This is a genomic window from Dyadobacter sp. CY351 (genome assembly GCF_021502625.1).
In the GTDB taxonomy this organism is placed as follows: domain Bacteria; phylum Bacteroidota; class Bacteroidia; order Cytophagales; family Spirosomataceae; genus Dyadobacter; species Dyadobacter chenhuakuii.
On the sequence record NZ_JAKFFU010000007.1, the window covers coordinates 346,028 to 403,698 of the forward strand.

At 46.5% G+C, this 57,671-nt stretch carries 47 protein-coding genes (1 of these 47 cut by a window edge); 14 read left to right on the top strand and 33 right to left on the bottom strand.

Annotation, left to right across the window (positions count from 1 at the left end):
- The 6 genes from L0660_RS15845 to L0660_RS15870 form a co-directional block, all read right to left on the bottom strand.
- A protein-coding gene (locus L0660_RS15845) for a T9SS type A sorting domain-containing protein (RefSeq protein WP_235160291.1) crosses the window boundary here: on the bottom strand, positions 1–1,079 show its 5' end (the start). Its footprint begins 3,187 nt before the window's first position; only the first 1,079 of its 4,266 coding nucleotides appear in the window; it begins with the start codon at positions 1,077–1,079; the stop codon falls past the left edge of the window.
- Positions 1,080–1,229: 150 nt separating this feature from the next.
- Complete coding sequence (locus L0660_RS15850; RefSeq protein ID WP_235160292.1) at positions 1,230–3,086, bottom strand: YjbH domain-containing protein; 1,857 nt, start codon at positions 3,084–3,086, stop codon at positions 1,230–1,232.
- A 73-nt stretch (positions 3,087–3,159) separates the two neighbouring features.
- On the bottom strand, positions 3,160–4,173 hold the full coding sequence (locus tag L0660_RS15855; protein WP_235160293.1) for a hypothetical protein: 1,014 nt from the start codon (positions 4,171–4,173) through the stop codon (positions 3,160–3,162).
- A gap of 65 nt (positions 4,174–4,238) precedes the next feature.
- Entirely contained in the window at positions 4,239–5,600 is a 1,362-nt protein-coding gene (locus L0660_RS15860; protein ID WP_235160294.1) for an exopolysaccharide biosynthesis polyprenyl glycosylphosphotransferase, read from the bottom strand.
- Between the two features lie 309 nt (positions 5,601–5,909).
- A complete protein-coding gene (locus tag L0660_RS15865) occupies positions 5,910–7,166 on the bottom strand; it encodes a WcaI family glycosyltransferase (RefSeq protein ID WP_235160295.1) in 1,257 nt (418 codons plus the stop codon).
- A gap of 91 nt (positions 7,167–7,257) precedes the next feature.
- Entirely contained in the window at positions 7,258–8,409 is a 1,152-nt protein-coding gene (locus L0660_RS15870) for a glycosyltransferase (RefSeq protein WP_235160296.1), read from the bottom strand.
- A gap of 493 nt (positions 8,410–8,902) precedes the next feature.
- Here L0660_RS15870 and L0660_RS15875 point away from each other — a divergent pair, with 493 nt between their 5' ends.
- Both L0660_RS15875 and L0660_RS15880 read left to right on the top strand, forming a co-directional pair.
- Positions 8,903–9,868: a phytanoyl-CoA dioxygenase family protein gene (locus L0660_RS15875; RefSeq protein ID WP_235160297.1), complete on the top strand. Its 966-nt coding sequence runs from the start codon at positions 8,903–8,905 to the stop codon at positions 9,866–9,868.
- Positions 9,869–9,875: 7 nt separating this feature from the next.
- Positions 9,876–10,931, top strand: coding sequence for an acyltransferase (locus L0660_RS15880; RefSeq protein ID WP_235160298.1), 1,056 nt, complete (start codon positions 9,876–9,878; stop codon positions 10,929–10,931).
- On the opposite strand, the gene L0660_RS15885 is transcribed toward L0660_RS15880, so the two are convergent.
- From L0660_RS15885 to L0660_RS15965, 17 genes are all read right to left on the bottom strand, one after another.
- The gene (locus L0660_RS15885) at positions 10,903–11,757 is read right to left on the bottom strand and encodes a glycosyltransferase family 2 protein (RefSeq protein WP_235160299.1); all 855 of its coding nucleotides are present in this window, start codon (positions 11,755–11,757) and stop codon (positions 10,903–10,905) included. The two genes, L0660_RS15880 and L0660_RS15885, sit on opposite strands and share 29 nt — an antisense overlap.
- 16 nt (positions 11,758–11,773) lie before the next feature.
- Positions 11,774–12,643 carry an aldo/keto reductase gene (locus tag L0660_RS15890; protein ID WP_235160300.1) on the bottom strand — a complete coding sequence of 290 codons (870 nt, stop codon included), beginning with the start codon at positions 12,641–12,643 and terminating at the stop codon, positions 11,774–11,776.
- On the bottom strand, positions 12,643–14,292 hold the full coding sequence (locus tag L0660_RS15895; RefSeq protein ID WP_235160301.1) for a GMC oxidoreductase: 1,650 nt from the start codon (positions 14,290–14,292) through the stop codon (positions 12,643–12,645). Before L0660_RS15895 ends, L0660_RS15890 begins: the two co-directional genes overlap by 1 nt.
- Positions 14,270–14,857 carry a putative colanic acid biosynthesis acetyltransferase gene (locus L0660_RS15900; protein ID WP_235160302.1) on the bottom strand — a complete coding sequence of 196 codons (588 nt, stop codon included), beginning with the start codon at positions 14,855–14,857 and terminating at the stop codon, positions 14,270–14,272. The genes L0660_RS15895 and L0660_RS15900 overlap by 23 nt, the downstream gene beginning before the upstream one ends.
- On the bottom strand, positions 14,844–16,055 hold the full coding sequence (locus L0660_RS15905) for a glycosyltransferase family 1 protein (RefSeq protein WP_235160303.1): 1,212 nt from the start codon (positions 16,053–16,055) through the stop codon (positions 14,844–14,846). Before L0660_RS15905 ends, L0660_RS15900 begins: the two co-directional genes overlap by 14 nt.
- Before the next feature lie 29 nt (positions 16,056–16,084).
- Positions 16,085–17,479, bottom strand: a complete 1,395-nt coding sequence (locus tag L0660_RS15910) for a hypothetical protein (protein WP_235160304.1) — start codon at positions 17,477–17,479, stop codon at positions 16,085–16,087.
- Entirely contained in the window at positions 17,476–18,735 is a 1,260-nt protein-coding gene (locus tag L0660_RS15915) for a glycosyltransferase family 4 protein (RefSeq protein WP_235160305.1), read from the bottom strand. The genes L0660_RS15910 and L0660_RS15915 overlap by 4 nt, the downstream gene beginning before the upstream one ends.
- Positions 18,732–19,727: a glycosyltransferase family 2 protein gene (locus tag L0660_RS15920; RefSeq protein ID WP_235160306.1), complete on the bottom strand. Its 996-nt coding sequence runs from the start codon at positions 19,725–19,727 to the stop codon at positions 18,732–18,734. The genes L0660_RS15915 and L0660_RS15920 overlap by 4 nt, the downstream gene beginning before the upstream one ends.
- 11 nt (positions 19,728–19,738) lie before the next feature.
- On the bottom strand, positions 19,739–20,770 hold the full coding sequence (locus L0660_RS15925) for a hypothetical protein (RefSeq protein ID WP_235160307.1): 1,032 nt from the start codon (positions 20,768–20,770) through the stop codon (positions 19,739–19,741).
- A gap of 5 nt (positions 20,771–20,775) precedes the next feature.
- On the bottom strand, positions 20,776–21,912 hold the full coding sequence (locus L0660_RS15930; RefSeq protein ID WP_235160308.1) for a glycosyltransferase: 1,137 nt from the start codon (positions 21,910–21,912) through the stop codon (positions 20,776–20,778).
- Between the two features lie 9 nt (positions 21,913–21,921).
- Positions 21,922–22,845, bottom strand: a complete 924-nt coding sequence (locus L0660_RS15935; protein WP_235160309.1) for a glycosyltransferase family 2 protein — start codon at positions 22,843–22,845, stop codon at positions 21,922–21,924.
- 21 nt (positions 22,846–22,866) lie between these two features.
- Positions 22,867–23,406: a DapH/DapD/GlmU-related protein gene (locus L0660_RS15940; protein ID WP_235160310.1), complete on the bottom strand. Its 540-nt coding sequence runs from the start codon at positions 23,404–23,406 to the stop codon at positions 22,867–22,869.
- Between the two features lie 10 nt (positions 23,407–23,416).
- Complete coding sequence (locus tag L0660_RS15945) at positions 23,417–24,364, bottom strand: hypothetical protein (RefSeq protein ID WP_235160311.1); 948 nt, start codon at positions 24,362–24,364, stop codon at positions 23,417–23,419.
- Positions 24,365–24,373: 9 nt separating this feature from the next.
- Positions 24,374–25,195, bottom strand: a complete 822-nt coding sequence (locus L0660_RS15950; protein ID WP_235160312.1) for a hypothetical protein — start codon at positions 25,193–25,195, stop codon at positions 24,374–24,376.
- A 33-nt stretch (positions 25,196–25,228) separates the two neighbouring features.
- Positions 25,229–26,512: a lipopolysaccharide biosynthesis protein gene (locus L0660_RS15955; protein ID WP_235160313.1), complete on the bottom strand. Its 1,284-nt coding sequence runs from the start codon at positions 26,510–26,512 to the stop codon at positions 25,229–25,231.
- Positions 26,513–26,824: 312 nt separating this feature from the next.
- Complete coding sequence (locus tag L0660_RS15960) at positions 26,825–29,200, bottom strand: tyrosine-protein kinase (protein WP_235160314.1); 2,376 nt, start codon at positions 29,198–29,200, stop codon at positions 26,825–26,827.
- Positions 29,201–29,241: 41 nt separating this feature from the next.
- Complete coding sequence (locus L0660_RS15965) at positions 29,242–29,928, bottom strand: polysaccharide biosynthesis/export family protein (RefSeq protein ID WP_235160315.1); 687 nt, start codon at positions 29,926–29,928, stop codon at positions 29,242–29,244.
- Positions 29,929–30,754: 826 nt separating this feature from the next.
- Here L0660_RS15965 and L0660_RS15970 point away from each other — a divergent pair.
- Positions 30,755–31,303 (top strand): 2'-5' RNA ligase family protein, encoded by a 549-nt coding sequence (locus L0660_RS15970; RefSeq protein ID WP_235160316.1) that lies wholly within the window; start codon positions 30,755–30,757, stop codon positions 31,301–31,303.
- 78 nt (positions 31,304–31,381) lie between these two features.
- Positions 31,382–32,251: a manganese catalase family protein gene (locus L0660_RS15975; protein ID WP_235160317.1), complete on the top strand. Its 870-nt coding sequence runs from the start codon at positions 31,382–31,384 to the stop codon at positions 32,249–32,251.
- A 58-nt stretch (positions 32,252–32,309) separates the two neighbouring features.
- On the opposite strand, the gene L0660_RS15980 is transcribed toward L0660_RS15975, so the two are convergent.
- Positions 32,310–32,765, bottom strand: coding sequence for an SRPBCC domain-containing protein (locus tag L0660_RS15980; protein WP_235160318.1), 456 nt, complete (start codon positions 32,763–32,765; stop codon positions 32,310–32,312).
- Positions 32,766–32,822: 57 nt separating this feature from the next.
- Complete coding sequence (locus L0660_RS15985) at positions 32,823–33,725, bottom strand: helix-turn-helix transcriptional regulator (RefSeq protein WP_235160319.1); 903 nt, start codon at positions 33,723–33,725, stop codon at positions 32,823–32,825.
- A gap of 143 nt (positions 33,726–33,868) precedes the next feature.
- On the opposite strand from L0660_RS15985, the gene L0660_RS15990 reads away from it, so the two are divergent.
- From L0660_RS15990 to L0660_RS16015, 6 genes are all read left to right on the top strand, one after another.
- Positions 33,869–34,810 carry a hypothetical protein gene (locus L0660_RS15990; protein WP_235160320.1) on the top strand — a complete coding sequence of 314 codons (942 nt, stop codon included), beginning with the start codon at positions 33,869–33,871 and terminating at the stop codon, positions 34,808–34,810.
- A gap of 49 nt (positions 34,811–34,859) precedes the next feature.
- Positions 34,860–35,444 carry an RNA polymerase sigma factor gene (locus L0660_RS15995; protein ID WP_235160321.1) on the top strand — a complete coding sequence of 195 codons (585 nt, stop codon included), beginning with the start codon at positions 34,860–34,862 and terminating at the stop codon, positions 35,442–35,444.
- Complete coding sequence (locus L0660_RS16000; RefSeq protein WP_235160322.1) at positions 35,431–36,711, top strand: hypothetical protein; 1,281 nt, start codon at positions 35,431–35,433, stop codon at positions 36,709–36,711. The genes L0660_RS15995 and L0660_RS16000 overlap by 14 nt, the downstream gene beginning before the upstream one ends.
- 113 nt (positions 36,712–36,824) lie before the next feature.
- A complete protein-coding gene (locus tag L0660_RS16005) occupies positions 36,825–37,892 on the top strand; it encodes a hypothetical protein (protein WP_233797891.1) in 1,068 nt (355 codons plus the stop codon).
- A gap of 30 nt (positions 37,893–37,922) precedes the next feature.
- Positions 37,923–40,055, top strand: a complete 2,133-nt coding sequence (locus L0660_RS16010) for a sialate O-acetylesterase (protein ID WP_235160323.1) — start codon at positions 37,923–37,925, stop codon at positions 40,053–40,055.
- Positions 40,056–40,071: 16 nt separating this feature from the next.
- The gene (locus tag L0660_RS16015) at positions 40,072–41,091 is read left to right on the top strand and encodes a hypothetical protein (protein WP_235160324.1); all 1,020 of its coding nucleotides are present in this window, start codon (positions 40,072–40,074) and stop codon (positions 41,089–41,091) included.
- Between the two features lie 59 nt (positions 41,092–41,150).
- Here L0660_RS16015 and L0660_RS16020 read toward each other — a convergent pair whose 3' ends face one another.
- The 7 genes from L0660_RS16020 to L0660_RS16050 all read right to left on the bottom strand — a co-directional run bounded on the left by L0660_RS16020 (position 41,151) and on the right by L0660_RS16050 (position 52,816).
- The gene (locus L0660_RS16020) at positions 41,151–41,636 is read right to left on the bottom strand and encodes a hypothetical protein (RefSeq protein WP_235160325.1); all 486 of its coding nucleotides are present in this window, start codon (positions 41,634–41,636) and stop codon (positions 41,151–41,153) included.
- A gap of 112 nt (positions 41,637–41,748) precedes the next feature.
- Positions 41,749–42,861: an Rv1355c family protein gene (locus tag L0660_RS16025; RefSeq protein ID WP_235160326.1), complete on the bottom strand. Its 1,113-nt coding sequence runs from the start codon at positions 42,859–42,861 to the stop codon at positions 41,749–41,751.
- Between the two features lie 54 nt (positions 42,862–42,915).
- Positions 42,916–43,701, bottom strand: coding sequence for a hypothetical protein (locus L0660_RS16030; RefSeq protein ID WP_235160327.1), 786 nt, complete (start codon positions 43,699–43,701; stop codon positions 42,916–42,918).
- 165 nt (positions 43,702–43,866) lie between these two features.
- Positions 43,867–46,293, bottom strand: coding sequence for an ABC transporter permease (locus L0660_RS16035; RefSeq protein ID WP_235160328.1), 2,427 nt, complete (start codon positions 46,291–46,293; stop codon positions 43,867–43,869).
- Between the two features lie 21 nt (positions 46,294–46,314).
- Positions 46,315–48,735, bottom strand: coding sequence for an ABC transporter permease (locus L0660_RS16040; RefSeq protein WP_235160329.1), 2,421 nt, complete (start codon positions 48,733–48,735; stop codon positions 46,315–46,317).
- A gap of 179 nt (positions 48,736–48,914) precedes the next feature.
- Entirely contained in the window at positions 48,915–50,213 is a 1,299-nt protein-coding gene (locus L0660_RS16045; RefSeq protein WP_235160330.1) for a DUF4932 domain-containing protein, read from the bottom strand.
- Between the two features lie 179 nt (positions 50,214–50,392).
- Complete coding sequence (locus L0660_RS16050) at positions 50,393–52,816, bottom strand: ABC transporter permease (RefSeq protein ID WP_235160331.1); 2,424 nt, start codon at positions 52,814–52,816, stop codon at positions 50,393–50,395.
- 305 nt (positions 52,817–53,121) lie between these two features.
- On the opposite strand from L0660_RS16050, the gene L0660_RS16055 reads away from it, so the two are divergent.
- From L0660_RS16055 to L0660_RS16070, 4 genes are all read left to right on the top strand, one after another.
- Entirely contained in the window at positions 53,122–54,261 is a 1,140-nt protein-coding gene (locus L0660_RS16055) for a DUF4249 domain-containing protein (protein ID WP_235160332.1), read from the top strand.
- Between the two features lie 91 nt (positions 54,262–54,352).
- Positions 54,353–55,246 (top strand): haloalkane dehalogenase, encoded by an 894-nt coding sequence (locus tag L0660_RS16060; protein ID WP_235160333.1) that lies wholly within the window; start codon positions 54,353–54,355, stop codon positions 55,244–55,246.
- Between the two features lie 23 nt (positions 55,247–55,269).
- Positions 55,270–56,040 (top strand): helix-turn-helix transcriptional regulator, encoded by a 771-nt coding sequence (locus tag L0660_RS16065; protein ID WP_235160334.1) that lies wholly within the window; start codon positions 55,270–55,272, stop codon positions 56,038–56,040.
- Positions 56,041–56,121: 81 nt separating this feature from the next.
- The gene (locus L0660_RS16070; RefSeq protein WP_235160335.1) at positions 56,122–56,715 is read left to right on the top strand and encodes a hypothetical protein; all 594 of its coding nucleotides are present in this window, start codon (positions 56,122–56,124) and stop codon (positions 56,713–56,715) included.
- 224 nt (positions 56,716–56,939) lie between these two features.
- Here L0660_RS16070 and L0660_RS16075 read toward each other — a convergent pair whose 3' ends face one another.
- Complete coding sequence (locus L0660_RS16075; RefSeq protein ID WP_235160336.1) at positions 56,940–57,575, bottom strand: TetR family transcriptional regulator; 636 nt, start codon at positions 57,573–57,575, stop codon at positions 56,940–56,942.
- Between the last annotated feature and the right edge of the window lie 96 nt (positions 57,576–57,671).

A 57,671-nucleotide genomic window follows, 5' to 3' on the forward strand; every position in this document is an offset into this window, starting at 1 on the left:
TTGGGTGAGCTCACCGTGGCACCATTGGTTAGTTCAGCCGTAAATGGAGGTATACCTTTTACCCGAACATCCAGCTGCACCGGTTCTCCAAAATTAATAGTGCTGCTTTGCGTATTGAAATAAGCCGAGGGTGATGCCCAAATGAATAACCTTTCACTCGTACGCGAGCTTACAGTGGCCGGATTGTCGGTAACAACCTGAATGTAAACTTCATTCAAAGTTTCAACTCGGAATTGGGCCGGAACTTTCGCGGTAAGTACATTATTGCTGAGCGTCGCTGCGACTTCTGCTAATTTGGGTTTTTCGTTGAAAATAGCCTCCGTAAATCGTAGCTTATATTTTGTCTGAGCGGTTAGGGAAGTTCCCGAAGTTGAAATCGTAACATTCACTTCCCCATTTTCACAGACCGATTGCGGTGCAAAGGAAATCGTCCTGACCGAAGTGCTGTTGATCTTTGCCAGATAACTTCCACTTACCCTCATGGCACCGCACACGTTTTCAGCATGCGCAATTTTGTAAGGCTCAGTTTTCGAAACTCGAAGCGGTTGTTCTGATACAAAGTTTAGCCCATTCGGATAAATGGAAAAGTGGCTGCTATCATCCAGCGTTACATTAATCTGACCAGCACCGTAGCCGGTAAATTTGATGTTGACCTGGTCAAACTTATTCAATGTGTCGGAAATGGTCGCGTTGTTTAATGTAATGGTGCCTTTACTATTAATGGCAAGCCTGTTGGACCACGCGCTTTCCACTTTGGGAGCTGAGGATACAGCTTTCAGTTGTAAATCAGTATTTGCGAAAAGCAGTGAATCCGAAAACACAAATTCCAAAAAGCCATCATTCAGCACCGCTGCAATTTCTTTGACTACTGCCGGAGCAGAAGATTTGCGAACCTGAACAGAAAATTTATTTCCGGCGCCAAAAGTGCCGGTAGTTATTATCGGCAACCGATAAGTGCTGCCCAGGCAACCCGACCATGAAAAGTTGTCGTTATTAATGAGGATATTGGGGGATTGGGCAGAAACGTTTGAGAAGGATAATAAAATAATTAAGCTTAACAATGCGTAAAGTTTCAACATGTAAGAGGTTGGTTACAATTTCCCATGAAAGTAATAATTTATCGGAATATTATCCAGCCTGAGCAACCATCCAAATTTTTCGTGTTGTCGTAATTGGCTATGCCGGGGCATAGGGTCGAAATAGGCTATTATCACTTCGTACGGGTCGCTTTACTTCAAACCATACTGCCTGTTTAGATACTGACTGTGATATTGCCTCAGCTTCTGATCCAGTTGATAGCCGGTCCGGTAGCGTTCTCCGATATGGTAACCTCTGGTGTAATTATACTCCCAGGGAAATTCGGTCGCCGTCCTCAGTCTTACGTGTTTACTATTTAGCAGTTTTCCGGAGAATAGGGGGATAGTGAAATTGAAGCCGATGGTGGATCCATTGCTGGTGGTCATCGCATAAAAACCGATCTCAATGTTGGAGAACTGCCGGAGCATATCCAGCCGGACGCCCGTGTCGCCAGCCAGGTAACGGCCACCCGATACTTTGAATGTAATGTCGGGATTGGACAGCAGGTAAGCTGCATCCAGGATCACGAGCAAATTGTTCATGTTTCCATAATATACGCCCTTGTTTGGGTAATAATAATCCCCCGTCACACCGGCTTCCACGCCAAATGACCATGGCCGTTGCAAATTGGCGCGGCGATATTGAATGTTGATCCCATATTGATCATTCTGGAAAAAGCCAGCGGATGCGCTGATGTGGTTATGGTCTCTGGAATAAAACTGGTTTAAGAAAACAGGAGCCGGGCGAATCTTTTTAGGTCTGTTATCCAAATCATTAACGATGGGAAAGAGAATGCCAAAGTCGAGCGACATGCCTGGCAGCAGGAAAATCTGACTCTGGACCGCAATGCTTGTGTTACTCTGCACGGGTTTATCAAAATTTCCGAAAATGGCATTGAAATAAGGCTGGATCCAGAAATCCAGGCTGTAACCGTTCCTGTGAAAAGGAAACTTGCCGCGAAGTTTTTGTCTTTGTCTGAATGCATCGCTCATCTCGCCCACTTCCAGCTTTTCTTTTAGTCTGTATTTCGCAATAGGTATGCCCTGGAATAGGGGTACAAAATCCATGTTTACCGAATCAGCAAAAAGTTGCTTTAACTGATATAGTGCGGGAAAAGGGTTTCGGTTTAATCTTTGTTCATATGAAATGATCCCTGCGCTGTCCCATGTAACATTTTCAAAATTTCCCCTCAACTTGCGGTAGCCGGGGTTAATAATGTCTGCATCGGCCCTAGCCGGCATTTCGGGTTTGGCCTGGTATTTTCCCAGGGACAGCATGCGCCTCGACTGTTTCAAAAGAGAAAAATTATACGCACTGCCAAAAGTGATCTGGTCACCATTGAGCACTGCGGCCTGGATCACCCAATTTTTAAGAGCTTTAACATAAATCCCGGCATTAATATGCTGCGAATCATATTCAAGCATCAGCCCGATTTTCGATCTGTAAGTCAGCGACAAGCCTCCGAACGGCCCTTCCAGATATCGCTTGTGATAGGCGTAGGCTTCCTTTTTTTCGAAGGCCATGTTGGCAAAAAGACCGTAATTATCGAGCGTGCTTCCCTTTCTGTAAACGTGGTAAGGACTTCCGTAGCCCGCCGAAACCTCCGCATCCCATTGTTTAGCCACATTGAAATGCTTGGTCGCAACCAATGCATGGGTGAGAAGGGTAGGGCTGATACTGGTAGGCGTGGAGGTGATAAAAGCCAGGGAAGGCCGGGTTTTGGATTCTTTCAATAATAAATAACGAAAGTCAAGCTGCCGGTCACCGAGTCCGAGTTTCACTGGATTGGATGCGGTTGAAAAGAGCTGTAAAACATTGATATTGATATCAAACCGGGGCAGCACGGTGAGGTTCATGGATAACACCCTGCCCGGATTTTGGTTGTCTGAATTAAAGCCGTAATTGCTGGGGAAAAAGTGCAGCCCGATCTCCATATTACCGTCGGGAACGTAGCGGGCTGTGGGGATATAAATAAGTCCCGGCTTGCCCGAAATGTTTGATTGGGCCATAATTTTGCCGCAGCAAACGAGAATCAGGGTTGATAGAATACCAACCCTGATCAATAAACCGAAACGATTTTTTTTAATTTCCTCCACCCTGATTATGACAGCTTTCGATGAGTTTTGCTTTTGATTTTTCTGCTGCCTCCAATGCGGTGGCATAAGCATTTTCAATTAAAACTTTATTTGCATCGTGGGCGTTTGAGGCACCTGTGGAACCTGCGGTGCCTTTTGCTACACACGCCGCCAGGCCTGCCTTGGCAAGATCATTCAGAGAGGTGAGGTAAGCGATAAGCTGTAACGAAACAATGCCTTTCAATGGCAGATAATCATCACCCAGCAAATCCTTATTGGCGTCCAGTGCAGCATTCAACTGGTCTGCAAGCGTCTCGGCTGTTTTGATAATGGCTGCATATTTTGCCGGTTCGCCAGCTGTGCAAGCCGCCTGCGCGTCTGCGATCAGTTTTACTTCGCTGTCGTACTTTTCTTTGGCGGACGCAAGTAATTTCAGGCGGGAAGCGTCGAGCTTGGTTTTTGATTTTTCGAATTCCGTTTCCGCAATGAGCAGGCAGGCGTCATCAGCGAGTGTGCCTTCAAATCTGGAAGCCGAACCTCCGCTAACAGCGCCGGTCCGCAGGCCTTTGATCTCTTTTCCCTCCACCGTCGGTAATGTCACTTTTGGGAAGTAAATGGACATTTCGGAACTCGCGCTGGCGCGCGCAAGTATGGCTGCAAGGTCTGCGGGCAGCTTTCCGGTTGCAGCAGCGGCATCAATAACCGCAGGCTTCATTCCTGCCAGTGCAGCTATTTCCGTTTTAGTGAAAAATGTGGAGAACCTGGAAGCGGAGGCCTTCACATTCGCTGGCTCAGCACCTGCCGTGCCCATTGTGGCAATCTCCGTCCCCAACGTTGTCACGGCTGGCGATAGGTTAATAGCACCTTCTGTGGAAACGACCGGTGCGGATTCCGTCAGCTTTACCGGCGCGACGTCAATTTTGCTGAGCTCGTCCACAAGTCCCTGATCCGGCGTGAGCGGTTCGGCATCCTTGTTCTTACATCTGTACATTACCAGCGTCAGCACCAGTATACATACCATCAGGGTAAACGGTTTTTTGATCATTATTTCTGATTAAATAGTTGAAATGTTTAAAATTCTGGCTGCTATCTGCCGCGTCCCATTACCATCACCCGAATCGTTTGGACTATCAGGCTGACATCGGTAACCATGCTGTATTTGGTCAGATAGTTCAGATCGTAGCGGAGCCTTTGGACATTTTCATCGATATTAGATGCATATCCCACCTTGATCTGTCCAATAGAAGTAATGCCGGGCTTTATGGTCAGTAACGTCATAAATTCCTGCGGCACCTCCTGCATAAGCATGTCCACATCGTACCTGAAAAGCGGCCTGGGCCCAACAATGGACATATCGCCTTTGAATACATTGAGGAACTGGGGCAGCTCGTCGAGCCGGCTCCGCCTCAGTAATCTGCCGAGCGGGGTAATGCGCGGGTCGCAATCGCCCTGGGAATGTTTCAGGCCAAATTTATCGGCATCCTGGTACATAGTCCGGAACTTGATGACCTTGAAAATCTTCCCCCAGCGTCCCGAACGTTCCTGTAGAAAGAAAACGGGCCCGGGCGAGGAGAGGGCAACCAGGCCCATCAGCAGCAGGAATAGCGGCGCTCCGAACAGCATGACGACAACGGAAAATATCAGATCGAATGCCCGCTTGATCGTTTCATCCTGAATACCCGAAAAGGGCTTTGTATTGAGCTGGATAACAGGGTATTGATCGTGATATTCGATGGTGGCCAGGTTGTTGATGAACCCGCCGAAATCTGGCACCAGGCGCACTTGTGCCTTTTGATGCTGCGCAAAGCGGATAACCCCTTTCACGAGCATTTCATTCATATCCGAGAGGCAGCAATAGATGTAATCAGGCTGTGTTTTTTGAAGAAAATGCTCTAAAACAGCCACTTCGTCTTTACTTTCCCCGACCTCATAACTGCCGCATTTCTTGTAACCGAGCTCCTTTCTGTCATTGTAAAATCCGTCGATCAAACCGGCAACCTCTCCTTTGCCGATCACGGCGTAGGTTCTCAGGTTGTATCCCGCCTGGCGACAAAAAAGGATAAATGTCCAGATAAGTGCACGGGCAACTATCGCGCTGGAAACAAATAAGGCGTAGGTCAATAAAAACTGCGTCCTGGAAACAGCCCCGCTGTTCTGACTAAAATAGAGAAGGCCGAGAATGAAGGAGACATGGATCACACACGCCTTAGCAAGAATTATTGCCTGACGGTATGGTATATACGATATCCGACTGAATTCGTATGTTCGGAAAACATAAGTGGTAAGGATCCATAACAAATTCCCTATCAACAGTAAATTGATATACAAATGGTCGGGCACCTGCATCTGAAATCGGATGTAATAAGCGACTGCAAAGGATACATTGAACATCATAAGGTCTGTCCAGAGGTGTACCTTGGGCAATAGTCCGGTATAGCGATTTATCATAAAATCGTTGTCAAAATAGTTGCCAAAATGACTTAGGCCTTATAGAATTAACTTTGTATAATGCAAAATAAGAGATCGGATTCTATGATGCTGGAATAGCATGCCGGGACAAGAGGGTTTGTCGTAATTTTCATACTGCGGATGTTTGGAAGGTTGAGATATATCTTACAAATTGATAAGGCTGGGGGTGCCCTGGATTCAACTGCTGCGTCAAATGTACTTTTTAATTGATTAATTATCAAGTATATAAAATTAATTTTCTATTTTTTTAAAGTAAGTGCATGCACCGGCAGAAAATAGCTTTCACTTTCAGGCAGTAGCGAGCAGATTTGATTCAAAATCACCGATGATGGTGTTTTTGGTCAGGTATTTCTGGGCATATTCTCTTGCATTGCTTCTTAGAATATTTAAATCCTGATGTAATGCGGTTTCGATCCCTTGCACCAGCGATGCCACATTTTCGGGTTCCACCAAAATGCCCATTCTGTTGTTCGTGATCACATCGTGTAATGTGGTGCCCGGCACGGCTGACACGATCACGCAACCGGCAGCTGCAAGAATTCCCGTCAGCTTGGAGGGCATAACCAGATCGGAAGCCGATTTCTTTTGCAAAACCAGGTGAATGTCTGCGACCGCGAGCAATGCTGAGAGATTTTCGTAAGGCTGCAGTGGATAAAACTTAACATTACTCAGCCCCAGTTCTTTGGCGAGCCGGATCAGCTTGTCCCTGCCACCTCCCGATCCGCAAATTACAAAATGCACGTTTGACTGTTCCATATACAGTTTGGCAACTTCAATAATGATTTCCAAGCCCTGCTTTTCGCCCAGGTTACCGGAATACAAAATCACCTTGTCGTCGTTACTGATCCCGAATTGTTTCCGCAACGACAGCTCCCGGCTCAGCGGGCATATAAATCCGGAATCAACCCAATTTGGAAAAAGGATCACCTTGGAAAGGTCAATGCCTTTTGCCTGAATTTTCCGCTGCATTCCCTCGCTGATCGTCGAAACTTCGCCTCCCCAGTCAAAAATGACCTTTTCCAGTGCAAACATTAATTTTAGGAAATGCCTGTTTTTGATCATTCCGAGGTCTTTTGCAACGTCCACCTGTAAATCCTGAATGTGATTAATGAACCGTACACCCCGGATCTTGGCATATATAAGCGGCAGGATGCCAATGTGGAAGGGCGGGCTGATACAAAGCACCACATCAAATTTCTTTTGAAAAAGCGTCATGAACCACCAGGGCAGGATACCAAGGAGGAATGAAAATTCGTGCAATATGCGATTGAGAGATGTTACGTTTTTAGGAACATACAACGGACTGCGGAATACCTTAACGCCATCGAGTATCTCTCTGGTCCACCATTTTCCTTTGTGAGAAGGAAGGACTTCCCAATCCGGATAATAGGGATGGGCGGTGATTACATTCACGTCATGTCCGTGTGAGGCAAGCCACACACCGAGCTCGCCGGTGTATTTTCCTATGCCTGTCAGTTCGGGAGCGTAATTGATACCATATATCAAAATACGCTTTTTTCCAGTAGCGTTTATTGGCTTTTTCAATGTCTGGTCGAGTTAGAAGAGTTTGAGTAATGGCAGTAGCATTCCTGCCGGACCATTGGGGATAGTCCGGAAATTGATTGTTTAAACTCATTCAGGAGAGTACTTTGCCGAGCTTGCCTGCCGCTTTTTCCACCGAAAAATCTCCCAAAAACGCCTTACGCGCCTGGGTTGACATTCGAGCCCTGTCTATCTGCGAAAGCGACAACCAATTGACAAGTAAATTCCGGATTCCGTCGGAGGTGTCTTTTTCCACCAGACCTCCGCCGTTATGCTCAATTTCACGCCAAATATTTACCTGATCGGAAATCAGGACGGGTCGGCTGCAGGCCATGGCTTCCACAACGGCAATGCCGAAATTCTCCTGATGACTGGGCAGTAAAAACGCTTCACAACCATAAAATGCGCCCCATTTGGCGGGGCCGGAAAGCATACCGGGGAAGTATATTTCCTGGTCATAGCGCGCTTGTTTTTTAATGCCCATCCCGAAAGGGGTATCCATTCCGGGGCCGGCGATGACCAGTGGGGGGAGGTCGTGACCTTCGGATTTTAAGGATAAGTAAGCGTCAACGAGTAAATTGACCCCTTTTTTTGCGTCTATCCTGCCCAAAAAGAGCAGATAGCCGCCTCCTTTAACATCGCAGGCCCGGCTAAAAGCCTCCTGCATTTCAATGCTATATAGTGGCGGACGATGTACGCCAAGCCCAACAACCATTTCTGATTTCGGGTAATAGGAACTGAATGTGTGTCGCGCGAGTTTTCTCTCCGTTTCACACGTAAAAAAAATCCCGTCGGCCATGTTAATAATACGATGTTCAAAAAATTTCCAGATCAACCAGTTTCTCAAACTCTTGATCTCTCTGCCTTTCGCCTGCTGAAACCACGGATCGAGCATCCCATGCGGCATCACATAAATTTTGGGTGGGTTAAGCATGTTGCTAACCGCTTCATAAACAGCGTATGTGTGATACTGCCATAAGCCATGCACAAGCACGGCGTCATAATGCCTCAAATTGTTTTTCAGCCAGCTTTGCAGTCCAGCGCTGAATTGCCATGCGCTTTTTCCGGGGCCTGTAAAGTGAATGGGAAACGGATCGTCGGTTTCGGGGTTTGCCGTTTCCGGGCCCACGCTCACTACTTCACTGTAAATGCCCTGGTCGGTAAGGCCCCCGATCATTGTCCGTATAGCCTGGCTTATGCCTCCGGCTTTCGGATCCATTCCGGATACAACGTGGATAATTTTCATTTGACAAAGCGGTTCTGTAGCAGCTGACCGGGTGAATCAGTGCATGCGATTACAAACGTATACCTGGGAGCGTTTCTGCATTTCTCCGGTAAGTTTTTAGTAAATTTTCACAACAGGTTTAACCCCCTGTCAGGAAGCTGCCAAGGCTTTGTAAATGGGATAAAAGACCTTCTTTTTTTATTAAGCCTGAGATGTGTGAACCGCTGCTGAGGGGGGAAAGACAAGCGATATAATAAGCATGATCAGGCCTGGATTACAGTATCTAATGTAAGAAATATCTGCCAACTTTAATGGAAAATGGGGTGAAGTGCTGGATTTTAGGGGTGAAAAAAGGAAATTTAAACCGGCATTTTTTGTATGGTCTTTTTTGCGGAAATAATAATAAATTATCAGTTCAAAATATCAAATTAATTTATTATATTTAGCTGTATATCAACATGATGTAAGACAACACCGCAATTTTCCATATCTGCATAATCCTAAAATTCAATTTATGGATTTTCCCTTATTTAGTGACGCTTTCGATCGTCTGGAAGCTGACTCCATTGCGCACGAACTGAAATATGGAAAGGGCTACCATGTTTTTGACAAAGCACTTTCGCCGGATGCCGTCAACGCACTGATCAACATCGTTTCACCGGATGAACTGCTTGTCAATAACAACAACCTGGGCTATGTGCGGGCATACTGGATGAAGTATCTTTCGCATACGCTGGCACTTTCAAAAGAGTGTTACGATGTCATCACTTCCGAGCGGATCCGTGGAATTTGTCGTTCTTTTTTTGATAGACCATTCAAAATCAGCAATCAGAGAATCTACGAAACGCATACCCGCTCGCACCTTCCCTGGCATACGGACAATAATCTCCAATCCGGCAATGCTTACAATGGAAAACACGACCTGCCGGGCATCATGTTCCTCTTTTACCTGTCCGATGTGTGGGATACCAACCCTTTTCAGCTCATTCCCGATTCTTACAAATGGTCTGAGCAGCATACAGAGCGCTTTTTTTCGGATAAATTCATTGAAAAAAACTATAAGGACGAGATTGTGACCGTGCGGGCGCCAAAAGGAACTTTGATCGTTTGTAACACCCACCTCATCCACAGGGCGGAACCTTTCAGCCGGCCAGGTTTCCGCCGGCTCACTTACCTGTTCCAGATCGATGAAATGTCAAGTCTGCATGAGGGGCATGGTGAAAAAATTCTGCTTAATCCGGCATTTGTGAGTGAAACAAGCCCGGAAATCCTGACTTATCTGGGATTTGGCACCAAGACCAACTATCCCGCTTTTCCCGAAACTTCCGTTTCCACCATGTTGCCACACGATATATTTTCCTTACAAAAAGGCATTCTTCCCAAAGCCATGAAAGGCCTTGCATTCGCATTTGCGAGAAGCGTGATTCCGGGATCTGTCATGAATGCTATCAGAAAAAAAATTCATAAAGGCTCTATTTAATCTCAAAATGAACACTTCTAAAAGGATTGCTAATCTGGATCTTTTCAGATTTCTGGCCATTGCCCTCGTTATTTACTACCACATCGGGGAGCGCTTTACGCTGGATAAAAGCGTCGCAATCGGCAAATATGGCGTGGAAATGTTTTTCGTGCTGAGCGGATTTCTGATCACCAACATTTACTATAAGAAAAGCGTGGGTGAAAATTTAGTCCGTTTCTGGCTGCAAAGGTTTTTGCGAACATATCCGCCCTACCTGGCTGCTTTGGTCATTTCCTATGCTGCCGTTTTTTTGGGCAGAGGTCAGGCCTTTGATCCTGGCTTTCTATTCTTTTTCCAAAACTTCTATCAGGTCATACCCTTTTTTAAAATTTCCTGGTCGTTATGCATTGAAGAGCATTTTTACCTGGTTTTTCCATTGGTTGTCCTTTTCACTTCGCGTGCAACTTCATCAAAACACGTTCGTCTCGCCATGTGGGTCGCCATCACGTTGACTCCATCTGTAATACGGTCTTTCGCAGGGGATTTTCAGATGAAGGAATTTGGCTATTACACTACGGCTACAATTTTCCGGTTCGACGGGATCGCGCTGGGGTGTACGATTTCTTATTTTATCAACCATTATGCATTTTCTTTTAAGTCAAATGGTTATTTAACGCTGTTTTGGGCGGCTGTTTTTGCCGGGACTTCGTATTGGCTGGCCGATGTCGATTCTCAATTCAAATATTCAGCAGGTTACCTGTTTCTGGTCATTTCCGCCGGAATGTTGCTCGTTTCTTTTTATTATTCGCCTGATTTTGTGCTAGGTAAGACACTTTTTGTAAGGCAAATTGCCCTTATGGCTTATTCCCTTTATCTCACACATGCCCTGATCCTCAATGTTTTTGATAAAATATTTCACAAATATCCGGCCTTTACAATCCTGGCTGTCCCTGTTTGTGTAACGGTGATGTTGCTGGTTGGGCTGGCTTTCTATAAAACCATAGAAGCGCCCAGTATAACATTAAGGGACAATTTGTTACATTATCAAACCTGGTTCAGAAGATCAACGCGTCGGCCATCTTGAATTCTTGCGGAGCCGAGGGTTTCTGATTTTTCAATTCCCGCATTTTGATCTGGATCAGGAATTCGTAATAAGCAATGTTGACGCAATAAATCAATCCGGGCCTGCCTTCCATAAAGCCGAAATTAAGGAAATATGCCTGTGTAAACCGGATCGCCGGCCATAAATGCAGGCGGCTCAGCCATGATTTCAGTGCTGGATTTCTTTCGCTTGAATGGCCGGAAAACATTTTTTTGAAGGGCGGACAATTGTTGATCCGGCTATGGGCCTCCTCATCTGAATACCGGTTATGCCGGTTGATCCAATGTGACCAGCCTTTTGAAAAGCCGTAATGCAGATAGGGTTCTCTCAAATACTCGATCCTGCCAATGACCTGGTCTTCTTTTTGCCCGTGCCCGAAATCCTTAAAACGCCCATGCTCCCTTCTCATCAAACGGAACTGCCATTTCGGAAAATTATCACAATTTTTGAGCCAGCGGTTTTCGTACATCATCTTCCAGCAGCAGTAAAAACCGGCCACATCATCGGCAGCATGTAATACAGCTTGCCGCATAGCCGAAAAAAAAGCATCGGTCATCACCTCGTCGGCATCCAGAAACAGAATCCAGTTGTATCGAAACGGAATGTTATCAAGTGCATAATTGCGTTGTTTGCCGAAGCTTTCGAAATCGTTATGCCAGATTTTTACACCATGTCCGGCCCCGATTTCCAGTGTATGGTCAGTGCTTCCCGAGTCCAATATGTGAATATCGTTTGACCATCTCAGGGATGCCAGGCAAAGCGGAAGGTCCTTTTCCTCGTTTTTGGTGAGAATTACGACGGATATCATAGGGTTAAATTTTAGATTAATATTTGCAAGAAGGGTGAATGGGTAATTCCGGTACTAGCCTGACGTTCTCTTTTAAGTGGGATTCGCTGAACATGGAACATAAAACAACACTTTTCGGAAAATCCCGGATCAGTTTTTCGATCTTCCCGCCAGGACTCATCTCCCAGGTGCCGCCCCGCAGCGGTGAAAAGATAATGTCGGATTTCCCTGAGCGCTCTTCCGCCAGCTTGCGATAGGCCAGGACGCCCGGCGGGCTATTGAATTGCAGAATATCAAAACGGTCAAAATAGGATTCGTGCAGGTGTTTCTGATTCTGCATGTAAGCCAGCCCGAATGCACGTATCTTTCCACTAGCTTTCAGCCGCATGGCCATTTCAGACAACTCGTCAATGTTGGTAATGCTTTTCAACGGTTCATGGACCAGGAAATAATCGAGATAGTCTGTTTTTAATGCTTTCAGGCTCTCTTCCAGGCTTTTCTGCATTTCCATGCTGTTGATCTCGACTCTTTTGAACAGCATATCAGACGCATTTTTTCCGTTGCCTTGCTTCGGGGGCAAAACGGCATCCTGCTTTTTCTCCGAACCCCGCAATGCCCGAACTATCGGTTTAATCGGACGGAGCAGGCTGGCTTTCCAGTCGGCCTTGATCCCGAACTTGCTGGCCAGCACAATCTTGTCCCGGTTATTTCTAAACACTTCGCCCACCAGTCCTTCTGCATCGCCGAAGCCATACGACCGGGCTAGATCATAGTGTGTTATGCCGTGTTCAAAGGCCAGGCTGAGCGCCCTTCGGCATTTTTTCGAGTCTACGGATCCCAGTATCGGCGCACATCCCAGTCCAAGTACAGAAGAGTGGATACCCTTGACTAATTCAATTGTTCTCATCAGTTCATCATTAAGTGTTTAGCAAGGCGGCAAGCAAATGCCCCAAGCAAAAATGTAGGATTGGCCTGCCCGGATGTAGGGCATACCGAGCTGCTGCAGACGTAAACATTGCTCGTTCCCCACAATTGAAGGTTGCTGTCAACCACCCCTTTGCCGGGGCTGTCGGCCATTCTTGTTGTGCCGGACTGGTGCATGCCATCGCGTGACATGTTTTTGATCGCATCATATAATTCATCTTCTTCATACCAATAAGTGAGCTTGCCGCAGCCGCATTTTTGCAGCCAGCTATCCAGCGCCTGATGCGTTTTGATCACAGAGTTAATGTCCTCATCCGTAAGCGAATAATCAATGTGCAGCGTTTCCTGGTCCTCATCCAGGTAAAGCCGGTTTTCGTAATGTGGCACCTGCTCGGAGTGGAAATGGAGTGCGTATTTGTTTTCGGGAGAAAACAGGAACACGCCGGGAAGCTTCCTTTTTAATAAATATCTTTTGTAAAAAATTGCTGCGGGCGTTAGCAGCGAGCGCGGTAATTCACGGATAATGTTCCGGATATGTCCATTGATCCCAGTCGTTTTTCCTTTTGTGATCGATTGTGCAATCGCGGGCGGTGCGAGTTTTTTTCCTAAAAATGGTGTGATCATCGCCAGATACATGAACGACATGGCACCACTTCGGTGTAAGGGGTTGTAATATAGTGGGTTATCGAGCCAGATAGCGGTGTTTAGTAAGTTGTTTTCTTTCAAAAAATCCCTGGTAAACTGAAAACGCCTGCGGATGTAAGTATTATCACGGCCTTTCATAAAGCCGTAGTCCGTTTTGGCAGGATTTCCGTTGAAAACAACGGAGGCAATTTTTCCTGAAATATGGCCCTGGTAATAATGTCCCAAAGCAGCAGGGACTGCTTCCAGGTTACTAAAAAGCTGTTTGTTGCGTAATAATATCCGGGTGGTTTCCTGTGCGCCCGATGCCAGCACAAACCTTTTCGCTGTAATTTCCAGCCTTTGCCGGGTGAGCACATTGCGGATGGTAGCGGATGAAACTGTGCCTAATGCGTCGGGTGCTTTAAAATCCCTGAATTCGTAACCTACCAGAATGTGTATGTCCCGGGATGCCTTCAACTGTTCGGCGTAACGTTTCCCGAAGCGGGTAGGCATGCTCCACCGCTCAATGACCGAGTCGGTCACGATGCCTTCTTCAAACCCTTCTGCAATATGCGTGTTCCTGAATTCCTTGATCTCATTCAAATTAAACACGGGTTCGCCGCATTCAAAATATTCGGCTGTTTTGGGCAGGTAAGGGGCGAGGTCTTTCAAAATGTCCATGCCCCAGGTACAGTCGTCGCCGGTAACGCCGCGCTCCATAAAATCGATCTCGTCATACATCACACATCTGCCGCCCCAGGTCGCGGAAGTGCCGCCCAGGCCTTTGTTGGTGCACTCATAGGGGCCGTAATGGTTCACATGGTTATGGATTCTGATAGAATCATCCAGTGAGTTCCGGTCATTTTTGCCCGCATGGCCGTACTCCACGATCAGGATTTTCTTGCCTGGATTGAGTCGGCTGTATTCGAGTCCCGTAATGATGCCAGCCGGGCCGCTGCCGGCAATGCAGAGATCGTAAAGCATGTTATAGGGATGTGTCAAGTTCATTTTTGAGGAGGAAATTATTGCGTTGTCTGATGGGTAAAGCAGGATTTCCGGTGTACACCATCCATGGTTCCAGGTTCTTCGAAGCAAGGGCACCTGCACCCAGGACACTTCCCTCTCCGCAGCGCACACCCGGCAGCACAATGGCTTTGGAACAAATCCAGGCGTAGGAGGAGATGTAGATCGTCTTTTTAATATAGGTAAAATCGAGGTGGTTGTAATCGTGCGTGGCGCCGCACAGAAAAGCATGCTGGGACAGGATCGAATGATGGCCCAGGTATACGCCTCCCGGATTGTAAATCTCTACATTCGGCCCGATAGTGACCACATCTTCTGTTTCCAGAAGCCAGGGAGCCCATATTTTACAATCGGGATAAATAAAATTGGCCTTACCGATCTTTGCCCCGAACATACGCAGGAAAAACACCCGCCACGCATGGAAAGGAGCAGGGGTCCACGAGCACAGCAGCAGCCAGGTTGCCTTCCAGAGTAACCTTATGATTTTGTTGCCTACCGAAAATACCGGACGCTTGTATGGATCAGAATCGTTGATATCATGCTGAAACATCAGAGTTGTAGTTAAGTGAAACATTTTTGGCAGCATTCCCTGCCACGGACAGATAAATCTTCTCGATCTTTTCAATCGTTATCTCACTATTGAAGCGCTTAACGTTCTGTAATCCCTCATTTACCAGCTTTTCCCGTTCTTCGCGACTGAACGACAATAGTTTTTCAAGCACTTTTGCAGCGTCGGTTGCCCATGCTTCGGCCTTTCGCTCGTCAGCAGGTCTGCGGTCAATAAACAAGGCGGCGTCGCCCGCCACTTCTGTCATCGGCGTTTCCGAGGTTGTGATCACGGGTGTGCCGCTTGACATTGCTTCGGCAATGGGCCAGCCAAATCCTTCTGCCAGGGATGGGAAAAGAAATGCGGCTGCCCCCTGGTAAGCCAGCGCCACAAAAGCGTCGGGCTTGTCCACCAGAAAGTGGATATCATTTTTGTAAACAGATTGGGCGTGTGCTTTCCTGATCACATCGTCAGGTTCCGGCCCGATCATGAGCAGCGGCCGTTTATTTTTTTGATTTACACGCCATTTGGAATAAATTTCAATAACACCCCTGCGGTTCTTGTTCCATTGATTGCCGCCCACGTGCAGCAGATAGCCGTTTTTGAGGTTTATCCCTGTTTCGGTTTGAAGCGACGACAATGTGGCTGACGGGTCAATACAAGGTGCATAGGACTGCACAAGTCCGTTATAAACCACTTCCGAAACTTCGGGACGGCTGCCCAGCAGACTATGCAGGTCATGCTGTGTTTTTTCCGAAATGGAAATGAAATTCTTTGCTTTCAGAAAACCTTCGCGTATGAATCCCTGGTATTTTCTCCCGCTCCAGCTGTTTTTATTTTCGGGGATGAGGTTCATCGCCGAGAACTGCGCAAGGAAATCATGGCAATGCACGATGTGATTGTGGTCGCGGATCAGCGGCGCCCAAAGGCCCAGCGAATGGTCGGTAAGGACATAAAGCGTGTCTTTCGGCTGCTTCCTGATCTGCTTTTTTACCAGATAGGGAAACAGTACATATTGATCGATATATCCCATCCACTTTTTTAAATTGGCGGGTCCCGGAACATTGAAGCATTTGGGTTCCGGAACCCATAACTGCACCTGATGGCCGCGCTGCCTCATGCCTTCCACCAGCCATTTGGCGTAGCGCTGGGTGCTGATGGAGCCCAGGAAGACCGGGTGTGAGAAGAATACAATGTTCATAAGTGGTTGAGCAGGCGTTAAGGAGTGGGTTATTGAGTTACTTCGGCATCGAAATCTTCTAAATCAGATTCATTGTCAACGTATTCGGGTCCTTTCAGGGCGGCGAGGATCAGGCCGCCTGAGAGCACTGCAAAGCCCAGCGAAGCAGGCTGCGCCCACTGGCCTTGTAAAATGTTGATCAGCGAAAAGCCAATGAGCATCCACGGCAGAAAGTTCTCAACCCGCAATGCCCGGATGGAATTAAGTGTCATGCTTGCAATGAGGTGGAAGCGCAATAGGATCGTCACCAATCCCAGCACAAGGCCCATTTCGCCGATAATGCGTCCCCATTCCCCTTCGGAGATCAAAAACCGGTTGGTGCCCGTCATCAGCTTTGCGCCTGCATTGGTGCCCATACCCAGCCCTTTCCCGATAAAAAGGGACTGCTCGCTGGTTTCTGTGACTGCCGAGACCATGCCGCCTAAAAAGCGGTCGCCCAATGTCCCTTTCAGCCCGCCTTCGATCCTGTCGGCCGACTCGAAACGGGAGATGAATGCTTCTGTGGCGGTTTGGAAAAAGCCGAAATTGGACAAAAACACAAACAGGATGATTCCGGCAATCAGGGTTCCAGCCATGCGCGGCAGATAGGTTGGCTGCCGCGATGCCGCGAGCACACCAAACAGAAAAGCGAGAATAACCTCAAAAAGCAGCGTGCGACTGATGGACATGGGAATGGCGGCAAGCATACAGCCGGTGGCAATGATGAGCAGCCACTTGTTCACATGCTGTGCCTTGTCCAGCCAAAAAAATACGACATAAATCGCCACAAACCCATAATACGAAGCCAGTCCGGTGATGAAAGAAAAAGTGCCCGGCGGCCGGTAAAAGCCCATTGCCCCACTAAAACCTCCGCCGGCAATATCCCCGCCTACGCCCCGGTTAACCCAGGCAGACTGCGGGCTGTAAAACTGCATAGCCATGAGTATGGTCATGAAAGGCGCGATGATGAGCAGCATACGACCCATTTTTATCACGTCCGTGTATGTGAAAACGGTCCCGATCACAAAAAGCAGCGGAAATTGCACCAGCATGATCCTGGCGCCATAAACAGCCACGGTAACATCGGCATGGCCGACGAATAGGGTGAGCAAAAACGATACGAATGTGACTATTATGGCAATAATGGTGTACGCATTGCTCGTGAAAATGCCTTCTCTGAATGCCATGATCAGCACGGCGATCGCCACCGGATCGCGGACGATGAGCAGGGGCGTGGCCAGGCTAGGGAAGACCCATTTACGCAATGCGCCTTCCAGGATCAACAGCCAGAAATAGAGCCATATCCCTTTTTTAATGTAGGACACAACCTTTTGCTGCCGGAGTATTTCCGGGTTGATCTCCTCTTCCATCTCGGTGTCATTATCCCAGGGGCCGGTTTGCATCATTTTGTAGCGCCGTTTTTTTTCTGATATTTTTCAATTTCCACAATGATCTTGTCGGTATATCCGGCCCATGAATAACTGGCTGCGTGCCGTTGTGCATTGGCGCTCATTCGTTCCAGCTGACCGGGGTTATCAATGAACCATCTAAGTTTTTCAGCAATGGCTTCCGGGTTGCGGATCGGGACTTCAAAACCCGTTTCACCTTCAATTACCAGGTCTTTTCCGCCTGTATTGGATGTAATGATCACGGGTAATCCCTGGCTCATCGCCTCCTGGATCACCAGCGCACGTCCCTCGACGATCGATGGCAGGCAAAAAACATCGCAGCTGCGCATCAGGCTCAGCACATCCGCATGCGGGCGTGTGGGCTCGTATGTGAAATGCGAAAGCTGCTTTCTGTAAAAGGGCAGTTCCTGCATTAAGCTGCCTAAAACAACCAGCTCAATTTGTGTCGTGTCCAATATTTTAATAGCCTCGAAAAGATCTGCAAGTCCTTTGCGCTGTCCCATGCTTCCTGCAAACAAAACGCGAAGGGGCCGGTTACCAGGTGTGTCTTTTCTGGTGGGTAACTGGTTTTCGGGAGAGCCGAAAGGGGATACGATGAGTTTTTTGTCGGTTACCAATTTTCCCAGCGAATCGGCCACGAAGCTTCCTGGCGTGACGACAATGTCGGCCAGTTCCAGCTCCATGCTTTTTCGTTCAAGTTTTTGTTTCGAATCATTGATACCCCCGGCGAGCGTTTCCGACCATTCGGGTAGTCTGGCAGCTTCTTCCATTAACAGGCGGCGGCTAGTCTCCCAGAAAGCGATCGGGAGTTCGTAAACGCACGTCATACCCAGTTTTTTGGCCTGTCTGAATGTTTCCAGCGCTCCATCCTCATAGGCATAAACCACATTTAGTCCACTTTTTTTAAGGCTGGCGAGTTGTGTGGCGACGTACCTATCGAGGCTATGATATACTTTGTCAATACAAAAAATGCCCGATTCGTGTGCGGTAAGGGATTTCATGCCTGTTTTATTACTGATCATCCTTCCGATTTCAAACCATGGGTAAGTATGCGTGCTAGTGTGCAGCGCTTCGTCAAACTTTCTTCTTCTGAGCTCTGATAATCCGGGGAGCTGGGAAAGCTTATCCATTACCGTGTCGGGAAATGTGGCAATGGTCGTGTAAAAGCTGTGGAGGTTACCGGCTTCTTCAAAACCCCTCGCAATGGCACGTACATTTGCATTCCCGGTTGGATGTGAGACAAGCACTTTCATCTGGTCTGTGGCCTGGTTAAAATCAGTTTCTTTATGTTTTGTCTAATGACTGCGGCGGTATGCTGATACGATTCAAGCACCTTTCCTAAACCGTTTTTATGGGTCCAGATAAAAAATTTTGTCGCCGGTGCCGAGGATAATTCCAAAATCGCTGTTTCGAGTTCTGCCTTTTCCTGCTTGGAATACACTTTCCATGACAGGCATCCCGAATGAGCAATTGCGAAACGCTGTTTGGCGCTTACGACAGGTTTTGTATCCCAATGATGCTGCGCAAATGCCGGCATTAATGCATCGCTCAGAACGGCATTCAAACCATTGATTTCCGCAAGCTTACGCCGTTTCCGAACATTCCCCTGATCCGTCCAAACGCGGTAGGCGGACAGAATTTGCGGACTGTACACATTTCCAAATCCCGCTTTGGCAATGCACACCGAGAGATAGTAGTCTTCCGCGAAATCCTGGGAACATTGGATGTATTCCACCTTTTCAAGAGCTTCCCGCCTGAACATGAGGATGTTTGCAGCGACGCGGTAACCTTTCAATGCCGCTCTTAATGCGTCCGGGCTGCGCTGAAAGCCAGCGTTGCGCATAAGTCTTCGCGGCTCGCCCGCATAACCCTGCTGATCTATTTCCCGCACGGCAGCGTGCGCATAACCTGCGTTCGGATGGTGGGTTAGCAATTTGGAAAGTGTTTCAATGTATTCGGGCAGCAGGGCATCGTCGGAATCAAGCCTTACAATAAATTCCCCTTTTGCTTCCCGCAGGCAGGAGTCTGTGTTTTTGGAAATCCCTTTATTAAATTTCTGGCGGATAATTCTGAGGATACTGATCTCGGCCGCCAGGGTTTCCAGTATCTTCCAGGTGTTGTCCGTACTGTGATCATCGGAAACAATGATCTCATCCGGTAACAGCGTTTGCACCATCACACTACGGATGGTCAGCCCGATGTGCTCGGACTGGTTGTAAGTTGGAATGCAAACGGAAATTTTCATTTCAATATGGGTTAGGAATGATCAGCAAGCGCATGCACGGATCTGAGAATGTTTGCCGTATAGGTGGATTTTTGCCAGTTAATGCATTCGCTGTGACCGGCTGCGCATAGCGGATGTAAGTCTCTGGCCAGGTGCAGGCAAGGGTGACAAATGGCGTCCGCATCCACCACTTTTCCTTTGAAAGCAGGCGACACGATCCGGGCCCGCAGGGCTTCTGTGAGCAGAATAGTGCATTTTTTACTGGCTGTTTGTAACAGATGCGATGGAAAGCTGTCCGTACTGATCGCCCACCTTGCTCCCTGGGCCAGCCTGATGATGTCCATGGGTTTATGGAACCGAATGACTTTCAACCCTGCTTTTTCGAATGTATCGGCATAGGCATCATTGGCAAAAAAAGCATAGTAAGCTTCCGGCATATGTTTCTGCGCCCACCAGAGCGGAACAAACTGCCTGCTGGTGCCATTTGGGAAAAAAACAATGTGCTCATGAAGGTCATGGGGAATGTTCAGCGAACTGGAAGCGTGTACCGGTGTGCTGAATTTTTCAAGCAACCGCGGATGAAATTTTTCTACCTGAATTTTAAAATCCCCGTAAGAAATGTGCCTCAGTTTTTTAATCCCAATAATGTCCAGATAACCCTGGTAACACGAAATCCATTGAGCAGCGGGAATCTGGACCAGTCCCAGCACGTCCGCCACATTAAAGATCCAAGTGTTGATATAGTCTTTAAGCGCTTTCTTCTTTTTGTCGTGAATAACCGAACGCTGATACGGGGATATGAAGCGCTTTCCTTTTATCAGATCTTGAAACAAATGTCTGATTCCCAGGTTGGTGTATGTCAAATCCGGTTTACAGGAATTGTCTGTGACGATGATCAGTTTGTCGCCGAATGCAAAGTCCGCCAGCGTTCCGAAATAAGAGGGAATGCAGATCCTCAGCTTATAGTCGGGCAGCAGATCAGAGACGGCATAAAAGCCTACCAGCCGCATCCAGATATCCCCGTTGCCGCCCTTGGTTGAGTCAATTGTGAGAAAACGATCCATATGCGTTAGCTTAGTTTTGGCGCTGTTAAGTTGCTGTTTGCTAGCATTTTAAGAAATTCGTTAGAGACGAACTGAGTGCTCCATTTTTCAGGTTCTTTTTCTTCCAGAAAATCATTATAGCCGCTGATCTGGCTGTCGTATTCCGGGATGGAGTTCCAGGAAGAAGTCAGCACTTCGAGCTTGTGCAGCTTCATGGCTGCATACACGCCGCTTTTGCCATAATGCTGCCGTGGCGTACCGGATATTGCTTTGTCCAGGATTTGCAATACGGTTGAAACCTTTGCTTCCGGTAATTCGCCGAGATTGGCAAATGTTACCTGGTCCTCAAATTGCGCTTTCAGTTTTTCATATTCGCCGGAAGCTCCAATGCGCCCGAAGGCAATGAAAACCAGCTTTCTGCCTTCGGATAATGCTGCCGAATGCTGTTCCCGTATGGTTTTGTCAAGATTACAGCCCGGATAAAGGCTTCCGAATAATCCAATAAGCAGATACTGGTGGCGTTCAGGCTGTGATATGCCAAGTTGTTCATAAACTGAATCCACAAATCGGGCGTCCTTTGGCATAAATGAAATGTTACTGAAAAGAGGCAGGATTTCTGCTGCGATCTGCTTGTTTTCCAGCACCAGCTGGTAAAGCCTGTTGCTGGTCGTGATGATCTGCGGACCAAGCTTTTGCACCAGTTCCCTCGCAATGCGGATCTGGAAAAATCCGTAAAGCTTGTGTTTCAATGGTGACAGCCTGGTAATGCCCACCCACATTTCGTGAAACATGATATGGCAGGGAATGCCCGCAGTGATTTTTTGCAGTGATCCGCCCAGACCAAATGGTAATCCCCTTTTTTGAAATCCATAAGGCACATATTGCAAGCTGATCCAGTCGGGCCTGGACATACGGATGAATTCACCGGCCAGGATCATCCGTTCGGCCCGCGGCAGGCGGCTGGACAGCCTGGTGACGCGTATTGCCAACCCTCTGTCATATTGGATGCGCTCCTGGTCTTCCGGGTGTGCGTGTACATCATTCAAGGCAACAATACATGCCTGGTGACCGGCCCTGATCACCTCTGACGACATGCGACGCACATAGTCCCCGACGCCGTCGGATCCTTCTTGCAGGGATGGACAAATGAACAGTATCTTCATTTCGGGCAGTTATAAGATTCTTTGTATGGCCCAGGCCGGCAGCGTCGAAATCATCGCCTGTGCGAGCCTGATATGCAATTTGTTTTTTGGGTAATAAGGGCTTTTCATAAACGCGATAGCCAATTTTTTGTCTCCCCTGCGGAGGCTCATATTGATGCCGGGAATCAGCTTGGATGATACGAAATCATATTTCTGCTGCTGGTATCCTGGCGGCACGTCAATGCTGATCACATTGCGCAACAGTTTGTCAATGGTAAGGCCGCCCGAAGTGGCTGCCAGCGGGTGCACGCGGTAGCAGGCGAGTTTGCCGGAATGGTAGACAAAGTTTCCTCCCTTTACGGCTATTTTCAGGAAAACCTCGAACTCGGGTGTGTTAAGGGTTGTATCAAAGCGGTATTTCAAAAGCAGGTCGCGCCGGATCAGCGCTGCCGACATGGGCACGCTATTGTTCAAAACCGTGGCTACTGCGTCCGCAATGGGTCCGTGCGGCAGGGCGTCGCGGTGGTAAGCAGCATTGGCTTCATCGGTGAATGCGTGCAGTATTTCTCCTTGTTCATCTATAAAATACTGATTGCTGAATGCCACGTCCGCGCGCTGCTTTTCAAGCATTTCCACCAGCGAATGTATAAACCCGGGCATCAGGATATCGTCGTCTCCGATGATGATGATGTATTTTCCCGAAGCGATCTGCACACATTCGTTCCAGTTGCCGGCCAGTCCCAGATTTTGAATGTTCAGGTTGTATTTGAAAAACGGAATGTTTGCGGCCTGCTCCTGGCACCATTCCATGATCTGCTGGTCGGGCCCGTCCTTTTTGGGGTCCTGCGATACGCATATTTCAATGTCGGCATAGCTTTGTTCCAGGCAGCTCTGCACCGATTGTTTCAGGTATTCCAGGCGCGAATAGGTGGGTATACAAATGGAAATCAGCATGGTTTTTGATCGAGTAAACGCTTACTGGAATAATCTTTTGTAATCATTGGAATAGGTAAAAGCCTTGTTAAATGCCCGTTCTCGTGTTTTTTTGGCAGGAACGCCTGCTACTACATCGAATGGCTGCACATGTCTCGTTACCACAGCTCCTGCCGCTACAACAGCGGCCTCGCCCACATTAACGCCTGGCAGGATCATGGCCCTTGTCCCGATCCAGGCATAACTGCCGATGCTCACAGGATGGTCACGTCCGAGGAAATCTTCGGAATCCATATCATGATCTCCCGTAAGGATGCACACTTCATTGGAGATCGATACATTCTCACCGATCGTGATGCTGCCCCGGTTATCGATCCTGCAATTGGCGTTGACCACTGAATTGCGGCGTATGATCAGGTTTTTGGCCGAATCGAATGTGCAGCCCATGAAAATATGGCTTCCTCTTTCAATGCTGAACTGCATGACATGCCGGTAATACCAGAGCCTGATCCGGTTACTGGGAATATGTTTGATCCAGTGGTTGCACAGATATAATCGGATTTCTGATAATAATCCCTTCATCCTTTTTTCGTTAATACCGTTTGTAAAATCTCCCCAGGAAAGTCGCTATTTTCATTTCCAGCTGTTTCAGTCCCACGTAATAGCCTGGGTAAAGGCGCACGGCATCATTGGTATTATTCCAATAAGCCCTGTCCGAAAGCGACGGTGGGTTCCCTTTCAGAAAACTCAGCATATAGTTCTTTTTCCAGGGCTTCGGGCTGCCCGTCGCGTGCGACATCACCTTCCCGCCGTGTACAAAATCCATTGCTTCGGGCCCATACTCGCTGAGCGGCACGCGGCTGCACATGGCGGCAATGTTTAATGCGTCCTGGTCTTTGGCAAAAAACGGATTGGTCCGGTCCAGATCGAAGGTGAAATCGTTGAGGTCCATGTTATAATCCGTTACAGATATATCCACGAATTTTTTATACAAATGCGCGAATTCAACGTTTTCCCGGCTTATTCCCCAGAAACCTGCATTGATATAGGAATGTATGTGGTTGGTTACTTCGAGGTCATTTTTCAGGATCAGGTCGCGCCATAAGATCCTTACCGGATGCGTTGCGGGCATGTCGTTGTTGGTGATCTCATGCACGAGCGGGACGCCCAATGTCAGCCATAGTTCGTAAAATGACCACCTGCATTTGATCACAATGTCGGGATCAAAATAGAAGACACCGGATACGTCTGAGGAAACCTGCTCCATGAGCTCAATGACAAAGCCAGGTTTGTAGTTGGTAAGATGAAAATCGGTTTTTACGGGGATAAAATGCACATCGATGCCATCTGCGGGGGTAATCGTGCTGGCATTGTCCCAGTGAAGTACCCTTCCTTTTTTTCCGTTTGCCCACTCGGGAATGCTTCCTTTATAGCCCGCATAGATATGCCCGGTAAACCCGTTTTTAGATAGCGAATTGACCAGGGCTGCCACGCCATAATGGTAGTGGCCTTCAAAAAGGGTGCAGACGACTATGTTCATTTTAATGGGTTACGTGAGTATGGTCCTTGTATTCTGCATCAGAAAATCTGCATACCGACTCATGCTTTCCTTTGTAAGGTGTATGCCGTCGACGGTCTGGTAATCATGCAGCTGGCTGGATTCGATCCAGGGATAATTTTTGTTGTTTAAAAATTCCTTCAATTTTTTTCGCTGAAAGTCCATCAGCCTGGAATTATAAAGATCTTTGTGCACAGGCATCTCAAAAAATACGATCTGACATGCTTGTCCCGTGATGTAATCCAGATGCTTTTCCAGTTCTGCCAGTATGTTGTCAATCTCTTGTGTGTCAGGATGTTCATTGTAGATCCAATAAAAACGGTCGAGTTCATCCTCGTTCAGCCGCCAGCTTGTCTGTTTGGCAGTTTCTGGCGTTTTGTTATTGGATAAATGCTTTACCACTGATCTAACCAGCGACCCGGGCCTGTTTTTTTTTAGCAAAGCCGGGGCGATTTGCCTCAACTTTCTCCATTGTTTGTCAAAAATCTGGGTAACGAGTTCTTTGTCTGAGCCTTTGAAAATATAATTTGTCTCAATGAAAACCACTTCCGGGACCTTACCCGACCTGGCAATGATCTCCAATCCTGTGCAGCTACCGAAATAGGGAAAACACAGGTTAAAAGCGCCTTCGGACAGGTAATTATCAAATTCTCCTATCAACCCGGAGCCTACAAAAACTTTGTCATAATGTCCGTGGTAAACGTATTCTTCGCACCGTTCGACACTGTCATACGATTTGTAACGGACGGCCGGAAACATGCGCAAACCCATGTTGTAGCCAATGAAAAGGCCGGAAATGCTTAATAGTAACACTGTTATCACATTTTTTCAAGCTTATGGTGATCATTACGCCATTGAAATATGCTTTGTTTGTAAAATTTTAAGGCTGCAAAATGCTGTGTTAACCAGTAGCTGGGCCAAAGCAACCACAACATTGAAAATCAAAACCCCTTTTAGATCCGACACATCAATAAAGGCAATTCCTGCCACCACACTCAGCAGATTGATCCCAATAGAGAAAAAAGGCTGAATGGTCCACCCCCTGCTGGAATAGATCCCGTAAACCGCCCCGCTGATCATTGCTACCGAACTGCCAGCCATGTTCAGCACAAGCGCCGTTTCCAGGTCGGTATATTCCCTGCCCAGCACCGAAAGGATCACCGGCGAAAACAGCCAGGAAACCGTTATGATCAGCACTGCAAACATGGATAACCCTGCCATTATCATTAAAAAGCTGCTCAAAAGCTTATTCCGGTCCGCATTTAACCGCGCAAACCTGGGAATGATCATGATCGCGAACATGACGTTGAAAAAATTCAAGACCATCGAAATCCTGCCCAATGCCCCGATTTGTGCCACCGCAAATGCGGTACCGGAAAGCGAAACCAACCAGATAACAATCTGGCCGGAATAAGCATAGTAGACAGTCAACGGAAATATCCGTTTTACCATTTTAAGCATCTCCGCATTCACAGCTGCATTCACCGGCTTGCTGAAATCAGCGAACCGGCCTGCATTTTGTTTCAGCTTCACATTGCCCCAGATCCTGGGTATCCCATTGGCCAGCAATGAAATGAACGTCCAGGGGAAAATGGACAATGACAGAATGCTCAGTACAAAGCGCCCGATCCCTACCAATAACTGGTTCACCTGCAACGACTTAATGTCTTGGTGCAGTCTGGATGGGATTTCCAGGATCGAATCCGATAGCCCCGCAGTAAATGCCGGGATCAATGCCGCCGCGATCAGTAAACTCGTTGGCCATCCTGCTCCCTGATGGATCAGAAAAAACAACAATATGGGAAGGGAAACACACAAGCTCAGCACAGCAAATCTGCGCCTGAGATACAGCCCCGTCGACAAAACCGTACCCAGTTGCTGCCTGTCCTTCCATACCGGTCCGCCTTGCGAGATGATCGCATTGTTGATCCCACTGTCGGAGAGCACCATCATCGTTCCTAAAACCGTATTTGCAATGGTGTAGTAAGCGTATTCTTTCATGGGCAACAACCGGATTATCAGTATGCCTGTGATCAGCCCCATTGCCTGCACGGCTGCCTGCGTTCCTCCGGTGATCGCAATAAGCTTACCCCATTTCACTGCTTTGTCGTAAACAGCGTACGTCTGCATTTGTTCGGAAAGTTTTTTCAAGCCATTGGATGGTTAATACGACAAGACAAATCCCCATTTTACTTGTTGATTTCCCTTTAAAGCTGCAATCAGAACGATACAGACGGCTGCTTTTTCAAAACAGACGATCCTTAATCAGCATGTAATCTTGGTGCAACCCCCCAGTTGCATTGCACGACGAATAAGACAGTATCCTAATAATTCAGCTTTATTTAACGTATTGGGGTATACGTAGGGCAAAACTTTACATTCCCGGTCATTGCTGTCCGGACGGTCTGGCTTGCCTAACTTTAATCTATCAGCTGTTTTTTATCAAAACATTCCTGTCAGTTTTTTCAGTGTCTGGTTAAACCCAAAGCCATTATTGGGTATGTCTTCTGTGTGATATCCGTAAGCATTTCCACCTGATCCATATACATAGCCGTAACCGAAGGCGTAATCCACACCATTGTAAATCAGGCTGAGATTGGCAAAACGCTTGGTGCGCTGTAATTCCTTAATGTGTTTCAGGTGATCCAAAAGTGTGTAGTTGAACCTTACAACATATAATGTCGCCTCCACGTGTTCTGCTATCAGCGCAGCGTCGGTTACCAATCCGAAAGGTGGGGAGTCGATCAGAATGTAGTCGTACTGTGTTCGCAGCTCCGCAATCAGTTCGGGCAGGCGGCCGTTGCTCAACAATTCGGATGGGTTAGGAGGCAGCGGGCCGCAAGACAGCACATCGAACTGCGGATGCAGACCGGATGGCTGAATGAGCTCTTGCAAATTCTTTTGCCCGACCAGATAATTGGACGCGCCTTTTTTATTGGTAATGTCCAGCCGATCATGCAGGGAAGGTTTGCGTAAGTCTAATCCCAGGAGAATCACGCGCTTATCCGAAGACGCGAGGCTAACTGCCAGGTTTATACTGATAAAACTTTTGCCTTCGCTGCTGATGGAAGAGGTGAGCATGATTGTGCGGCAACTGCCGTCGCCCATATATTGCAGGTTTGTTCGAAGAGCCCTGAATTGCTCGGCAACAGCGCTTCTGCTCGTTACTTTAATGATCGATTCGGAAGGCTTTTTCCCTTTTGAACCTTTCATCATGCCAATTTCACCAAGGATCGAGGCGTGCGTGATCCGCTCCACTTCTTCCCGGTTTTGGACTGTGCTGTTGAGCATGAAAATCAGGTTGATGAGAATGATCGGGATTACGATGCCAGCCAACCCTGCACCAAGCCAGATCACGGAACGTTTTGGTTTTACGGGCAAATAGGAGGAAATGGGCGCGTCAATTAACCTGCTGTCTGTTACCGTAGAAGCATATGCCAAGGCGGTTTCTTCTCTTTTTTGGAGCAAATACAGATAGAGGTTTTCCTTGATCGTTTGCTGCCTTTTTATCCCAACATATTCTCTTTCTTTTTTGGGAATGCTGCTTAATCCGGACGAAAACTTGGTATTGATCCCGTTCAGGTTCTCCTTGGTTGCGGCCATCCCTCTTTTCAGGTTCTGCACATTCTCCTGGATCGCCTGCCTGGTTTGCTGCATTTGCGTATTTACCGTCTCAAAAAGCGGATTTTCCACCTGCGTGATCCGTGCGTAACGTTCGCGCTGCAAGCTCAGGTCATTGAATTTGGTCAGCAGCGACACGAGAATAGGGTCGTCGATCATGTAGGTGGCGGGAGCAGGCGCACCGTCTCCGGCATTCTGGATGTAATGGTCCACACTTTCCAGCACTTTTATCTGGGTGTTGATCTCATTAAGCTTGCTGTCATTCTCTTTAATATTTTCCAGAAACAGCTGAGATTCAGCGCTGATATCGGTCAGTCCTTTTGATTTTTTGTACACTTCCACATTTTTTTCTACCTCGCTGAGTTCTCCGGTGATCAGGCCCAGGCGACTTTCGATGAATTTGAGCGTGTTGGAGGCTTCACTGTTTTTATCGTTCAATGATGACTGCACATACACATCCAGGAGCTTATTCAGGATGTCTTTTGACTTTTGCACTGAAGTATCCTCGAAACTCAATTCGAGTAATGTGCTCTGCGGATAAAGTACACCAACCGTGAGCCGGCCGAGCATGCCGCGGGTAAGCGCCTGCGGATTGTGAAAACGGACCTCAATATCGTGGTAACCAGAATTTGCGCCCTTTAACACTGAAAAAAGGCCCCAGGCGGTTCTTATCTGCGTCCCGAAGCGGTATGACTCAGTGTTGTTATTGATACGGAAATGCCCCAGGCTGTCCGTATGGATCACTAACGGATGTGCGTAAGCGTAATCAGTTACAATCTGCGCGTCGATTTTCACCGGACTTTGCCCGTACAGATCAATCGTGCTCAGGCCGTCTTTGGTTTGAAATGATATGTCCAGGTCGAGCTGCTTGACCACCATTCCCATGAGTAACTGGGATTTGAGTATACCAATCTCATTTTCAAGGACTTTGTTGCCATTGAACTGAGCCATTTCCTTCATAATGGTTTCTTCGGGTCCTACCTGCGTCTTGCTGTCCTTGATCAGGAGGGTCGTTTGAGAGATATAGGTCGGCTGCGTGGTAGCCAGGTATAAATATGCTCCGCCAAGGCATAGCGGAATGATCAGGAAAAATAAATACCAATAGTGCAGATACCGGCGCAAATAAGCCTTAAGATCGAATTTTTCGCGAAGGCCCTCGTGATATTGGGTAGGATGCGTAGCGTTTTTGTAATTCATATCATTATGGTTATAACGTGTGGTTGCCTGGTCGGCAGTCTTTAAATGAAACGGAACAATACAACACTAAGCGCGGTAACAATACCCAGGACAATAGGCACCACTTGAAAACCCCTGTTATTGGCACTCATTTTAGCTTTGGTAGGCTCAATGTAAACGAGGTCATTTTTATGCATGTAGTAAAAGGGTGAATTAAAAATGTCCCTTGAAGTAAGGTCTACACGGACATATTCCCTCTTGCCGTTTTCTTCACGCACGATCATAATGTTGTCGCGCTTCCCGTAAATGGTGAGGTCACCCGCGAGGCTTAACACCTCCGGCAGTGTGATTTTTTCGTTTGGAATGTTGTAGACCGCAGGGCGGTTCACTTCGCCCAGGACGGAGACCTTGAAGTTGAGATTATGAATGATGACAGAGGGTTCCTTTAAATAGCGGTTCAGCTTGGTGCGGACCATGTCGGCGGCGGCTTCGGTTTCAAGTCCTTCCACGGCCACTTTCCCGATCATGGGCAGTTCCACAAAACCATCATTGCGGACCAGGTATCCGAAAGGCTGTACGGATGGAGCGCCGCTGCTTCCATAACTCATACTGGAGGAGCTGCGCTGGTTGGCAGCATTGAATACCTCATTAGCCTCCTGGCTGAGGCTTCCGACAATGATAGAAAGCATATCACCTTTCTGGATAGTTGGGGTATATGCCTGCCCAACCTCGCCGGCGGAGTACTTCAAGGAGTCTCCTTGGAAATATACAATTTTCTTAGGCGAGACACATGCATTAAACGGGCCGGATACCAATAATCCGGCAAAGCAAGTATAGATCAGTTTCAATAACTGAGGGCGTTTGAACATAAAAGTCAGAGCAAATGATAGAAGGTTGAGTTTTAAATCAAACCTAAGGTATAGGATATTATTCGAAATAAAAATCTGCCATACTCAGTATTTGACAAATTTATTTTTAGATATGAGGTGTTTTTTAAATGTTTGTTTTGTATGTACATTATTTATTTTGAATGTCACATCAAAGTACTTTTTAAAATCACTTTGTAAATCCAATCACGAGTTATCGTTTTGGTACCAACTATTCCTATGCGCACATTTTATCACTACAAACGAATACTACTAAAAGGTATACTAGATATAATCCAATAGTTCAGGCTTTGTACTAGACAGATTTCGATAAGTTGTCATTCTTGGCTTATTTCGGTGATTTTGACAGGTGAGTCTTTTGTAACTAACTGATTATAATGTTCATAACAAGTTTTTTTTGTTTTGAGAAAGAAGTGTACAAGTGTTTACTCAGAACTAATAAGCCAAGCACTTCCGATGGTTGAAAAATACTTATTAAACGGCCGGAAAAAGTTGGGATTTTTATGAAGAAAATGTAGGCTCACCTGGAAATTTAGTGAAGAACGCGTGAGGAAAATCTGCGTAGGACAAGCTATTCCAACCTTTTTCTTGTGGTGCTTTATTTTGCTCCTCTTTGAAACTGCCTGGTTATCTTGTAGTGTCATAATTTATCCAAGCATAACAGGTTCAAATAAGCATTATTACTAACATGGAAAATAAAGAAGTTTTGCAGGCGGCTAATGGTGCGGTGATCTCGATGAACCCACCGTTAGTAGCTACACTATCCATCGACCCGGCTGCACAGGCTTATTTTGACGATTTGCGGATGCGGCATTTTCCGAAGGAGAGGAATCATCTGAATGCCCATCTGACTTTGTTCAATGCCTTGCCCGACGAAGCGTGGATCTTTGAAAAGATGCAAATGCTTACAGCAAATCAGGTTGCGTTCGAGGTTAAGGCCGATCAGGTAATGTCGCTCGGCGGCGGGACGGCATTTAAGATTGTGTCACCCCAGTTGGCCTTGCTTCACCGGAATTTGCAAGCACATTATCAGGAGGTGCTTACTAATCAGGATAAACAGAAAAGGAATTTCCATATCACTGTCCAGAACAAGGTGGAGCCTGCTGTTGCCAAAAGCTTGCAAGCCGAGCTCAGGGCGACCTTCGAACCATTCAGCTTTGCTGCCGGGGGCGTGCACTTGTGGAGATATCTTGGCGGGCCGTGGGAGTTTCTCAGGACTTATCGTTTCAATGGCTAGCGGTATCTGATTTTCTTGCGCTTCTGGTATAGTTTTTATGTGCCCGCTCGCCATTCTATAACCTTAAATTTTTTCGGTATGTTTTATCATGATGGAAAACTGCAGTACAATGTGAGGGTTGACAAACCCAATCCCCAATTTGCGAAGCTTCTTCAGCAGGCGATCGGTGGGATAGAAGGGGAGATACGGGTATGCTTGCAATATCTGTTTCAGGCATGGAACTCCCGCGGGCCTCAAAAGTACAGGGATATGCTGATGGAAACCGGAACGGAAGAAATCGCGCATATCGAAATGCTGGCGACGGCGGTCTGTTTAAACCTGGAAGGCTCTTCGAGTGCATTGAAAGACGAAATGGCGAAAGCCAATCCGATGGTGGAAGCGGTAATGGGAGGTCGCGATCCGCGTCACATTCTTTCAGGCGGGCTTGGCGCGATGGCGACGGACGCTAATGGCGTTCCTTTCAACGGTTCATGGGTTGTGAGCAGCGGCAACATTGCAGCTGATATGCACGCCAATGTAATGGCAGAAGCAACAGGCCGGGTGCTGGCTACGCGGCTTTACGAAATGACGGATGACTCGGGAATGAAAGACATGCTCGCGTTCCTGATCGCCCGGGACACGATGCACCAAAACCAGTGGATGGCGGTGCTTGAAGAACTTGGCCCGGATACCCATCCGATCCCGAACAGTTTTCCTTCGAACCTTCAAAACGAAAACGTGGCTTACAGCTTTATTAGCACGAGCGTGGACGGCAATACAAATGCAAGAGGGCGCTGGACCGAAGGGACTTCAATCGATGGCAAAGGCATCTTTACTTTTGAAAAAGCGGTTCCCACAGGCGGAATGCCTTCCCTGGCACCCGGTGACAAAGAAGTCCACGGTCAAATTGAACAGGGAATAAAACCGGACGCCGACTTTTTTGATAAGGTGAAGGATATCATTGGATAGTTTGTTTTGTTGTTTCAAAGGGGTGGCTAACATTGTTGGCCATCCCTTTTTTATCAATCTAAGATTCAAGCATTGCCTTGATCTTTTCCAGCATGGGTGTCCATCCCAGACCTCCGTTGAAAACTTCCTCGTACCGTTCTTTTCCTTTTGCTACTGTTGCGAAATCTCCCTGACTCGCGGTTAATACGGTCTGACCATTTTCTTCCCGCAGCTCGTAAATTACATGCAGGTGGTTTTCAGCAACATCCTCCATACTGGCATCATTAGGATCGAAAGCGGTGTATTCCAAGCGCTTGCCCGGGTCTATGCTGAAAACATTCCCTTTTACATAAACAATTTCCTGTCCGTCTGCTACGCCTTTCCAGAGTAGTTCGTCTCCGGGTTGCCAGGTGGATATAGCCGCACAGCCAAACATATATAGTTTCGTTTTTTCTGGGTTTACCAGCGCATCCCAAACTGCCGGTCCGGGGGCATTGATCGTTATTGAGTTGGTTACAAAAAGTGGTTGGTCCATATGGCTAAATTTTTCGTTTTGCAATGATAGGCAGATTGTAGCTTCCCGGATTGCCAATTACGGATTGTTTCTAACCAAATTGGGAGTTATGCCAAATCGTTTCTTGAATGCATTATTAAAATGCTGGGGAGTTGCATAACCTAGCTCAAAAGCGACTTCGGCCGCGGTCTTTTGTGTGTCCCGCAGATATTGAAAAGCCGTATTAAGTCGCTGGTCAGTAAGATATCCAAAAATCGTCGTCCTGAACATTTCCTTAAAGCCATTTTTCAACTTGAATTCATTCATGCCAACAAGCTTTCCGATTTCAGACAATGTCGGCGGCGATTCTAATCGCCCATTGATCAGATCACGAACGGCGATGATTTTTTCTTTATCCTGCCTGGTCAGCACATACGCCCGCTTTCCTGCGTTTTTCAATGACGACTCCGCTGAGAGAACCAATAGTTCCAGGCATTTCGAAAGAATGAAGATTTGCTTCATGCCGCCGTTATATGGACAATGAATGACCTGCCGGATCACATTCTCAATAGCCGGATTAATGCTGCCCCAATTCTTGCTAAGCATTATACTTTTGCCGGATATGACAGCCTCACAAAAATCTTCGAGCTGATTATCCGCATTTTGGGCAAATGAAATAAAAGAAGCTTTCGAAAACTGTATCCCGAACGTTTCGACCTGCGGGGTTTTATTTTCTAAAATAATGTCGAAACCCTCCGAATACATCATATTCTGGTGACTGCCAACCAGATCAAAGCGTTTGTTTAGCTGCTGGTGGGTAAATTGATAATCCCCCTTCAATCCAAAATGTAATCGCACCACATCATCACGCCTGCTGATCGGGATACGTTCAGATCCTTGATATTGTGATATATTGTGGCTTACCCTCAAATCATCCGTGCACCACGAAACGCTTCTGAATTTCCCCGTTTCATTAACCAATTCCTGCGTTAGCTCCTCCATGATTGCCTTGTTATCTGCCAATTATTTTGCACGGCCCACTGACTTTTTGCAGCTAAAATAAAAAATGTAAGTTTACAAGCAGCGTTTTGAGGCGATAATCAGTCATACCTTGGAAGGCTAAAAATCTTGTATAACAATTTTCAATGAACAAGAAAATTTTACTGCTCTGCTTCATTACAGCATTTACTTTCGGTTGCAACAATGTTGTGGACGTACAAGAGCCGGATACGGAAGTGGTGCCCGAAACTGCTATTTCCGCGATCAAGACGCGTTACCCGGATGCCGGGCAGTTCGTTTTCAAAACGCTTATTCAGGATAAACTTTGGAAAGCGAAATTTTTTAGCCGGGCTAATTCATATGAAACGCAGGTAAGCCCCTCAGCTATTTCGGCTGATGTGTTCATCAATACGAATGATGTAAGTCTTTACAAAGGCTTGACAGACAAGCTTGTAATTTCCGGAGGGACACTTTCCAATGTACAATTGCGGGAAAATGCAGGCGATAATGCAGCGCGGATGCAGTACATGCTGAATGGAAAGGCTCAGCTTTTAAACTATTATGTGCTCGCCGACTGGCACATTGTAAAACTCAGCGCGCCTTATCCGGTTGAGTCATATACGGTGGAGCTTTCCGAGGTGCCGGAAAAAATTGCGTCTTTTTGTAGTCAGGCCAAAATTGACATTGATAGTACCCAAATAGTCGTCAATGAAGATCAGGCAAATAAAAAGACTTACATAATCCATCCCGAAGCAGCACTGTTTCCCATTTTTTTTGACCAGGAGGGCAATGTGAAGTGGATCGCAAAAAATTCGGATGGCTCGGCGCTGGAAGACAAGCGGAATGATGAGGTCGGCAGCGCCGAGCTATTTGATAAAATAAAGGGAGGTTTTACAGATTTCAATGTGCCTAACACGCTGGCTTTCGAAGCGAAATATAATGATCTGAGTAGTATCAGATATGTTTTTCAAAGAAAAAGCGGCCCCGAAGGCACGCGTGATTTCATTAGTGAAACCCACGAAGTCTTTGTGAATGGAAATTCCGGGGAGGTGATATTTGAACAATATTCATCCTATGTTTATAAATAGTTGGATATTATTCTCAGGCCAAACAGCGCGAATTATTAAGAATTACTGAATGGCCCTTTTTAGATCGAAATTAAAGACGGACCTGACCGAGCTTGTGAGGGCCTGCCAACGGCAGGATTCACGGGCTCAGGTTGTTTTTTATGACCGGTACAAAGGGAAATTGCTCGGGATATGTGTGCGGTATGCCAAAACCGTGGCCGAAGCGGAGGATATATTTCAGGAAGGAATCATGAAGATCTTCTCTAAAATAGGAGAGATCTCGAACCCCGAATCCATCGACAGCTGGGTGAAAACCATTATGATCCGGCATGCGATCGATTACTATAATCAGGTTACGCGGAAAGAAATCCTGAGCAGCTCCTATGAGAATGTGGAAATGGAATGGCAAGTGGACGATCACAGCGCTGTCTTGCATCGGATGGACGTGGAAATATTACTGGAAACGATCAATGAACTTCCGGACGGATACCGCATTGTGGTAAACCTTTATTTTATCGACGGTTATAAGCATTTTGAAATCGCCCGGATACTGGGAATTATGGAGGCAACGTCCCGTTCACAATTGACACGCGGACGTAACTTACTTTTCAAATTATTAGAACAAAAAGGAATCAAGCAGCATGAAATCCTCTGATGATGAATTAAATGATGCTATAAAAAATGCGCTGAAAACCTCGCTTGGAAATTTTGAGCGAAAACCCGGGGCATCTCTGGACGAGCGCATTTATAAAAAACTGGGCCATAAGCCAAGCCGCAAACCTTTATGGGCGGCATTTGGCCTGCTGGCTGTTATTGGGGTGCTTTCGCTCTGGTATGTAAATGCTGGCCGGAAAGAAATAGGCGCTGTCTCGACAAAGCCGGTGACCGGAAATGTTACTCCCAAAGCACTGCCTGAGCAAAATAAAGCAAAAATTAATGTCAAAAACCAGGGCCGTGAAACGGTTTTAAATACTACTGCGGAAGCTCCCTCAGCAATTATTGATGATCCCAAAGTTGTATCCGAAAACCGCGTCGCCGTTAAGAAAAAGGCAAGAATTCAATCTGAAAATCAGTCCCCGGCAACACAATCCGGAACATTGGATTTGCCTCAGAATACTAAAACTAACGCCCAACAAATTGCCTCCGCCGATGAACAGGCTTACGGCAATTTCGTCGCCCCGACTCATATCGGCAACATTCATGTAACAGAACTCGACCTGCATCATGTCCTGAAATATCCAGCATTACCGCTGCCCATGATCACAGCGCCTCTGCTAGCAACCACGCCGGACAGTATTCTGCAAAATGTGGCTGACAAGAAGTCCGCTGGTTCCTGGAAACCTGCTATGCTTGTTAATTTCTCGGGAACAAACACATCGCAGAGTGTCTATCTGCTGCCGAGCGCCCATTCGCGTATCTTGAAGGTGTCTTTCCCAAATTCGCTTGCTAACATTGGTTATAAAATTGGTGTTGGGATGCAGGTCAAAAGCTATCAATTGATGCTCAATTACAGTCACTTGCAGTATCAGACGGAATTTGTGTACGCACTTGAAGAGTTTACCGCCGTGCCGACAAATGCAAGCTACAATTTCCGAAGACTGGGCGCGGCCCGTGTTGTAAAAAGCGCATTCGACGTTGTAGGACTGGCCGCCAGGAAGCATTTCGATTTCGAGACGAAACCTTTGGGCGCGCTGTATGCGCAAATAGGAATGGAGTATTCCCGTTCTGTTTCGGGCTCGGATCAGCAGTTGCTGGCAGCAACAATAGCCGCCGGCAAAAGGATTTTTACAGGCCCGAAAGCAACCATTTTGATCGGACCTTTCTTCGAATATAACATCATTCGCATGCTTACAGCAGAAGAAAATGTAAAAATCAGGACGAATCAGGTTGGGATTTCGCTCGGTTTGAAATTCAATAATTAAGTTGGATTATCCTGAGCGGCATTGGGAGAATTTCTTTAAAATTTTTTTAGAGATGAAGCAGCGGTTACATAAGGAAATCGCGTCTGTATAACAAAACTCAACTCCACCTCCGAATGCAGGCTAAGGATCAGGCTGTTCCCTTGCTATCAGGCTCTAAAACGCTCGTTGTAGCTACATTTTTTATGCTCGTTGTGCTCATCAGCAGGTGCAGCCGCGAAAAAATTGAACCCCATTTGGATGTTCCCGGCAGCGCAAGGCACATGATTTACCAAAAATATCCCGCTGCGGAAATCTCGAAGATGAAGGTTTTGGAGCCGGGCAAGGTTTATCAACTCAGTTTTCGGTATAAAGGCGCTAATTACCAATCGGTTGTCAACAATGCAGGCATTTTAAACACGGCCAGGCAGGCAGACGAAGAAATTCCTGAGAAGCTACTTGCGAAGCTTGAAACTCTGGCTATCAGAGGTGGCCGCATCAGCAACCACAGGGTCGTGGAATCTTACTATGCGGGAGGTCCGGATAAGGAAGATGTCTATGATTATCACCTGAATGGGAAGGATTATGTGCTGACAGGTGGCGCGTACGGCGTCATTCTCAGGCCTTACCAACAAACTTCCTACGTCACAAAATCCATCGATGACCTTCCCGAAAAGATCCGGCAATTTATCAATTCGAGGCACAAGCCCAACCACGCCTTCGTGAACAGCCTGACAAATTTGAATGAGCCAAGCAGGGATTACATTATGGAAAATAATGAGCTTACTTTCATGGAATGCGTGGTAAGCATCTTTCCGGACGGTTCAAAAATCTACTCAGTTACTGTCAATTTCCTGGGTGTCACCGGATTGTCGGGGATGCGATTTGATGAGGATGGTAATCTGATATCTATTCCTCAGTTTAACCGGATCAGACAATTTAACACGGATTTCACTACGCTCTCGTGGATTTCCAACTTGAAAACGAGCGAAATCAAGTATTTCCGGGACCTTTTTGCGGCTCAATCTCATCTTTTCGGCTTCAACCTGGACAGCCAGCAGAATTTTGGCAAGAGTTTTAAAAGTGAGTTCGAGAATTTCAAGTGTTATGAATTCGAACTGTATAATAGTAACCGTGAGCGCTGGAGCATGCATTACAATGAGCAGAAAGCACTCGTTTATTATTCCTATTCCTCCCCGCAGTAAATCCAAATCCCTACAGTTTTAAGTATACCAATGCATAAATCTATACTTTGTATTCTGGCGAAAGCACTTATGCTCGTGCTTTTTGTCTCGCCGGTTGTTTTCTCTCAAATTAAAATTACGTCGCCGGTTTATCAGGCTGTATATCAAAGGGATATTCAGGGTTGGAGGACCGTTTCGGTTTCCGGCACATATTCGGTGCCGGTTGATAAAATAGAAATAAGGGCAGTCCCGGTTGGCAAAGGCCAGGAAGTAGACATTCCATGGCAGGAGCTGCAACAGAAGCCGCAGGGAGGCGTTTTTCTGGGGAATATAAAGCTAAAAGGAGGCTGGTACGCTCTGGAAGTGAGGGGCGTAACCAATGGCAGCGTGGTAGGCCGTGACGTTCTCACCCGCATGGGAGTGGGAGAGGTTTTCATCATTGCAGGGCAATCTAATGCACAAGGGCTTAAAGACAAACCTGCTCCTCCCGGCGCAACGGACGACCGCGTGCTCTACATTGATAACTACGAAAACGACGAGCTGGGGCAGTATCCCGACTTGCTGACTGATCCTGTGCCGCCATCGTTTTCAAAAATAACCAGTAACCTGAAAACAATGTCGCCCCGCGGCCAAACCGCCTGGTGCTGGGGCATTCTTGGTGACCAGCTCGTTGCGCATCTGGATGTACCCGTTGTGTTCATCAATGTTGCATGGGAGGGAACAGCCATTAAAAACTGGGCGGAAAGTGCCGCTGGCGTCCCGACTACGAGTTTATACGGACATGTGTATGCGAAGGATATGCCGTACGCCAACCTGAGGATTGCTGCCCGTAACTACGTCAACCAATATGGGGTCCGGGCAGTGCTTTGGATGCAGGGAGAAACGGACGCTGTATACAAAACACCTTCGGCCAATTACAGCCGCGACTTGCAGTTTCTCATGAATCGCCTGGGCATGGATACAGGAAAAAGGATTACCTGGGTTATTGCCAGAACATCGCGCGCGTCTGCTGCGAAAGAAATACCATCCTCAGTCAATCCCGATATTATTGCCGCGCAGAATGCTGTTCTGAATACAGACTTTAATCCAACATATCCAGGGCCTGAAACCGATCCTTTGGTCCCAAACCGGATCGATGGAACGCATTTCGAAGGTGTAGAAGGGCTAACCATCCTGGCCAATGCATGGAATGCAAGTCTGGACGCCAACTTTTTCTCAACTGTGACGCCAGCCAATCCGGCAGAACTGCCGACGGTCACTACAAGCTGCGTTACCGAAAACAATGCAGTTACCGTTTCGCTCCCGACAGGTTATCAGTCCTATGAATGGACCAATGGGGAGCGCGGCAACACGATTCAGATATCTTCCCCCGGAACTTACCGCGCAACCGTCCGAGACGCATCGGGAAACTCAATTCTTACGCCTGTCATCGTTCTGGAAAGCGACCCTAAGCCCGCGCGTCCCAGCATTGTAGAAGAAGGCCAGCAGCAAGCCTGTGCTAATTCCTCATTTCAATTTAATATTTCCAACGGGACCGATCTGTACACCTGGTATCGCGAAGGTTCCGCAACGCCATTTGCCACGGGGACGGTTGCAAAGGTGGAAGAAAGTGGTGATTATTATGTAAAAGGACAAAATGTATACGGCTGTGTTTCAGAAAATTCGGCCACATCTTCCCTTATGGTCCGGCCACCTGTTGCGCCGCCAGTTATCGAGCCATCTGGCCCTTTTTCACTCATGGCGCGCGTTGAAGACGAGGGCAATAAGGTGCAATTTTTGTGGAGCAGACCGGGATCAGAGAGCGACACGACTGCCGAAATGGTCAAAATTTTGAAAACCGGACTGTATTCTGCCCGGGCAAAAGTTGCATACACCCTGGAAAATAATTTACTTAGCTGCTATTCCGACAAAGCATCCTCAGAGATCACGGAAGTTGAGAAAACTGACGTCGTCGTGTATCCCAATCCGGTCCAGAACAATTTCGTTTATATTGAGTCAAAGGACGACATTCAGGATGCACGGGTCACCTTATTCGATATCAAAGGAAGGGCCTTAAAGTCAGTTTCGCCCGATTCTTTCGGAAACAGGGTGCGGCTGGATACAGGCCACCTGCCATCGGGCAAATACATCATCCAGGTAACCGGCAAAGGCCAGAGAGTAACCAAACAGCTTATTTTTAATTGAAACTTAAATAATACTCATGCTTAAATTTTACACCTACCTGGTATTGGGCGCCGCAGGCCTTTTCACTTTTTCATGCAACCTTCAAGATCACGTCATACCTACAACACCGGATGTGTATGTGGCGGGTTATCAGTACGGAGAAAATAACAACACGGCCAGGTACTGGAGAAATGGACAGGCAGTGGACCTGATGTCGAATAACAATGGGATCGTGGCAACTTCAATAGCTGCCTCCGGTGCTGATGTGCACGTGGTAGGCTGGGATGGGGACAGCACATTGACAGCCCATGCCAGATACTGGAAAAATGGTGCTTTGCAATCCCTTTCGGGCCAGTATGCTCCGTCTGTTCTTAGTAAAGTGCTGTTATCGGGCGGTGATGTATATGTTGCGGGCTCCGGTGCAGATGCGGGTGGTTACTATGCCCTGTATTGGAAGAATGGGGTGCCCGTAAGTCTGAACAATTCATATAGCGGATGGGCCAGGGATATGGCCATAGCGAATGGAGATGTGTATGTGACCGGAACTGCCTCCAACGGCGTAGGAGCAAATACAGTTGCTAAATACTGGAAAAACGGCGTTGATGTAGACTTAACAAATGGAACTGAACAGACTTTCCCAAGCGGAATAGCCGTATCGGGTACTGACGTTCACGTTGTGGGCACGACGGGAGGAAAGTATAGAACTGTTGCTAAATATTGGAAGAATGGCGTTGAAACCGTCCTTAGTCCTTCATCATATCATTCAAATGCGGAAGACGTTGCAGTGGCAGGGAACGACGTTTATATTGTTGGAAATGTCGGCGACAGCCTCAATTATTACACCGCCAACATTTGGAAAAACGGCATCGCCACACCACTTCCAGGCGGCGTAGCAGCAACGGGAATCACAATCATTGGCAATGATATTTATGTTTCCGGCGCTGGTTTGAACGGCGTTACAAGCATCGCCAAATATTGGAAAAACGGCGCGCCGATCGAACTTTCCGACGGCACCAAGAACGCCACAACAACATCTATCTTCGTTGCAGCTCCTTAATTAAGGTTGTATTTAAATTAAAATAAAGGCAAACCGCATGGCCGCGGTTTGCCTTTATTTTAGCGCTTTGCTTCATTTTGTTCCGGCAATTGCCTGCAATCCGTTTTGGCTAGTGCAACACCTGAGTATTGCACTTTGGATCTGTCTTTGAAGGCGAATTTGCCGTCTTTGAATGTTCTTTCGCCGCGGCCTTCTATGAGTAATGTGTCTTTTCGGAGGAATGTGACTTCGTTGACATATTCGGAATCGGATGACATGAATGTGTACAGGCCCCAGATGGTGTCGCCGTGCATTGTTCCCATGAGCAGGCCGTTATCCTGCTGTTTTTCATACAGTTTGTAACCCAGGCTGCCCTTTATGCTGTCTCCATAAACAAGTGCATTGAGCAGCACCGTGTCTTTTTTGACGAAGGAGGCGTAGCAGGAATTGAAGACGCTGTCCGAATCCGATGTTTTTCTGTTAAGACCTGTATTTTCAGTAGGCCCGGAGTTACAGGAGGTGAGGAAAATCAATGCTAGGGAAATCAGGACGATACAAGTTTTCATAGATCTTTTTTGGCTTTACAGGTTTGCGGCAGGCGTGACCTGCTTTCCGGCAAAGCTAAATCAGTATCGGTCGGATAAAAGTGATGGTCGTCAGTTTACAAAACGATAATGGTCATACCGCCCCGATGATCCGGTCGATATCAACATAAAACCGGCCTGATTCTACATTCATCCCAAGCAGGATCTTGCGACAGGTGTCCGTCGTGATCGCCCCGCCCAGAGCAACTGCGGATCCTAACTGCGGCCAGGATGAAATCGTTTTTCCAACCTCATGCAACGAAGCTTTCAGACGTTCCGAAATTTCATTTGTATTAATTATTTTTCCCACAATTTGTATTTTCTCCTGTGTTGAGAGGTTTTTCAAACTGCTGGGATCAATGTCCGGAAGCAAGCCGTGCAGGATGGGACGCTGCGGCTCTTTGTCGAAACGCTCGATATCGATCATTCCCCGGTCGCTGGTGTCCATAACGACCGGAATTTCAAAATGTCGTGCCCTGTGCCGTGCGAGCACTTTAATGTCGAGGCCATCGCACACTTCCACGAGCATATCGAGCTTTCCGTTTTCTGTCAGAAAATCATCGATGTTGCCTTCTGAAATCCCGTTGCGGAAGATCCGCACCTGGATAAACGGATCGATTTCCGCAATGGCGCGCGCAGCAGTAACAGACTTGTTCATGCCCAGGTTATGCGTACTGGTCTGAATGCGGTTTAAGTTTGAAAGTTCAATGAGATCATAATCGGCCAGCCGCAATTCGCCCAAGGACCTTTCGGTCGCCAGCGTCATGGCAACCGCATGCCCGATAGACAGACCAATGATGCCAATCTTTTTGGTAGACAATAATTGCTGTTCCTCACGGGTGATCTTACCATTGTTCCGATTAGTCCTGACCTTGCCAAATTCTTCATTATCAAGCAAATGTACCAGCCTCCTGCTCCAAGGATAATACACCCAGACACCATATTCCTGAAATGTCAGTCCGCCGAGGTGTTCTTGTATGCCGGCGTCTGATTGTTCCGGACTGAGCCTGATGGCAGGATTTTTAAGTTTTACAAGTTCAAAAAGCTGATCGTAAATGGTGTCAAACAGCATAATGCCTGGGTTCCGCTCCATAAGAACTTCCAGCCTTTTTTTGTCCTCCAAATGACGCAGGCGAAAGAAAAGCGGTCTGAATGTATCTTCCAGTCGCTCAGAAGTCCTTTCTTCGGGCTTTGTTAATGTATCCATACACATTCTGTCCGGAATTTTAGTTTGAATTTTTTTGCGTAAAATCAATGTGTATTAAGCGCTGACGGCATTATATTCAGCAAGATGCGATTTACTTCCAAGCTGTGCTTTTCCAGTTTTTTCTGAGAAATGATCGCCTAAGACATCGATGCCGTATCTGCAAACAATTCCGGCAAGAATGGCGCGGTTAATGTGTTTTTGGGACATACTATGGATTTCCGAAAGCACAGCAGCCGAGGAAGTGGGAAATTTAAAGCCTGGATAACCATTGTCATTCTGCTCTGCATAAATTCCTGCCATCATTGGCAGCAGATCCTCGTGATACTTTACCGCATTCGTCGAACACGAGTAAAGGCAATATTTGGCATTATCTAAGATCGAAATCCCAATTGCCGCCAACATAGCAAATCTGCACAGCCCTAGTCCCCGGAACTCGTCCGAAACCGCAACCCTGCTCAACTCGACGGTAGCGTCCCTGAAATGCAGGTTATTGCCGGATTTTATATCAAAAGCATATTCGGTTGGAAGAGAATCAGACATGTCGGGCTTGATTCCGAGGCCAAACTTATGGTTAATGCTTGCCAGCTGTTTTTCTATCGCTGTATTAACCTGCCTTCTCACCACCCGGATCGTGGCGATTTGTCGCCCTTCGGAAAATACTCCAATCAGGTTTGCTTTCCAGTCACTTGGCAGCAGATCATATTTATTGTCCAGATATTCTTCTGAATATTCTTTCTGGTAAATCTTTCTTCTCAGGGCAAGGTGGTCTGTTAAATCGGCCTCGCTTTTAAGTTCTCTGAGTTCAAAATGGCTGAGTAAATACTGGAAGTTAAATTCCATTGGAGTAGATTTTAAGTTTAAAACAAATGGCTGGAAATCCGTAACTAATGCGACGGACAAAACTACTGTCTGCTGACAGGCCAGGCTTTAAACATTCATTAAGAAGTATTAAGAATTATAAAAATGAAGGGAAGGCTTTACGCCCATAGGTAAAACAGGAAAGATCTATTCACTACGTAAGGATTTGACCGGGTTCATCAACGCCGTCGCAACCGTTTTGCCGCCAATAGATATGAGTACCAACACCATCACCAATAGGGCAGGAGCGGAAAAAAGCCACCAGTTCAGTTCAATGCGGACAGCGTAATGCGCCAGCCAGTTTTTGACCAGTAAGAATGTGATTGGTAAGCCGATGAGTATGGCTATGGATACAGTCCTGATAAAATCTCTGGACAACAAAAGCATGAGGCTTGTGGTGCTTGCCCCGATTACCTTGCGGATCCCGATTTCTTTGGTTCGCTTCGAGACAGTAAAAGTTGCAAGTCCGAACAGGCCAAAGCAGGAGATCAGGATGGCAAAGCCAGTTAATGCGCCGAAAACCTGCTGGAAGCGGTCATCGGATTTATATTGTTTGTCGTATTCGCTGTCTAAAAAGAAATAGCTGAATGGTGCGTAAGGGAAGTTGGCCTCATAAACTTTTTTCAATGAAGCGAGCTGTTCATCCGCATTTCCTGTTGTGAATTTCACACTTGCAAACGAGCGGAAGTACGGAGAATACAGGTGGATGATTGGAATGTGGGCGGCTTTTGGTGATTCGTAATGATAATTTTTGACAACGCCCCGGATGGTTGCCTTGCGTCCCCACATATCAACACCCTTACCGATGGCCGCTTCGGGCGTCGCAAACCCCCAAAGCCGGATAGTTTCTTCATTGACGATCAGCTGTCGATTGGTGGTGTCCGAAAAACCGTGAATTGTCAGCGCATCGAAGTTTTTTCCAGCGAGCAGCTTAACGCCCATTACACTAAAAAACGAAGTGTCAGCCTCCGTAATATAATAATTGTAATACGTTTTCTTAGCGGCCCCGGAAGGATTCAGGCCAGTCGTCGTCCCCATTTGCGTCGATCCCAGCCCTGGCACCGTTCCCGAAAATGAAACCGATTTAACATTAGACTGAGCAAGCAGCATTTGCCTGAACGCAACATTATCCTTGTGCGCGTCACTCGCCACAGGAGCTTCGACCACCAGCGTATGGTCCATGTTGAGGCCAAGATTTTGCTGCCTCAAAAACTTCACCTGCCGGTATACCGCAAACGTTTGGACAAGCAGGATAATCGTCACTGTAAACTGAAAAACGACCAAAGCCTTGCGAAGGAATACGCCTTTCGCCGAGCGGGAAAACTGCCCTTTCAGCACAGCGGCGGGATCAAACGAAGAGAGAACATAGGCCGGGTAAAACCCTGATAAAGAAATACTCAATAACAGGAACGTCCCGAGACTCTCCCAAAAAAATGCATCTTCAAAAACAACAAAACCCTCGGGCAGCCCCGCCATCTCAATAAATACCGAAGCAAAAGCTGCTACCAACACGACCGCCACAATTCCCGCCAGCACATTGATGAGCACAGCTTCCATGAAAATCTGTGTCCTTATCTGACCACTCGTTGAACCGACCACTTTCCGCATGCCAATTTCCCGCGCGCGGTCAAGCGCCTTGGAGGTGGTAAGGTTTACATAATTTACAAAAGCAGTCAACAACACAAGAAATGCTACGCCCAGCAGGAAATATACCGACTGCGCATCGCCGCCCGGTTCAGTCTCATAAGTCTTGTTAGAATGCAGGTGAATATCGCTGATTTTCTGCGCAACAACCCGCTCATTGACTATCTTCTTTTCGCTGACCAGCCGGTCACTGAACGCAGCCAGCGATTTTGTAAATGCTTCGTAAGTCGTATTTGCGTCCAGTTGAAGATAAGTGTATGTGTTATTGTTGTTCCAATTATCATCCGATTCGCCAAAATCCGACACCATGGTTGGATAAGATACGATCATGTCCAATTTCAGATGTGTGTTTGCCGGGCTATCCGGCACCACGCCCACCACTTCGAGCAGAATGGTGCCATTTCTTCGCGGCATTTTTAATGTTTTGCCCAGGACGTCGAGCGTATTGAAATAAGTCAGCGCCAATGATTCTGTCAGGATAACCTGCCGCGGTTTGGTAAAAAGATTTTTTCGGCTGCCCCTGAGCAACGGATAATGGAACATTGAAAAAAAGGCCGAGTCGACTGCGTAGACATTGTTTACCAGATAATATTTATCATCCAGCTGAACGGTCACATTGGGCTTTCGCAACGGGTAAGCACGCGTGAAATTAACAACCTCACTCATTTCGCGGATCGCCCTGGGCCCAACTGGCGGATACATTTCAGCGTCCTGTGCATCCAATGCGCCATTGTTCAGATAATCCATAGAGATCCGCACGACCTGCTCCGAAAGCGGATAAGATTTTTCATAGCTCAATTCAAACCGCACATACTGAATGATCAGCAACGCCACAGCCAAACCAGTCGCCAGACCTACGACATTAATCACGGTAAACGTGTTGTCTTTCCTGATAATCCGAAGGGCGATTTTGAGGTAATTTGCAAGCATGTTGATTAGCTGTTTGATGCCTTAGTGGCTTTTCAGGATCTCTACCGGGTTACTTCTTGCTGCCTTCATCGTCTGCGAGCCGATCATGATACAGGCGATCAGCGATACCACCAGCAAGCCGGCGGATAGTTCGGCAATTTGAACCGGTGTATGATAAGGGAAGTTCGTAAGCACAAACGATTCGAAGAAAAGATACGTAGCAGGAATAGCAATCAATGCTGATATAGACAGCAACACAACAAAACCACGGCTCAACAGGAAAACGAGGCTGCCGGAGCTGGCTCCCATCACTTTCCGGATGCCGATTTCTTTTAATCTTGTCTCCGTTGTGAATACTACCATTCCGAACAATCCCATGGACGCAATGGAAATGGCCAGGATTGAAAGGAAGCCAATGATCTTGATTATGGTTGAAAACTCGCTGTAAGCATCTTCAATCTCTTCGTCATAAAATTTCGCCTTAAAAGGGTGGATCCGATCAATTTTCTTCCATCCGGACTCGATTTTAGCCATGGTTGCCGGCATGTCCGCGCTTTGTATTTTGGCATTAATAACTGCTCGGTCCTCAGGTGTCCAGAACATGAATGCTACGGGTTCGATAAGGTTGTCTACTTTGCCATAGTGGAAGTCCTTGATAACGCCGACAATCTTCATCTTACGGTCTTTTATTCGAAAACTGTTGAACATAACCTGTTTTCCGATTGCTTCCTGGGGATCACCTAAGTTAAACCGCTTCAAAACCTGCTGGTTGACAATCACTTCGCTAGCTGCTTCGGCTGTGGTGGGCCGCGTCACGAAATTTTCACCGGCGAGCAGCTTGTAATTGTGTAAAGACAGGTAATTTTCGTCAATGTGGTTGGTCATGACGAGTGCAGAGTCCTGCGAATCCTTGTATTTCATATGACCGCCCCATGCATTGCCAACGGCGGTGATGATCAGCGATCTGGATAACGCAGTTACCTCCGGCATTTCCTGTAATTGTTTAAGCAGTGCCTCAGGCTTATTTCCCTGCATGTCAATGTTCAGGATGTTTTCGGTATTAAATCCCAGGTCGAATGCAAGAATGTTTTTATACTGAACATAGCCCACGGCGGTTGTTGTTATGAAAATCAATGTGACCGTGTACTGAACCACCACCAAAGCGCGCCTGAGTGTCACATTCTTAAATACTTTTATCGATGAAACATTCCCGAGCGCATGGATTGCACTTACTTTCGAAAAAAACAATGCAGGTATGACACCGGCAATGACACCCACAGTAACTGAGAAAAATATAAAGGCTGCTACGGTTGTCGGCGTGAGATCGAGCTTCACCGTGCGCTGCATTTGCGGGGCAATATTAATCAGTTGTGGCCGCAGGGCGAGGAAAATGAAATAGGAGAGAACCAGGGCAGCAAGCGAAATCAGGATCGCCTCGGCCAAAAATTGCTGCCATATCTGGCCTTTGCGGGCGCCTATGGCCTTGCGAAGGCCTATTTCTTTAAAGCGGCGCGTTGCACGTGCTATCGATAGATTGGTATAATTGAAACAAGCAGACAAAATCACAACAAATGCAAGACCACTCAGTATCCAAAGTACGATCGGTGGCATATGCGGGTTCACCGAGCCGCTCATGGAGCCGGAGTGGAGATCCTCGCCAATTACAATGTCGTGTAATGGTAGCAGTTCGAGCTGGATATTTGTTTGCGCTTCGGCGAGATTTTCTTTGTTCGCAATCGCGTCGAGCTGTGTCTGGATGGCAGCCAGGTTGGCATTTTCCGGCAGCATCAAATACACGGAGTTGGAAAACATGTTTGCCCATTTACCAAACTCCCTGTCATTCTTGTTGAGCTGTTGGGCCGTTGATAACGATACCAGCGCCTCAAAACTGATATGTGAAAAAAAGGGAACATCCTTTATGATCCCGGTAACCTGATAATCTAATGTATCAAATTTGACCGCCTTGCCGAGCGCTGGTCTGTTGCCAAATAACTTTTTTGCCGCTGTTTCTGTAAGAACGACTGAGTAGGGATCTTTCAGGGCTGTTTCGGGGTTGCCTTCCAGCATCGGAAATGTAAATATCCTGAACAGCGACGGCTCCGCCCAGAAGCCCTTGATAGGAAGCACATTGTCACCAACTGTAGCGTCCTGCATGAAGTCATTCCGCAGAATCGCCACTTCTTCGACACCAGTCACTTTTTCCATGATGAGCTGACCCGTCTTCATGGAAGTCGATGAATACTTGCTGCTGCCTTGTTCGCCCTTGAAAGTCGCCACATTGGTGATGCGATAGATCCGTTTACCATGCTTATGAAACTTGTCATACGAACGCAGGTCAAGCACGAATGCAATCAGCAGTAGGCCGACGGACATGCTGATAGCAAGACCGACAACATTGATGGACGAGAAGAGTTTGTTACGCAATAAACCACGTCCTGATGTTTTGAAGTAGCTTCCGATCATAATCCATTAAATAAATATATTTGGAAAAGATCAATATCTATGCCATGTTTTTAACACATTGAAAATCAGAAAATTAATGCAGCGCTTACCAGCGTTGCTGTTCGAAAATGAACGGTTGTTCAAGGAAGGAGGACACGTTAAGGCGGCTTATTCAGTCCATGTAAAAATCATCAGCCTGATCAACGGTCTTTTTCATCGGCATGCCCGGCTGCCCAGTTAATTATATCGGGATACAAATCTGCGACGGTCTGACCCGGCTTTCTGTTTTTATATAAGCGCAGCAATTCCTGATTAAATGTTTTAAATTGTTGAAAACCGCGCGACTCGGTCATGTTGTTTTCAATGCGGTCATTTAGTGAAGCAAATGTTTTCTGATCAAAAATATCTGAATAAAACAATGTGATTAATCCGTAATTCATATACTCTTCGAAACAAACCAATGCATTATCATATCCTGCGGAAGGTTTGCCTGGAATAATCCATTTGGACAAATCTTTGAATGAATTATGAATGGCTTTTTCATGCTTTTCCGCTTCGGGATTCAGGTAAGCATGATTAATTTCGGTAAATGCAATCATCATCCGCTGACCTTTCAAAACTCCGGCAGGTTGTGCTTTATCTTTCTCATTAATAAATGGGAAATTGACATGTGCTTGTGCCTCTGTAAAACCATTATCCGTTAAAGAACTGGCAGATTGGTTCCATCCGACCAAAGGAGAAAAGATCACTTTGACAGCGGAATTTTTAATGGCTGGAAATTCGCGTGTAAGCCAGTTTTTCATGCCGGATACATCAATGTTATCCGTGTAATCTTTTTTCAAACTGGTATAGTAAGGCAATTGCTTCTTGTAAAATGCACGGAATCCGGATTTGCCGGCAAATGTTTCCAAAACCGGAATGTAAGGATCCAATTCGTTCTTTTCACCAGATGCTATGCGATCATAAATACCTTCGTTTATGATTTTATCGCCAGAGAAAATATATGCATAGCTGTCCATTTTTAAATGCAGATAAAAGAATTCCGGCGAGAGCTGCAACAGCGAATCGACTGCCTGTACGGCTGCTTCCTGCCTATACGCAGTAAAATGAGTGATTACTTTTTTATAATAGTCCGTGTCTTTATAAATGGCATTTGTTTCACCGTATCGGGTGAGGGCAATGATGATATTTATTAACTCATATACTTCCGGAATTTCAATTGAGGTTTTACCCTCATTTTTAATTTTATATGCATCATTGAAGGACGCGGGTTTGACTAATTTTTGTATTGAAAAAGTGCACGTAATTGTGTCTCCCTGGGCTTCTCTTACAATTTTAAAAACACTATTCTTTTTTGGTTTCAGCACCATTGATATGGAATCCGATTTTGATACCAGCTTGAATACGGAGGAATCCTGTGGCACAACAAAAGCGTAACTGAAATGCCGACCAAGTTTATTTATACCATTGAAATCATCCCGTTGACCATCCAGGTACATGATTAAATTATCAGAAGATGCATGCAAAACGGGTACTGGATTATGCTGAGCCAGAGCAGTGAGTTTAGTTAAGCAAATAAATATGAAAACAGGGATTAGCTTCATTTTAAGAAAATCGAAACATGACAAAACAACTAACCGACAATTTAAATAATTGTGAAATTCCAGCGGCTAAAATCCTACTCATTTTTCAATGACTTCACAGGATTCATAAGCGCTGCTCTGACGCTTTGGAAACTCACAGTAATTAAAGCAATGCTAACTGCTAATGTTCCGGCCAGAACAAAAACCCACCATTCGATTTCAATCCGGTAATTAAAGCCTTGCAGCCAGCGGCTCATCATGTACCAGGCAATAGGAGAGGCGATCAGGATCGCAAACAATACGGGTGTCAGAAAGTCGCCTGATAGCAATGTTACTATGCTTTTGACAGACGCCCCCAGCACTTTCCGAACGCCGATTTCTTTGGTACGCTGCTCGGCCATAAATGTCGCCAGACCGAACAAGCCCAGACAGGAAATGAAAATCGCAATGGTTGTAAATGTTGTAAAAAGCATCTGTGTCCGTTCTTCGGCACGGTACATTGCATCAAAACTTTCATTCAGAAAAGAATATTCAAACGGCTGACCGGGTGCGATTTTCTTCCATTTATTTTCCAATGCGGATATTGAGGCGGCCATATCCGATGTTTCCAATCGCAGGGACAATGCATCATTGCTTTTGTCGGAAACGATATCAGCGTCCAGCATGAAGCACAACGGTTCGATTCGGGTTCTCAGCGATTCGTAGTGAAAATCCTTCACAACACCCACAATTGTTAATCTATCACCGCCTTGCTTGTGAATGCTTTTTCCAATAGGTTCCTTGTAGCCAAGCTGTTTCGCGGCAGTTTCGTTGATTACGACGCGGGATGAATCGGCCGCCTGGCCTTTTATAAAATTACGGCCTTGAACCAACACCATTTTATACGTCGCCAGGTAATCTTCATCAACTTCCCATTCCTGCATGGGCACTGAATATTTTTGGTCAGTTTGACCCTCGGGATACCAATAGTCGCCGTTCCGTTTGGAGGTTACGGGCAGGAAACTGCTGATACTCGCCGCCTTGACCTGTTCATCCTGCAAAGCGATTTCCTTAAAAGTGCGAAGCTGGTTTTCGGGCACTTCGGGAGTATTCAGGATAATGACCTGTTGTTTACCATAGCCCACGTTTTTGCTCTGAATAAATTGCAATTGCTGGTTAATCAGTAAAGTCGCGATGATCAGGATTACAGACATGGAAAATTGAAATACGACTAACGAACTCCGCAAGCTTTGCCTTTTCGGATGTGAACCCGAACCGTTTTTAATGGCCGTTGCAGGCTGAAACGAGGAAATGTAAAAAGCAGGATAGATCCCGGCCAATAAGCCAACAGCAACTGTGCCCAGGAACATAAAGAAAGCAACCGGCAGCGTTGTAAACTCTGAGACTAACAGACTTTCGCCGGTTAAGGAATTGAAAACAGGCAGCATGCTAACCAAGATTCCAATTGCAACGAGCATAGAGATAAATGCGATCAGCATGGACTCAGACAAAAACTGATATATCAAACCAATGCGATTGGACCCCAGCACTTTCCGGACACCGATCTCCCGTGCACGTTTGATGGAGCGCGCCGTTGTCAAATTGATGAAATTCACAACTGCGATCATCAGGATGAACAGGGCGATGCCAGCGAAAATGTAAACATACTCTATGCTGCCGTTCGGCATCAGTTCACCGGCTCTGTTGGAATGTAAGTGAATGTCTGTCAGTGGGATTAACGAATAACGGAAGTAGTTGCCCTGCTTGCGAGCCTCGGCCAATGTAGTGTTGAAAAACCGTCGTAAGGCAGGATCAAGATAGGTTTGTAATACTTTTTCAAATTTGGCCTGGACGGCTTTTGGACTGGTTCCGGGTTTGAGCAGAATGTAGGTGTTGAAAATATGGTTTCCCCATTTGTCTGCTTTTGCGTCCCAGGTTTCCCAAAGCGGCAGAATGAAGTCGGCCTGGAAATGGGATTCTGCCGGAATGTCGCCGATGACAGCCGTTACTTGCCTGGACTCGTTATTATTGAAAGTCAAAACTTTGTTTAAGGCATGGGTTGTGCCAAAATACTTTCTGGCCATCCGCTCAGTGATGACCACGGAATTGGGTTTTGCTAAGGCTGTTGCTGGATTGCCCGATAGCATCTTCAATGTAAAAACACGAAATATAGTAGAATCGGCAAGCAAAATAGCCTGCTCTCGGACATTATCGCGCGTGCTTTTCACCAGGCAGTTCTGATATTTGCCCAACCGGACAGCCTCTTCCACTTCCGGGAATTCTGTTTTCAACGTTGCGCCCAGCGGGGTAGGAGCGGCAGCCGTTTGCAGGCCTTGTAACGAGAAGCTGATGTCGCTGTTTACTCGGTATATGCGCTCTGAATTTTCATTGTAACGATCAAAATTCAGCTCATTTTTAATGTAGAGACCAATAAAGAGTGTAATGGTCAGTGCGGTGGCTAACCCGGTAACCGTAATTGCAGAGTACCATTTATTTTGGATCAGGCTCCGCAGTGCCATTTTGATATAATTCCGTAGCAATCGCGTGGGTCGGTTAGGTTGGTCAGTATTCCTGATTGCAAAGTCAAGTATTATGCCATCGCGATAATCATCGATTTTATGTCGTAAAACCCATTGCTGCCAAAGAATTTGTCCGATTTCGGACAGTGCCGGATATGAATGTCCGTATTGAGCATTTGATCTGAAATAGTAATGTTCTCACGAATGAAAGCATTTCATTAGCGGGCAACGGAACCCATCGCTTCAATAGTTTTCCTCATTTTAGTATTTAATAACATGATGTGACTTTTGGTGATGTCGCTTCATTATAAAACCAATCAGGATAGATGATGACTCTGCGGTTCAAGCAAACATATAAGTTCCTAATTGTGCTCCTGATCATTTTGGAAAGCTGCATTGTGCCGTTTTCGCCTCCCGAGGTGAGCCTGGACGAGCAATATCTTGTAGTTGACGGTTTTTTCAATGTGGGCGGCAGCGACACCAGCCGCATTGAGCTGCGCAGGACGCAAAATGTCAATCAGACGGATCAGCCTGTCATTGAAACTGGCGCCTCGGTGAAAGTGGAAGGTGAGACGGGGACCAGCTATGATTTTGTGGAAACTGTGCGCGGAATGTATGTACTGCCTCCTGATGCAGTTAATATGGGCGATAAATACCGGATCCGGATTCAAACTGAAAACGGACAGGAATATGTGTCGGATTTTGTAACAGTAAGTGTGACACCGGCTATTGACAGTCTTACTTACAAGATGGATGTCGTTCGCGATGCCATGATATTTTATGTCAATGCGCACGACGAGCAGAACAAAACGAAGTTTTACCGCTGGAAATTCGACGAAACCTGGGAGTACGAATCTACTTATTCCTCGGCCCTGGAAGTTGTGGACAGCCAGATTGTATCCCGAAAAGAGAACATTACCAAGTGCTGGGGGAATAAAAAAAGCGGCAGCATTTTACTAGGAAGTACAGTCCGGCTCAGCGAGGATATTATCAAAGATCTGCCTGTAAACACAGTTCCAGTCTCGTCCAACAAGCTTTTCAGGAAATACAGCATTCTGGTAAAGCAATATGGTTTGTCCCGACAAGCCTTTGAATATTGGACTGAGCTTTCGAAAACAACACAGTTGACCGGAGGTTTGTTTGACCCGCAGCCCGCGCAAGTCACCGGAAATATCAAGAATGTGTCCGATCCTTCAAAGCTCGTATTCGGATATTTCAGCGCTTCAACAGAAGAAACTAAAAGGGTGACCATCAGCCCGAGTCTGGGTAAATTCCCAAGATGTACGGAACCTGACACCATTCCGGTCCGGTGCACAGGATTTCCCGACGACCCTTGTGCATTCAACACACAAAAGCTGCTGCTTACTTACTGGGGCCCGCGCACGGATTTTGTGTTGGTAGCAAGCCCTGAATGCACCGATTGCCGCACCGCAGGAGGCACTAATCAAAAGCCTGCCTTCTGGTAATGGATACAAACTTTTAAATCAAATCAATGATTTTATACAATTTACTTTCCTGGGATACACAGAATTTTGTGTAAAAAAGGAAAGTAAAAAAATGAAAACAACTCAAAACACGGAAATCGAAGTTGCCTTTCAGCTTCGGAAAAAGTATAAGACTATCAATGGGCTGCGAATGGCTTACCTGGACTCAGGCAAAGGTGATCCCATTATTTTTCTTCACGGCAACCCAACGTCAAGCTATATCTGGCGAAATGTCCTTCCATATGTACAGGATCTGGGACGGTGCATTGCTCCTGATCTGCCGGGCATGGGAGATTCGGGACATTTCAGCAATGCCTCGGATTATAATTTTGCTAATAACATGATGCATCTGGATATGCTTTTCAGCACGCTCGGCATTCATGAAAATATCATTTTTGTGGCGCATGACTGGGGCTCGGCGCTCGCTTTCGACTGGGCAAGAAAACATCCTGGTGCCGTGAAAGGATTCGTGTATATGGAAGCCATTACCAGGCCACGCTCCTGGGACGAAGTACCCGGTGCAGCACGCGAAACTTTTCAAAAACTGCGGACCAGTGAAGGAGAAGAAATGGTGCTGATGAAGAACTCATTCATAGAGTTTAACTTACCAAAAACGATCCTGCGCACATTGTCGGACAAAGAAATGGCGGAATACCGTCGCCCATTTTCTGAGCCCGGCGAAGACAGGCGGGCCATGCTTGCCTGGGCCAGGCAATTGCCCCTGGGTGGTGAACCAGCGCATATGATAAGCATTGTAAATGAAAACAGTAGCTGGCTGGCAAAAAGCAGTATCCCCAAACTATTTATTGAGGCAACACCCGGCACATTAGCGGAAGCGGAAAAGCAGGCGTGCTTGTACTGGCCAAATCAAACCCATATTACGGTAAAAGGGCATCATAACTTACAGGAAGATTCCGCTGCTGATATAGGCATCGCCATTTCCAAATGGTTGCGGAAGATTTTGTAAGTCAGTACATTGCATCTTAATCTATGAAAATATTTGAACCTGCTCCTTGCCTGAGCCCATTTATCAGGGCATTTGTGGTTGTGGAAAGCAACGGCTCCTTTGTGAACCGTTTGTTGCCGGATACTTCTGTTGTAGCAGCTATCCGCTTGCAGGGTCATGTCCATTATCAAGGGCAGAATGGCAACAATTGCCTCCCTGTGCTGTCGCTATCCGGACTGAGGAAATCTTTCAGGATTGCCGAATACGGCCATAACAGTGCTAATATTCTTGTCCAGTTTAAAGAAGGCGGCGCTGCTGCCTTTTTCCATCTGCCCATTCACGAATTGTTTGAACTGAATGTATCATTAGATCACTTTTTCAAGCCCTCCGAATTAATGTTTTTGCAAGAACAGCTGGAAGCAGCTGAATCCATTCAAGGCAAAGTCAATATTGTACAGAAGTTTTTCATTGCAAGGATTCGGTGTCAAAAAAACGATCTGCTCATTACGCACTCTGTTGAAAAAATAAAGGCTGCCAAAGGAATGCTCAGTGTAAAAGAATTGTCTGATAACCTGCACGTTAGTTTAGATGTTTTTGAAAAACGATTTCGAAAGACCGTCGGGACAACGCCGAAACAATTTGCTGATATAGTCCGTATGAAAGGGCTCATCGGGCAGGCACCGGCAAATGGGCCGCTTCTTAATTCAGCTCTGGATGCAGGTTTCTTTGACCAATCGCACTTTATCAGAAACTTCAAAAAGTTCACCGGGCAGACACCGAAAGAATTTTTTAATGTCGGAAGACACTCCGGTTAATTCTCTTTCAAACAATGCGTTGGAAGGTTGAACCGGATCATGTATATTAGAGTTACATCAGCCATTGAAACCTTGCTCGTCATGAATAAATATTTTCTACTTATCGTGCTCACGATCCTCTCAGGCCAATCATTCGGCCAGAATGCAAATGCGATTTTCGTAAGTTATTCCAGGTCCAAACCTGAGCCGGTCTATAACCGGAATGTGGATGGAGGAGGAGGCTATAAGGCTATTGCTTCAAATACGTTCGGTATTCGCTATTTTATAAAAAGCAGTAAAATTATTACACTCGAAACCGGGATCGATTACAGCTCCTTCAACTTTAAGGTCGATTATGTAGGTATGCCAAATGTTGTCATTCCGGACATTATTGAGTCTTTAAAGCTCATTTCTGTTCCGGTTTATGCTCATTTGACTTTTTTGAAATACATTTTCGTTAATGGCGGCTTGCTCCTTGATGCCCAGATTAATCCAAAAGATATTGCCATAGACCGGCAGACAGGCATCGGCCTTGGTTTGGGCGTTGGTCTGAAATACGATTACAAGCACATTGCTATCTTTATAAATCCCTTTGTTGAGCGCCACGGTCTGTTTTCTTTAGACAACCAGGAAAGTGGCGTCCGGCAAAGTATCATGAACCCCGGCGGCAGGATTGGTATCGGCTATTCTTTTTGAAGATGTATTAATGGTTAAGGGGAGCTATCTCACAGCGCAGCAATTCATTGGTCCTCAGATCCCCGGTTTGAATCTAAAACGGAAATACTAATTCCCGCCGGGAAGCTCAGCCAACCTGCGGCCAGGAATGACTATTACAGTCAGCGGGTTTATATAAATTATAAATCCCTGAATGACTCAACGTCAGGAAAGCTTCGAATAAAAGTAAAAATCTAATGATCTGATTACAGCAACACAACAGCTCCGGACGCAAGCGGACTTTCAGCTTGCAAACCCACCACATTTAACGCCTTTTGCTTGTAGCTGGCCAGTTTTGCTTTGGCGATGGCGGGTTCTTTGATCATGCTTAAATAGAAGTAGGCGCCATCCAGGATCGTAAATATAAGATCGGCGCATTCGTAGGGATTGTCAACAGAAAGGCTTCCGTCTTCATTGCATGCTTCAATCAGCTCGGAAAGTTTATGTCTGAGGCTTTCCAGGAGGGATTTGTATCTCATTTTAATTTTCTCGTCCCGGAACGATAAGGCATAGCAGCTATAAAAAAGCCCGTCGTCAAATAATGTGTCCCACTTCTTTGAAAAAAGATTATCGATCACTTTCAGCAGAATGGTTTTCGAATTCTTGGCAGATTTTCCCGGCACATTGAAAATCGGCGTGTAGCGGTCGAGAATGAAGTCGATCAGAGCGTAGCTCAGCTCTTCTTTATTTTGAAAATAATGAATGATAAGGCTCGGGTTCACATCCATCTCCTTGGCTATCTTGGCGATAGAAGTATTTTCGAGTCCCTCTATCTTTGCCAATTTATAAAAAGCCAGAATAATTTCCTGCTGTCGGGCCCCTTTGAGGCTTTTTCTTCCCATGCCTGAGTTTTGATTTGAATCCGCGATAATACAAAAGAAAAACATCAGAGTAGAATACTATACCCGCGTATTTTTATTGAATGAACGTTCAATCAA

What these genes read in the sequence shown, in the direction of transcription:
- L0660_RS15885 (WP_235160299.1), bottom strand. Translation starts at nt 11,757, where the DNA reads ATGATATCCGTCGTAATTCTCACCAAAAACGAGGAAAAGGACCTTCCG.
- L0660_RS16065 (WP_235160334.1), top strand. Translation starts at nt 55,270, where the DNA reads ATGAAAATATTTGAACCTGCTCCTTGCCTGAGCCCATTTATCAGGGCA.
- L0660_RS16020 (WP_235160325.1), bottom strand. Translation starts at nt 41,636, where the DNA reads ATGAAAACTTGTATCGTCCTGATTTCCCTAGCATTGATTTTCCTCACC.
- L0660_RS15960 (WP_235160314.1), bottom strand. Translation starts at nt 29,200, where the DNA reads ATGAATTACAAAAACGCTACGCATCCTACCCAATATCACGAGGGCCTT.
- L0660_RS15890 (WP_235160300.1), bottom strand. Translation starts at nt 12,643, where the DNA reads ATGAGAACAATTGAATTAGTCAAGGGTATCCACTCTTCTGTACTTGGA.
- L0660_RS15880 (WP_235160298.1), top strand. Translation starts at nt 9,876, where the DNA reads ATGAACACTTCTAAAAGGATTGCTAATCTGGATCTTTTCAGATTTCTG.
- L0660_RS15980 (WP_235160318.1), bottom strand. Translation starts at nt 32,765, where the DNA reads ATGGACCAACCACTTTTTGTAACCAACTCAATAACGATCAATGCCCCC.
- L0660_RS15970 (WP_235160316.1), top strand. Translation starts at nt 30,755, where the DNA reads ATGGAAAATAAAGAAGTTTTGCAGGCGGCTAATGGTGCGGTGATCTCG.
- L0660_RS15940 (WP_235160310.1), bottom strand. Translation starts at nt 23,406, where the DNA reads ATGAAGGGATTATTATCAGAAATCCGATTATATCTGTGCAACCACTGG.
- L0660_RS16045 (WP_235160330.1), bottom strand. Translation starts at nt 50,213, where the DNA reads ATGTACCTGGATGGTCAACGGGATGATTTCAATGGTATAAATAAACTT.
- L0660_RS15860 (WP_235160294.1), bottom strand. Translation starts at nt 5,600, where the DNA reads ATGATAAATCGCTATACCGGACTATTGCCCAAGGTACACCTCTGGACA.
- L0660_RS15850 (WP_235160292.1), bottom strand. Translation starts at nt 3,086, where the DNA reads ATGGCCCAATCAAACATTTCGGGCAAGCCGGGACTTATTTATATCCCC.
- L0660_RS16015 (WP_235160324.1), top strand. Translation starts at nt 40,072, where the DNA reads ATGCTTAAATTTTACACCTACCTGGTATTGGGCGCCGCAGGCCTTTTC.
- L0660_RS15995 (WP_235160321.1), top strand. Translation starts at nt 34,860, where the DNA reads ATGGCCCTTTTTAGATCGAAATTAAAGACGGACCTGACCGAGCTTGTG.
- L0660_RS16060 (WP_235160333.1), top strand. Translation starts at nt 54,353, where the DNA reads ATGAAAACAACTCAAAACACGGAAATCGAAGTTGCCTTTCAGCTTCGG.
- L0660_RS15905 (WP_235160303.1), bottom strand. Translation starts at nt 16,055, where the DNA reads ATGAACATTGTATTCTTCTCACACCCGGTCTTCCTGGGCTCCATCAGC.
- L0660_RS15925 (WP_235160307.1), bottom strand. Translation starts at nt 20,770, where the DNA reads ATGGATCGTTTTCTCACAATTGACTCAACCAAGGGCGGCAACGGGGAT.
- L0660_RS16025 (WP_235160326.1), bottom strand. Translation starts at nt 42,861, where the DNA reads ATGGATACATTAACAAAGCCCGAAGAAAGGACTTCTGAGCGACTGGAA.
- L0660_RS15955 (WP_235160313.1), bottom strand. Translation starts at nt 26,512, where the DNA reads ATGCAGACGTACGCTGTTTACGACAAAGCAGTGAAATGGGGTAAGCTT.
- L0660_RS16010 (WP_235160323.1), top strand. Translation starts at nt 37,923, where the DNA reads ATGCATAAATCTATACTTTGTATTCTGGCGAAAGCACTTATGCTCGTG.
- L0660_RS15945 (WP_235160311.1), bottom strand. Translation starts at nt 24,364, where the DNA reads ATGAACATAGTCGTCTGCACCCTTTTTGAAGGCCACTACCATTATGGC.
- L0660_RS15900 (WP_235160302.1), bottom strand. Translation starts at nt 14,857, where the DNA reads ATGTTTCAGCATGATATCAACGATTCTGATCCATACAAGCGTCCGGTA.
- L0660_RS15875 (WP_235160297.1), top strand. Translation starts at nt 8,903, where the DNA reads ATGGATTTTCCCTTATTTAGTGACGCTTTCGATCGTCTGGAAGCTGAC.
- L0660_RS15990 (WP_235160320.1), top strand. Translation starts at nt 33,869, where the DNA reads ATGAACAAGAAAATTTTACTGCTCTGCTTCATTACAGCATTTACTTTC.
- L0660_RS16000 (WP_235160322.1), top strand. Translation starts at nt 35,431, where the DNA reads ATGAAATCCTCTGATGATGAATTAAATGATGCTATAAAAAATGCGCTG.
- L0660_RS15855 (WP_235160293.1), bottom strand. Translation starts at nt 4,173, where the DNA reads ATGGTATGTATACTGGTGCTGACGCTGGTAATGTACAGATGTAAGAAC.
- L0660_RS15915 (WP_235160305.1), bottom strand. Translation starts at nt 18,735, where the DNA reads ATGAAAGTGCTTGTCTCACATCCAACCGGGAATGCAAATGTACGTGCC.
- L0660_RS15935 (WP_235160309.1), bottom strand. Translation starts at nt 22,845, where the DNA reads ATGCTGATTTCCATTTGTATACCCACCTATTCGCGCCTGGAATACCTG.
- L0660_RS15910 (WP_235160304.1), bottom strand. Translation starts at nt 17,479, where the DNA reads ATGATGCAAACCGGCCCCTGGGATAATGACACCGAGATGGAAGAGGAG.
- L0660_RS16040 (WP_235160329.1), bottom strand. Translation starts at nt 48,735, where the DNA reads ATGATCGGAAGCTACTTCAAAACATCAGGACGTGGTTTATTGCGTAAC.
- L0660_RS16055 (WP_235160332.1), top strand. Translation starts at nt 53,122, where the DNA reads ATGATGACTCTGCGGTTCAAGCAAACATATAAGTTCCTAATTGTGCTC.
- L0660_RS16030 (WP_235160327.1), bottom strand. Translation starts at nt 43,701, where the DNA reads ATGGAATTTAACTTCCAGTATTTACTCAGCCATTTTGAACTCAGAGAA.
- L0660_RS16005 (WP_233797891.1), top strand. Translation starts at nt 36,825, where the DNA reads ATGCAGGCTAAGGATCAGGCTGTTCCCTTGCTATCAGGCTCTAAAACG.
- L0660_RS15920 (WP_235160306.1), bottom strand. Translation starts at nt 19,727, where the DNA reads ATGAAAATTTCCGTTTGCATTCCAACTTACAACCAGTCCGAGCACATC.
- L0660_RS16070 (WP_235160335.1), top strand. Translation starts at nt 56,122, where the DNA reads ATGAATAAATATTTTCTACTTATCGTGCTCACGATCCTCTCAGGCCAA.
- L0660_RS16035 (WP_235160328.1), bottom strand. Translation starts at nt 46,293, where the DNA reads ATGCTTGCAAATTACCTCAAAATCGCCCTTCGGATTATCAGGAAAGAC.
- L0660_RS15930 (WP_235160308.1), bottom strand. Translation starts at nt 21,912, where the DNA reads ATGAAGATACTGTTCATTTGTCCATCCCTGCAAGAAGGATCCGACGGC.
- L0660_RS15895 (WP_235160301.1), bottom strand. Translation starts at nt 14,292, where the DNA reads ATGAACTTGACACATCCCTATAACATGCTTTACGATCTCTGCATTGCC.
- L0660_RS15985 (WP_235160319.1), bottom strand. Translation starts at nt 33,725, where the DNA reads ATGGAGGAGCTAACGCAGGAATTGGTTAATGAAACGGGGAAATTCAGA.
- L0660_RS15870 (WP_235160296.1), bottom strand. Translation starts at nt 8,409, where the DNA reads ATGAAAATTATCCACGTTGTATCCGGAATGGATCCGAAAGCCGGAGGC.
- L0660_RS15975 (WP_235160317.1), top strand. Translation starts at nt 31,382, where the DNA reads ATGTTTTATCATGATGGAAAACTGCAGTACAATGTGAGGGTTGACAAA.
- L0660_RS16075 (WP_235160336.1), bottom strand. Translation starts at nt 57,575, where the DNA reads ATGGGAAGAAAAAGCCTCAAAGGGGCCCGACAGCAGGAAATTATTCTG.